The organism is Streptomyces tuirus (assembly GCF_014701095.1).
In the GTDB taxonomy this organism is placed as follows: Bacteria; Actinomycetota; Actinomycetes; order Streptomycetales; family Streptomycetaceae; genus Streptomyces; species Streptomyces tuirus.
Window position 1 is genome coordinate 6,794,296 of the sequence record NZ_AP023439.1, and the last position, 57,671, is coordinate 6,851,966.

A 57,671-nucleotide genomic window follows, 5' to 3' on the forward strand; every position below is an offset into this window, starting at 1 on the left:
GCGAACAGCGCGTAGAGGTACTCCGTGAAGTGGCCGCCATCGGACGCGCAGCCTGAGGCCGCCGAGGCGCGGGAGGAGTACCGGGTGGTGGACAGACCGTCGAGAAAGCCCATCGGGTGATAGACGAGACTGATCGCCTCGTTCGCCACCAGCTCGTCGAGGAGCGGCCCGCTCCTCTCCTCGAACTGCTTGCAGTACGGGCACAGAAAGTCGATGAAGGCATCCACCTGTACCGAGCCGGTTCCGACGACGATGCCGTCCCCGCTCGGCGAGGCACCGGCCGGAACGCGGGAGGGCAAACTGATGTGGGGCGCCTGAGTACTCATGCCGGGTCCTCCGTCGTAAAAGTCGATGGAATTCGCGTCACGTCGATCGAACTCGCGTCACGCCGACGGAATTCGCATCACGCCGATGGATTTCGCGTGACGTCGATCGAATTCGCGTCATGACACGCGACAGGAACGGCAAGCCGGCCACAGGCCTCGTGAGCACGGCCGGTCCCTTCCCCCTCGATGATGGCGCCGACCTCGTCGGCCATGGCTCCTCTAGCCCGGGGCGCCGACGAGGGCCTCGAAATCCTGGGGCAGCTGGGACATCACGTGGCGGAACTCGCCACCGCTGACCGCGTCCCTCAGGGTGCTCAGCTCCGCCCGTACGCCCTCGCGGGCCTCGTCCGGGCTCACCCCTGCTCGCTGGCTCACCCGATTGATGAACTCGTCGAGTCCGAAGGACTCGGCCTCCGGAGTGGGAGAGACCAGCGGTTCCTTCATCGGCTTGGGCAGTTCGGACGCGAGGTCCTCCGCCTCACCCCTGGTGAGCCGCTCGGCCAGGGTTTCCAGGGTGGCACGGGTGAGGGGCTCCGCCTTTTCCGGGGGGATGGAGGCGCGCTGGGTGATGGTGTCGAGGAAGGTGTTGTAGTCCATGAGCCGTTCCCTTTCTCAAGCTTTGCAACTGCCCTGGTGTGGGATCTGAGACAGCCACCGAAGGGTGCGGTGTGCGTGTGGGCTGATACCTGTCAGGGTGCGTGCGCGCCCCAGCAGGGGCCGAGTGGCGTCGGACCTCTCCATGCTCCGGATGCGGGACGCACTCTGCCTGCTCCCTGCGGGAGGAAAAGCAGGGGGCTCGGTACACCTCCGAGCACAAGTGCAGTTCAGCCACGCCTCCAGTCCGATGGGCGGTTGCGGAACAGCCTGCGCGGTCGCACCCGGACCATTCATGCTGCTCTGCCAGGGCAGGAGGAATGGTTCCTTTTCGGCCTCGGATGCGGAGGTGCTCAGCGAGGGGCTCTGCGAATCTCGGCCGGGTGACAGCGGATGGCGGCGCGGAGGTGAGCGGACCACGCCGTGTCGAGGTTCGAGTGGGGCTTTGCCAACAGCTCGCCGCACACCCGCACCCTCCCCTCGACAGGACATCCACCCGCGAGACCGAAGAGCGCCACTCGAGATCATCGGCGGTCTCAGCGTCGCCCTCGCCGAGACGTTCAAGGTCATGTATCCGGAGGAGAACACCGCCCATCCGGGACGGCATCTCCGGCTGCGGTCGCGCGTCCACGCGCGTTCGTCGCGCGTCCATACGCGTTCGGGGCATTTCCGACCGGGCCTTGCGGTCCCCGGTCGGAAATGGGGGATGCGGACCCCTCCGGGTGTCCTTGCCGCTCGCCTCGTACAACCAGCGACTCGTGAAGGGAGCCGTACCGTGACACAGGAACTCCGAGGAACGCGGGTGGGAATCCTGGCCACCGATGGCGTCGAACGCGTGGAACTCGACCAGCCACGCGGTGCGTTGCAGGGCGCAGGGGCGAAGACCGAGATCCTCTCGCTCCATCACGGCGAGATCCAGGCCCGCCAGTTCGACCTCAACCCGGCGGGAACCTTCCCGGTGGACCGTCTGGTCGCCGACGCCTCCGTCGACGACTACCACGCCCTGCTCCTGCCCGGCGGCACCATGAACCCTGACCAGCTGCGCATGGACCGCGACGCGGTGCGGTTCGTCAAAGACTTCATGGCCAGTGGGAAACCGGTCGCATCGATCTGCCACGGCCCGTGGACCCTGGCGGAAGCCGACGCGGTACGCGGCCGCCGTCTGACGTCCTGGCCCAGCATCCGCACCGACCTGCGCAACGCCGGCGCGGAGGTCGTCGCCGACCAGGAGGTGGTCGTCGACGGACAGCTGATCACCAGCCGAGGCCCGGCCGACCTGCCCGCCTTCTGCGCCGCCGTCGTGGAGCAGTTCGCACAGGCGCACCACCCCATGCCCGGCTGAGCCAGGGGCCCTGGGCGGCCGCGACCAGGGGGCCGTAAGACGCTCCGTCCCCGGAAGCCTCGGCTTCCGGGGACAGAGCGTCCGGTGAACTGCGCCGTGGGCTACGCGTGGATCAGCGCACCGTGAGCCGGGCAGCGCGCCCGTGCTTGTTCATGTAGCTGAACAGCTGGGCGATGTGGTTGGGGTGGAGCTTGATGCAGCCGTTGGACTTGTAGTCCGACGCCCCGTCCCAGCGCTGCGGGCTGTCGGCTCCGTTGCGGGGCCCCTGCTTCCTGTCCCTGGTCATCTCGCTGTGGATGAACAGCGCGCTGCGCTGGGTCTTGCGCGGGTAGCAGTTCTTGGCAGGCAGGCCGATGGCGTACCCCTTGATCCTGCTGTTCCGGCTGGTCTCGAACGAAGACGGTCGGTACGTGCCGTTGGGGAGCCAGCCGACGTTCTTCATGCACTCGTTCCGGTACTGCTTGCCCGCAGACGTCCCGTAGTTGGCCGCAGTTCCCAGACCTGACCCGGCGCGGTAGCTGGTGACGCGGGTCCTGCCGTTCCAGAGCTGAAGGGTCGAGTTGGACGGGTCTTTCGCGTTCTTCACGAACACCAGCGCCACGGGGGACGCGGCCGCGGCGTGGGGAGCCGACCGTGCACCGGCGGTCGGTTGGGCAGTGGCGGTGACCGCTCCGGTGGCGAGCACGGCCGTGGTGGCGATCACCACCACCACCCTGTTCATCATGTTCATGGAGATGTGTCTCCTCGGTTGTCCGCCCTTACCGCAGGGCGCCGGCCGGACGTTCCGTGCCGTCTGGCACGACTGTTCCGCAGCCGGGCCAGGAGAACACCAGTGCAAGCAATTCCCGCATTTGCGGCGCAATGTGCATCTCCGTAACCTGCTGCTTTTCCATTGCACTGCAACAAAGGACAGGCGGTAGCGGGAGTTGACGACGGGGGAAGAGGACTGCTTCGAGAGCCTCGCGCACAGTCTCGTACGGGCGCTCGACGCATGGGCCGCGTGCGTGGACGGCGCGGTGTCGAAGGGGCGACCGGCGCGCAAGGCGTTGGTCAGGTTATTGGAGCAGGAGCGGGACACACCGGAGTGGGCGGCGCGCGCCCCCATCGACGGGCCCCTGCTGTCGTACTGGCTCCGCGGTCGTGGGCAGTTGCTTCCTGGCACCAAACACAACCGGCTCCCCGGTGTCGAGGACAGCGCGGCCGTCGCTCGAGCGCTGAAGGCGCAGGCACCCGGCAACGCCGAACGGTTGCCCGCCATCGGCCGCGAGATCTCCCATCTGGCAGCCAGGCTTCAGTTGACGGCAGGACGCGGGTGGCGCCGTCGGATCGGCGAGAGCAGCTTCGTCCAGGCGGGCGAGACCGGCGCCCTGCCGCAACAGCGCGGTGACCGGGGACGGCGGGACACGCGTGCTGACGATGCCGCGCATGTGCCCGCCCCGCGCACTCCTGTCGGGCACAGCATGGAGCGGGCGACCAGCTTTGTCGGCCGGACAGCCGAGCTCGTCGCGGGCAGCGCGCTGATCGAACGCGGCCGCCTCGTCACGCTCGTCGGAGTTGGAGGTGTGGGCAAGACCCGGCTGGCCCAGCGCCTGACCCGGGACGTGGCACATCGCTTCGAGGACGGCGTCTACTGCGTGGAGCTGGCCGATCTCCAGCACGGGCATTCCGTGGCGGCGACAGTCACCGCGGCATTCGGTCTCCAAGTCTCGGCCGAGCTGGATCCGTTGCGCGAGCTTGCCACCGCGTTGCAGGGACGCGGGGTGCTCCTGCTCCTCGACAACTGCGAGCATCTGCTGGACGGGTGTGCCCGGACCGTTCGAACGCTGCTGGCCCTGCTGCCGCGACTCCGCGTCATCGCCACCAGCCGTCAGCCCCTCGACATCGGCGAAGAGCACGTGCTGCGGGTGATGCCCCTGGACGTTCCCCTGATGAGCGACGAGAGCCGGAGGCGGAAGGACGCCACAGGGCGGATCTGTCCGGAAACCTCAGCCGTCACCCTCTTCACAGACCGAGCCGAGGCCGCTTGTCCCGGATTCCGGGTGACCAGCGCCAACCGGGCGGCGGTCATTCAGGTATGCCGCATGCTGGACGGCCTGCCCCTGGCACTTGAGATCGCCGCGCGCCGGCTGCGCACGCTGACGCTGGAGGAACTCGCGCAGCGGATCGAGCACCGGTTTCGCCTGCTCGGTCCGGGAGGCGGTGAGCGCACCGCGCATCCGCGACACCGCGCACTGCGTGCCCTGTTCGACTGGAGCTGGGACCTGTGCACCGATGACGAACGGGCCGCCTGGCAACAACTGTCGCTGTGTGCCGGGGGAGTGCTGCTGACTGATGCCGAGCAGCTCTGCGGGGCCACCTTCACGCACGGAACGCGGGCTCCGGTCGGCGACCGTGCTGTCGACGCCTTCGCAACCCTGTCCGGACTCGTGGACAAGTCCCTCGTCAGCAGGGTGGACGTGGGCGGTCACACCCGGCTCCACATGCTTGAGACGGTCCGCGCCTACGGGCTGGAGCGTCTCAGGGAGAGCGACCACGCGCAGCATGCCGTGCGCCGCCACCGCGCCTACTTCCTCGATCTCGCGGCGCGCGCGGGAGCCGCCTACGGTTCCGCCGAGCAGGCCAACTGGTTGCGGCGGTTGCGCCCCGAGCACCCCAACCTGCGACAGATCGTCACTGCGGTCCCGCCGGCCGGGGAGCCCGCCGACGCCGTCCTGCGTGCGGCCCAGGGCTTCTGGCTGCACTGTCTGACGTCGGGCAGGGTGGGCGAAGGCGCTCACTGGATGCAGAAGATCATCGACCGTCACCCATGCCCGTCCGAGTCGCCGGGAGCGGTCCTGCCCTGGTGCCGCGCCGCATGGGTCGCCGGCTTCCTGCTGCTGATGCACGGCGACCGCGACAACGCCGACCGAGTGATCGACCTGGCGGATCAGCAGCTGGCAGACCTGTCCGCCTCACCCGGCCCGTCGGACGTGACGGCGGACGAAGGGGAGCGGGCCGAGCTTGCCGCCGCCTTCCTTCAACTGCGAGGGCTGGCGGCCCTCATGGAACAGGACATCCCCCAGGCTTCCGCGTACGCCCTGTCCTCACTGACCGCCGGGCGGTGGTCGACGATGCTGCTGACTCAGCCACAGTGTCTTGCTCAACTCGGTCTCGCCGCGGTGATGCAAGGAGACCGCGTGCGGGCCCTTTCCCTGCTGGAGGAAGCCCTCGCCATCTCCGCGTCGCGCGGTGACACGTGGCACCGGTGCTACCTGCTGTGGATCCTCGCCATCATCCACGGAGAGGCCGGGGAGTTTCCGGAGGCCCTCGGTCTTCTGCGGTGTGCCCTCCGGCTCGTGGAGGAGATCGAGGAGCGCATGGGAGAGGCGGTACTGGGCGACACCCTCGCCTGGCTGCTCGCCTCGCAGGGCGACGCCCGCTCGGCAGCACTTGTGCTCGGAGCTGTGGACCGCGTGTGGAAACCCTCCGGCGTTCCCCGGCATTTCGGATTCGCTCATATGGCCGCCCACCGTCGGCGAGCCGTGGAACAGGTACGTCAGATGCTCGGGGAGACGGCCTACACGCACGTCTACCGGGAGGGTCAACGACTCGCTCTGCGCGAAGTGCTGGAAACCGCCTTCGCCGGACACGGGGCACTCGACGGACGCCACACACGGTGGCCCGACAAGGGCATCGGCTCCGGGCGGACACTGCACCTGCCCAAATAGCAACTAAGCAACTGATCAGCATCAGTCCCTGGACATTCCGAAACGGATCGGTGCCCGAGGGCGCGTCTAGCCCGCGGTGTGTGGCTCCGCAACCCGGGCCAGGATGCCGCGGGCCCGCTCCACTACCGGCTTGTCGACCATGTGGCCGTCCACGGTCGTGACCGACTCCCCGGCGTCGACGACGGCCCTGGCCCACCTGATTTCGCTGTCGGTGGGGGCGAATCCGTCGGATACCGGACCGATCTGGGCGGGATGGATGCACAGTTTGCCAGTGAAGCCCAGACGGCGGGCGTGCCCAGTGTCGGAGGCGAGAGCGCCCAGGTCGCGTACGGCGGTGGTGACGCCGTCCACCGGCGGCAGGATGCCGGCTGCCGCCGAGGCGAGTACCACCCGGCTGCGGGCGTACGTCAGGGCCAGGCTGTCATCGGGGGCGACGCCGAGTTGGGCGGCCAGGTCGACGTTGCCGAAGGCGAGTCGCACGACTCCCCGAACGGAGGCCACATCGTGTGCCCGCTCGACGCCAAGTGCCGTCTCGACGAGTGGAATCAGAGGGCAATGCCCGGCGGTGCGTGAGGCGATCTCGCCGAGCACGGCGGGGTCCTCGGCCTTCGGCACCATCACCGTGCAGCCGCGCTCGGCGGCCATGGCGAGGTCCGCCTCGAACCAGGGGGTACCCGGCGCGTTGAGGCGTACGACAGTCCGATCGTCCAGGCCAGGCCAGTCGGCGGCAGCCTGCCGGGCCTGCTCCTTCTGGTCGGCGGCGACGGCGTCTTCCAGGTCGACGATGACGAGGTCGGTGCCGGAATGGACGGCCTTGTCGAAGCGGTCGGGGCGGTCGCCCGGAACGAAGAGCAGCGTGCGGGCGGCGGCGACGAGCCGGGACTTCTCGGGCATGCTCATGCGAACGTCACCTCGGCGGTGGCATGCCGCGGGTCCCGGTGGGTGGCGGCCTGGAGCCGGACCGTGCCGCCGGACTCAGTGCCCTCGGCGACGAGGTGCTCACCGGCGAACACCGGCCGGCGCAGTCGGAACGAGAGCGAGCGCACTTGTCGTCCGGGTGCGTTGCGGCGGACCACGTCGAGCATGAGCAGGGCGAGCAGCGGGCCGTGCACGACGAGGCCGGGGTAGCCCTCCGTGTCCCGGCAGTAGGGGGCGTCGTAGTGGATCCGGTGGGCATTGGCGGTCAGGGCGCTGAGGCGGAAGAGCAGCATCGGATCAGGCTGAAGGCGCAGGTGCCAGGGGTTCTCGGCAACGGGGACCGAGCGCTCGTCGATGGCGGACGGGTGCTCTCCGGCGCCGCTGCGCCCGGAGCGGTAGACGATGTCCTGTTCTTCCACCATGCACAGGCGGCCCGACTGGCGGAACTCCTGGCGTTCGGTCACGAAGAGCAGTTCGCCGGTGCGGCCCTGCTTGGGAGTGACGGCGGCGAGACTGCTGACGCGCTCGGCCGGTTCACCGAGGCGCAGCGGTTCGATGATGTCGCAGCGTCCGCCGGCGAACATGCGCTGTCGGTCGGGAACGGGCGGAAGGAACCGGGCGTCGCGCAGGTGACCGTCGGAGCCGAGTTCGCGCTGGGCGGGCCAGTGCAGGAAGTGAAACCACTGCCACAGCGGGGGCAGCGGATCGCCGGGCCGTGCGGCCGGACCGGGCAGGTCCAGGAGCGCGGACACGGCGGTGATGGGGGCCGGGTCCATGGGGTCGTGCGCGGTGACGGGGCCGGGGTTCCACGTCTCCACGTAGGAGCTGAGCGGGGCGGCTGAAGGCATGGTGGAGGCGACCTCGTGTTTCAGGAGAGCGGTGCGGTCTTCGACGGCCGCGGGGCCGCGGCGGAGGACTGAGTCGCATCGAGGTGAGAGGCCCGGGAAGGTTCCCTGACCAGCAGGGTGGCCAGGAACGTGAGGCCGACGCACCCGGTGACGTACCAGAAGAAGAGGTTCTCGTGCCCGGCGTTCTTCAGGGCGAGTGCGACGGGCTCGGTGAGGCCGCCGAACGTGGCGGTGACCAGTGCGTGCGGCAGGCCCACGCCGAGGGCTCGAACCTTGGTGGGGAACATCTCGGCCTTGATGATGGCGGCCAGCGCGGAGTAGCCGGTGACGAAGGCCAGCGCGAGGGTCATGAGCAGGAAGGCCACCCAGGGGCTGCCGGTCCGGCCGAGAAGCGTCATCAGCGGCACGGTCAGCACCATGCAGCCGCCGGAGAAGGCGAACATGATGGGGCGGCGGCCGACGCGGTCGGACAGGGCGCCGACGGCAGGCTGCAGCAGCATGTAGACGAACAGTGCGGCGAAGCCGATCACGGTGACCGTGGACTTCGGTATGCCGGCCGTGTTCACCAGGTACTTCTGCAAGTACGTGGTGTAGGTGTAGAAGGCGACCGTGCCGCCGATAGCGAGGCCGAACACCGCCAGAAGCTGGCGCGGGTATTCGGTGAACAGCGCGATCAGGCCCTTGCGTTCACGGGCATCGGGGCCCTGGACAGCCTTGCGGGCCTGTTCCCGCTCGAAGTGCTCCGACTCCTCCATGGTGCGGCGCAGATACATCACGATCAGGCCGGCCGCGGCACCGATCACGAACGGGATGCGCCAGCCCCAGCTGTGCAGCTGGTCCTCGCTGAGCACGTTCTGCAGTCCGATCGCCACGGCCAGAGCGGCGAGCTGGCCCATGACGATCGACACGTACTGGAAGCTGGAGTAGAAGCCGCGCCGTCCCGGGGGAGCGACTTCGGAGAGGTAGGAGGCGCTCGACCCGAACTCGCCGCCGACGGACAGGCCCTGGGCCAGCCGGGCCAGGACCAGGAGGGCAGGGGCCCAGAAGCCGATGGCGTCATGTCCGGGCGCGAGGGCGATGGTCAGTGACCCGGCGCTCATCAGGGTGACCGACAGGGTCAGCGCCCGCCGCCTGCCGAAGCGGTCGGCGTAGGCGCCGAGCAGCCAGCCGCCGAGGGGACGCATCAGGAAGCCAACGGCGAATACGACTGCCGTGGAGAGCAGTTGGGCTGTCTGGTTCCCTTCGGGGAAGAAGACGGACGCGAAGTAGATGCTGAAGGTTGCGTAGGCGAACCAGTCGTACCACTCGACCAGGTTGCCCAGACAGCCACGCATGACGTTCGTGGTGACGCGTTTGCGGTCGTGCGTGGGTGGTGCGGGGGTGCGGCTCTGCGACATGCGAAGCTCCGTTGCTCTTGTCGCCCGGGGAGAGGGAACGCGGCTCGGACGGGGTGTCCTCAACACCACCGAAGGGGCGCCAGATGGCTGTTGGCGACGGCTTCGTCCTCGTCGGTGAAGGGGATGACCGCGAGACGGAGTCGAAGACCTCCTCCTGGGCGATGCCGAGGCAGTCGAGCACCTCGGCGTGCTGGGCGGGTGTCATGACGGGCCCGACCTGGGTGTTCTCGTCCATCGGAAGGTTCGGCTCATCCGTGGCGACCTCCGTCCACTCGGTGGCTCACGTGCCCCACATCATGAGCAGTGATGCAGCCAGCTGAACAATAGAAATGCGTGATGGGACCATGTCCGCATCGCATGGAGGGGGCGAGAGCAGGACGCGGCCGGAGCCATCACCCGGAACAGGTAAGGGCTCGGTCGGCCCGCCGCGGCGGGAGTGGAATCGGGCATCCTCGGGTGACGGGGCGCCGTCACCCGTCCGCCGCGGCGTCTTCGGATGTCTGCAATTCGGCGGAAGGCCATTGCTCCTGCGAGACGGCCGTCGTGATCCGGCCGACCAACGCCCGGGCGACGACCGCGACGGCCGGGGGCACGCGTCCGTACCGGGCGGTCCCCAGGACGATCGACCGCCAGACGTCGGGCTCACACAGGGGTGCGGCGCTGAGGCTGCCGTTCGCCACGTCCTCGGCGATGCCGACGCCGGGCAGGATCGTCCAGCCGTGTCCCGCCAGGACCAGCTGTTTCTGTACACGCATCGAGTTGGTCTGCACAGTGACCCCCATGGTGCTGTCCGACCGGGCCGCCGCCGCGTCGATCAGCGTGCGCAAGGCATGGCCCGAGGCCGGCATGACCAGGGGGTGCGCCGCTACCTCCGCGAACGCCACCGGCTTGTCGGCGCGCAGACCGGCCGATGCGGGCGCGACCGCCCACAGGCGCTCCCGTACCAAGGGCCGGGCGTTGAGCGACGGGGTGTTGTCCAGGTTGTAGAGCAGCGTGAGGTCGAGGTCGCCCTCGTCGAGCCATTGCTGAAGATGACCGGAGTAGCCGGTCATCAGACGCAGATCCACCCCGGGATGCGCTCTGCCGACAGTCGCGACCAGCTGCTCGGCGAGAAGATCGCTCGTACTCTCCAGCAGGCCGACGGTGACGATGCCGGTCACTTGCCCGGAGCGGGGCTGAACCTCGGCTCGCGCCCGCTCCAGTTCGCTCAGGGCCCTGCGAGCCCGGTCGACCATGATCTGGCCGGCGTCGGTGGGGCGCATGCCCTGCCTGGTGCGCTGGAAGAGGGGGACGCCGAGTTCCTCCTCAAGGGTGCGGATCTGCCTGGTGACCGCGGGCTGCACCAGGTGCAGCAGCTCGGCCGCGCGCGTGACGCTGCCCACCTCGGCCACCGTGACCAGCGCCTTCAGCTGCTTGACGTCCATCCGGCATCACCCTCCTCAACGCATCCGCAGCGCGTATGGCGTCATCAAAAATCGCTATTTCACTTAGCCGGGAATGAATGTTCATGATGGTACGCCAGTCCGGGTCAACGACACCTTCCGGAGGTCGACACATGGCCGACAATTCAGCGCCGCCCGCCGGTGGTCTCCCCTTGTCCGGCGTCACCGTCGTGAGTATCGAGCAGGCGGTGGCCGCACCCTTCGCCACCCGTCAGCTCGCCGATCTCGGCGCACGGGTGATCAAGGTGGAGCGGCCGGGTGGGGGCGACTTCGCCCGCCGCTACGACACGACGGTGCACGGCGAGTCCAGCTACTTCGTGTGGCTCAACCGCTCGAAGGAGTCGGTGACGCTCGACCTGAAGTCCGAAGAGGGACGCGAAGTCCTGGAACGACTTCTGGCGCAGGCGGACGTGTTCGTCCAGAATCTCGCCCCCGGTGCCGCGGCCCGCATGGGCCTGGGTGCACACGACCTGGCGCGGCGGTTCCCCTCGCTGATCCCGTGCTCGATCTCCGGATACGGCACGAGCGGCCCCTGGGCCGACCGCAAGGCGTACGACCTGCTCGTCCAGTGCCAGACCGGCCTTGTCTCCCTCACCGGAAGCGCTGAGGAAGCAGCCCGTGTGGGTGTGTCGATCGCCGACATCGCCGCCGGCATGTACGCGTACAGCGGCATCCTCACCGCCCTGCTCACGCGGGCCACACAGGGCTCCGTCCGGGCCGTCGAGGTCTCGCTGTTCGAGGCGCTGGCGGAGTGGATGGGCCAGCCCGCCTACTACACGGCGTACAACGGCGCTCAGCCCCCGAGGGCCGGGACCCAGCACGCCACCATCGCCCCCTACGGCACCTACACCGCCGCCGACGGCACGGACGTCCTTCTCTCCGTGCAGAACGAACGCGAATGGGCTGCCCTGTGCGAGCACTTCCTGGATACCCCCGGGCTGATCGACGACCCGCGCTTCGCCACCGGGTCCGCACGCGTCAGCCATCGCCGGGAACTGAACGCCATTCTGGCGGAGCGTGTCGCCGCCTCGGACGGCGAGGACGTGATGAAGCTGCTGGACACGATCGGCATCGCCAACGCGCCGGTCAACGACGTCAAACAGTTCCTCGACCATCCCGTACTCGCCGGTCGGGACCGCTGGCGCCAGGTTCGGATCCCGGGCGGTGAGACCGTCGCGGCCCTACTGCCGCCGGTGGACCTGACCGGCACCACTCCGCGCATGGATGCCGTCCCTGCCCTCGGCGAGCACACCGAGCAGATCCTCATCCAGCTCGGATACGACACCACCCGGATCGACGCGATGCGAACCGCCGGCGCCGTCTGACGCTCGGAGCGAACACCGGCGTGAACCACAGCAAGGAGGCCCCATGAGCACTCTCGACATCCTGTCCGAGGACGAGCAGTTCATCGTCCGGACGGTGCACGACTTCGTCGACAAGCACGTCAAGCCCGTCGCGCGGGAACTCGACCACACCAATACCTACCCCGAGACACTCATCGAGCAGATGAAGGAACTCGGCATCTTCGGCCTCGCGGTGCCCGAGGAGTACGGCGGTACTCCCGTCTCCACCCCCTGCTACGTGCTCATCACCGAGGAGCTGGCCCGGGGCTGGATGAGCCTGGCCGGCGCCATGGGCGGCCACACCGTCGTCGCCAAGCTGCTTCTGCTCTTCGGTACCGAGGAGCAGAAGCGACGCTATCTGCCGAGGATGGCCACGGGCGAGGTCCGCGCCACCATGGCACTCACCGAACCCGGTGGCGGCTCCGACCTCCAGGCCATGCGCACGGTCGCCCGCCGTGACGACGAGGGCTACCTCGTGAACGGCGCGAAGACCTGGATCACCAACTCCCGGCGCTCCCAGCTGATCGCCCTCCTGTGCAAGACCGACCCCGATGCCTCCCCCGCCCACCAGGGCATCTCCATCATCCTCGTCGAGCACGGTCCCGGACTGACGATCTCCCGCGACCTGCCGAAGCTCGGATACAAGGGAGTTGAGAGCTGCGAGCTGTCCTTCGACGACTACCGTGCCCCGAGGGACGCCGTACTGGGGGGTGTGGAGGGCAAGGGGTTCGCCCAGATGATGAAGGGCCTGGAGACCGGCCGTCTCCAGGTTGCCGCCCGCGCACTGGGGGTCGGCCGGGCCGCACTGGAGGACGCGCTGGCCTACGCGCAGGAACGCGAGTCGTTCGGCAAGCCGATCTGGAAGCACCAGTCCGTCGGCAACTACCTGGCTGACATGGCGACCTCCCTCACGGCGGCCCGCCAGCTCACGCTCTACGCGGCCCGTGAGGCCGACGCCGGCCGGCGCGTGGACATGGAAGCGGGCATGGCCAAGCTGTTCGCGTCCGAGACGGCCATGCAGATCGCTCTCAACGCCGTCCGCATCCATGGCGGTTACGGCTATTCCACCGAGTTCGACGTGGAGCGCTACTTCAGGGACGCGCCGCTGATGATCGTCGGCGAGGGCACCAACGAGATCCAGCGGAACGTCATCGCGAGCCAGCTGGTCAAGCGAGGAGGACTCGAGGCGTGAACATCGTGGTGTGTGTGAAGTACGTGCCCGATGCCACTGGCGACCGGCACTTCGCCGATGACCTGGAACCGTCGACCGGGACGACGTGGACGGTCTGCTCTCCGAGCTGGACGAGTACGCGGTCGAGCAGGCGCTGCAGATCTCCGAGAACTCCGACGACGACGTGGAGATCACCGTTTTGACGGTGGGTCCCGAGGACGCGAAGGACGCGCTGCGCAAGGCGCTGTCCATGGGCGCGGACACGGCGATCCATGTCGAGGACGACGACATCCACGGCACCGACGCCATCGGCACCTCCCTGGTCCTGGCCAAGGCGATCGAGAAGGTCGGCTACGACCTGGTCGTCTCCGGCATGGCCTCCACCGACGGCAGGCATCAGCCTCCGGCAGCTCACCGAGCCGGTCAGGCACGATCTTGAGAGCGGTGGCTCCAGACTCGGGACCGTCGGATCAAGGTGTCGACGTGGTTCTCGGCGTCGACATGTACAAGGACCTGCAAGGGGCCGCGATCCTCAACGCGAGACGGCTGCAGGGACGGGTTGTCCCTCCTCATCGGGTACGGGCGGGAATGGTGATGTCGTATTGGGCGATTTTGCGGTAGATGGTCGCCCGGCTCATGCCGAGGGCGTCCGCAGCCTGCGCCACTGTGGTGGCCGGTTCGGTGAGGCACCTGACGATCTCGTCCCGTTCCAGGGCCTGTATCCGGCTCAGCCGATGGGGCGTGCCGACGAAGACCTCGCCGGGGAGGTGTCGGAGGTCGACGACGTCGGTGCGGGAAGCGGCGTCGCGGACGATCCGCTGGAGCTGCCTGCTGTTCTCCGGCCAGTGGTAGTTGGACAACGCCTTGGCGGCCGCAGGGGAGAAGGTAATGGGACGGCCCCGGAACCCGCGGGCGAAGTGGTCCGCCAGGGGAAGGATGTCGTCGGGGCGGGAACGCAGGGTGGGGGCTTCCACCACGGCGCCGACCAGTGTGCGCAGGGCTTGGGGGATGCGCGTGTAGTTCTCGGCGGTGATGATGGCCGGGTGCAGGTACGGGTGCTGGTCCGCGGTGTTCCCGCGCGGTCTGCCGGAGAGCAGCTCGGCCAGGTCTTCGGCTGCCCACGCGGGCAGGGTGTGGACCCCTGTGGTGATGACGCAGGTGTCTGCCTTGGCCAGCTCCGGAGCCCAGATCCCCATCCACGGCGTGATGTCGTCGGCCAGCGGCGGACGGGCGCACAGGATGCGTTCCCGGGATCGGACCTGGCGCCGGGCGAGGGCCGCGAGGGTCGACTTGCCCGTTCCCGCCTCGCCCACCACAGCGAGGAGCCGGCCCTCGGCCAGGGCGGTACGGGCTTCCGCGACCGCGTCCGTCCAGTGTGAGCCGAGGAGGAGGGGCTCGCTCCCCGTCTGGGTTCGGTGCGTGAACACCTGAAACACCTCGCCGCGAGGAGCCGGACGTGGCTTCCTGCCGGTGGTGCGGGCGAGCATCAGGGCGGCCGTGTTCCCTGCTGCCGCCTGCGCCAGTGCCAGGAGCAGCTTCGATGAGGAGTCCGACCATGTGGTGAGGTTGATGCTGCCCGCGAGTTCCCCGGTGAGGGGGTCGAGCACAGGTACCGCGGCGCAGGTGTACTGCCGCAGGCTGGTGCAGTAGTGCTCCTCGGCGCGTACCAACGAGGGTGCGCGGTCGGCGAGGGCGAGGCCCATCCCGTTGGTGCCGGCGTTGCTCTCGGAGAAGGAGAAGCCGGGGGCGAGGTTGACTCGGTCGAGGGACCGGCTGACCGAGGAGTCGCTGCACAACCGGGACAGCACCAAGCCGTCGCTGTTGGTGAGCATGATGCCGACCGGTTCGTTGGCCAGCGTGTCCTTGAGGACCTGAAGCACCTCGTGGCCGCATTCGTAGAGCAGACACTCGGTGTCCACCGTCCCCGTGAAGTCGGGCTGCAGGTCCTCCGGAGTCAGGCCGTACCGTCGGCTGCGCCGCCATGACGCCTGCAGGCGGGGCGCCAGCAGGGCTGTTTGTGCGGCCGTCGCCCCGTCCTCGTGGCGGGCGACGGGCGCCGGATTGCGGTTCTGGTCCACTGCGGCCTCCACACTGAGCCCGTGCGTCGATCTGCGGTCAGGCTACGACGCGGGTGCCGGACAGCGTTCCAGGCCGACTGTCTCAAAGTGAGACGGTACGGGCCTGCCCCCTCGCCGCGACCCGGCCTAACGTCGCTCTCCGAAACACGGTCGTCACCGGGACGGAGACCGACATGTACGCCAAGGACGGCGAGAACTACTTCATCGTGGACGCGCACGTCGCACTGTGGGACGCGCGCCCCTCGAACCAGCTGAACATCCACGGCAAGCAGTTCATCGACTGCTTCTACGACTATCACCGCAACCTCAGCCCGCAAGCCGAGCTGTGGCCGTACGAGGACTTCCTCTACTACGGCGGTCGGCGCCTGATGAAGGACCTCTTCGACGACGGCCACGTCGACCATGCGATCTTCCAGCCCGCCCATCTCGGAGCGTTTTTCGAAAGCGGCTTCGGCCAGGCCGAAGAAGCCTTCGCACTGGCGCAGCAGCACCCCGACCGGTTGACCTACAACCACTGCTGGGACCCACGTCTCGAGCAGAAGGGGATCGAACAGCTCCGCCGGGACGCGGCACGGTTCGGACTCAAGGGCGCCAAGCTGTACACCGCGGAATGGCACGGCGACTCACGCGGCTACAAGCTCGACGACCCGTGGTCGTACCGGTACCTGGAGGCAGCCCAGGAACTGGGCATCAAGAACATCCACATCCACAAGGGTCCGACGATCCGGCCGCTCGACAGGGACGCGTTCGACGTCGCGGATGTCGACAAGGCCGCGAGCGACTTCCCGGAGCTGAACTTCGTCGTCGAGCACTGCGGACTGCCCCGCCTCGAGGACTTCTGCTGGATAGCCACGCAGGAACCGAACGTGCACGCCGGTCTCGCGGTCGCCATGCCCTTCATCCACCGCCGCCCCCGGTACTTCGCACAGATCCTCGGCGAGCTCCTGTTCTGGCTCGACGAGAACCGCATCCAGTTCTCCAGCGACTACGCGCTGTGGACTCCCCGCTGGCTGATCGAGAGGTTCGTCGACTTCCAGATCCCCGAGGACATGCAGGGGGAGTACCCGCCGATCACCGTGGAACAGAAGAAGAAGATCCTCGGGCTGAACGCGGCGGCCCTGTACGACATCCCGGTCCCCGCCGAACACGCCCTGGCACAGCCGGCGGGGGTGTGAGATGGCGGCGCATGCCCCGGCGCGCGAGAAACGTGCCGCGACACTGGAGGAGCGGGCCCGGCTGGCGCTCGACGGGGTCCTCGATCCTGAGCTGGACGAACCGATCACGGACCTTGGTTTCGTGCGGTCCATCGAGGCCGACGGCGATCACCGGCTGACCGTGCACCTGCGGCTGCCGACCTCGTTCTGCGCGCCGAACTTCGCCTACCTCATGGCGTCCGACGCGAAAGACGTCCTGACGGCCCTCCCCGGCGTCGGCGCGGTCACGGTGCTGCTCGACGACCATCACGACTCGGACCTGATCAACCGCGGACTGGCCGCGGACGCCGGCTACCGCGGGACCTTCGGAGCCGAGGCGGAGAAGGACCTCGAGGAACTGCGGCTGATCTTCCGCCGCAAAGCCCACGCCGCCGCCATGGAACGCGCGCTCGCCGCGCTGCTGCGGCAGGACACCTCACTCACCGAGGAAGGACTGCACGCCATCGTGCTCGGCGATCTCCCGGGCACCGAAGCGACACACGCACTGCTGCAACGCCGCGAGGCCCTGGGGCTCGGCACATCACCATCCGACCCCGCCATGGTCGACGACCATGGACTGCCCTACCCGGCGGGCGAGATCCCGTTGCGGCTGCGTTTCGCCCGGTCGGTCCGCCTGTCGATCGACGGCAACGCGCACTTCTGCCGTGCCCTTCTGCGCACCCGCTACCCGGACGCCGCCCCGGACCAGTCGCCCCGCCAGGAAGACAGCACTCTCATCACCCCCGAAAAGGAGCACACCCCGTGAAGGCAGTCCAGGTCGTCGGATACGACCGCAACCTCGAGCTGGCAGACGTACCGGCTCCCTCGGTCACCGGCCCGTACGACGTGATCGTGAAGATCGGCGGGGCCGGCGTCTGCCGTACCGATCTGCACATCCTCGAGGGCCAGTGGGCCGAGAAGTCGGGCGTCACGCTGCCGTACACGATCGGGCACGAGAACGCCGGCTGGGTGCAGGCAGTGGGCAGTGCCGTCACCAACGTCGCCGAGGGCGACAAGGTCATCGTCCACCCGCTGATCACCTGCGGGCTGTGCCGGGCGTGTCGCTCGGGCGACGACGTGCACTGCGAGCAGAGCCTCTTCCCTGGCATCGACACCGCCGGCGGTTACGCCGAGTATCTCAAGACCTCCGCCCGCAGCGTCGTCCGTATCGACGACTCCCTGGAACCCGCTGACGTCGCGGCGCTGGCCGACGCCGGTCTCACCGCCTACCACGCCGTGGCCAAGGCGGCCCGCCGTCTCCGCCCGGGCGACCGGTGCGTGGTCATCGGCGCGGGCGGACTCGGACACATCGGCGTGCAGGTCCTCAAGGCACTCACCGCCGCCGAGATCGTAGTCGTCGACCGCAATCCCGACGCGTTGAAGCTGGCCCTCTCGATCGGAGCGGACCACGGCGTCATGAGCCGCGGCGATCAGGTCGAGGAGGTCCTCGCCCTCACCGGCGGGCGCGGAGCCGAAGCCGTGATCGACTTCGTCGGCGAGGGCGGCGCCACGCGCGACGGCGTGCGCATGCTGCGGCGGGCGGGCGACTACCACGTGGTCGGCTACGGCGAGAACATCGACGTACCCACCATCGACATCATCTCCGCCGAAATCAACTTCATCGGAAACCTCGTCGGGTCTTACAACGACCTGTGCGAACTGATGGTGCTCGCAGCCCGGGGCAAGGTACGGCTGCACACCACCCCATACCCCCTTGACCGCTTTCAGGACGCCCTGGACGACCTCGACGCCGGACGGGTACGGGGACGGGCAATTCTCGTGCCCTGAACGGATCGCCGACTGATAGGCCCTCAGGGAGACGCGCCTTGATCTTCATCACCGCCAAGTTCCACGTTCTGCCCGAATCCGCCGACACCTGGCCGGACATCACCCGCGAGTTCACCCGTGCCACCCGCGGCGAGCCCGGATGCCTGTGGTTCGACTGGTCCCGCAGTACCGAGGACTCCACGGTCTACGTGCTGGTCGAAGCCTTCCGGGACGACGAGGCCGGCCTGGCCCACGTCACCTCTGACCACTTCACCAAGGCACGGAGCACCCTGCCGCCCCACCTCATACGGACCCCGGAGATCGTCAACGTCACCGTTCCGCAGGAGGGTTGGTCACTGCTCGGGGAAATGGCCGTTCCGGTACGAGACTGAGAGGGGACTGCCTGCCTGGCAGGCAGTCCCGTTCCCGGCAGCGCCCCCACTCCGCCTCGCGGATCCGCAGGTTGTCGTTCCAGGCTCCACCCCCGCGACCTGAGGGCGAGGCAACGCGTCCGTGCTGACTTCGCCGGGGCGCCGCGAGCCCCCCGGCGGGGTCTGTCCAGTCAACTCGCCCGTGTGGTCCGCGCTGCTCGCTGTCGGGAGGCGGGCGCCTCGCCGGGATGCTCCCGGGCCCGACAAGTCTGAGGAAGGACAGCGCCGTCGGTCGGAGTGCGGATCAGGAGGCCGCGAAAGCATCCCGGCACGGCATCCTGGCGCGTCCATCGCTGTGCGGGTCAAGAGGCCTGGGACATCCGGTACTTCACATACTCGTTGTCCGTGGGGCAGATGACGCCGTCGACCTGGCCGCCCCGGGCCGCGATCGCCATCTGCAACGCCGCGCTGACCAGCGCGGCGTCGTGCCGCACACCCACCGCATCAGCATCGGTCCTCGCGCATTCCGAGACCGGTGTTCGAACAGATGGCTGGTCGGCGGCGGTACAACAACCCGGTTCATGTGGAAGCGCAGGTGGGGGAGCCTTCTCGTCAGCGCGAAGCGATGTTCCTCACAATCATCGACTCCGACGCGTGCCCATGTACAGTGAAGACCGCCCTTGACCTGCACAAAGCAGGCAGGGAGCCGCCTTACAGGAGTTGAAAATGCTGCGCACCATGTTCAAGTCCAAGATCCATCGAGCCACCGTCACCCAGGCCGACCTGCACTACGTGGGATCCGTGACCATCGACGCCGACCTGCTCGACGCCGCCGATCTGCTGCCCGGCGAGCTCGTGCACATCGTGGACATCACCAACGGCGCCCGGCTGGAGACGTACGTCATCGAGGGCGAACGCGGATCCGGCGTGATCGGGATCAACGGGGCCGCCGCCCATCTCGTCCACCCCGGCGATCTGGTGATCATCATCAGCTACGCCCAGGTGACGGACGCCGAGGCGCGGGCACTCACTCCCCGGGTCGTGCACGTGGACCGCGACAACCGGATCGTGGCCCTGGGCGCGGACCCGTCCGAGCCGGTGCCCGGCTCGGACCAGCAGCGCAGCCCGCAGGCCGCCGGCGCCTGACCGCGAACAGCGGGCGCGAACAGAGGAGGAGCGTGTCGATGAGCGACCCGGAGATCCGTGACGACCGGGCGGCAGGCCGGCTGGAGGCCGTGGCCGACGGCGAAGTCGTCGGCCGCATCGAGTACTTCGTGCTCGAAAGCCCCGAGCGGGCGCTCGTTCCCGTCCACACGATCGTCGAGCCTGCCCACGAGGGCAAGGGCATCGCCGGTTCGCTCGCGCGCGAGCTCTTCGCCCTCGCCCGCCGCGAGCACAGCGCGGTCGTCTCGCTCTGTCCCTACGTCACCCGGTGGATCGAACGCCACCCCGACGAGGCCTCGCCGGCCCGCCAGGACCGCCAGGACCTGGTGGCGGCGGCGAAGGACTGGCTGAGGGCCCACCCCGGCAGCTTCTGAACGGCCGATCCCGCCGCTTGCGAACGGTCCAACCTGGCTGCTTGCGTACGGCCCGCCCTGGCCGTTTCCGAACAGCCCACCCCCGGCCGCTTCCGAACCGGGTCACCTCCGTCACGCGCACCACCCGGACACCCAGCCCCCTACCCCCACCTGGTCCCTCCCGGTCCCGCCGGGGAGTGACTGCCGAGGCGGCGGCCGGGTAGGCGGGGGAGTAGTCCAGAGCCGGAGTCGTCCCCACTGGCTGGAGGACCTGATGACGAACCCGATTCCCGACCCCGTGCCGCCGGCGCCGACACCGGGCCCGGATCCCCAGCGCCCGGAGCCGCACCCGGTGCCGGACCCAGACCCCCCGCCGGGCCCGGAGCCGACCCCGCCCCCACCGGCGCCCACTCCACCGGCGCCCCCGGCTCCCGGACCCGTGCCGGGCCCCGACCCGTCCCCGATCCCTCCAGGGCCCGAGCCCGTACCGAACCCGGAACCGGGTCCGCCTTTGTCCTGACCCCGGCAAGCAAATGGGGCGGTGGACGGCATCCCATGCCGTCCACCGCCCCGCTCACGTCCCCAGGCGGCAGCCCTTACGCGGGGGTCTCCGACCGGTCCCCGCCCCACAGCGTGTGGAACGACCCCTCACGGTCCACCCTGCGGTACGTGTGCGCACCGAAGTAGTCCCGCTGCCCCTGCGTCAGCGCCGCCGGCAGCCGCTCCGCGCGCAGGGCGTCGTAGTAGGCGAGGGCCGCGGCGAAGCCGGGCGTCGGCACACCCTGGCGGGTCGCGGCGACCAGCACCTCGCGCCAGTCGTCCTGGGCGTCCGCGATCTCCTGCGCGAACGTCGCGTCCGACAGCAGGCTCGGCAGGTCGGGCCGCGTGTCGTACGCGGCGCGGATCCGGTCCAGGAACGCCGCGCGGATGATGCAGCCGCCCCGCCACAGCGCGGACACCGCACCGAGGTCGATGTCCCAGCCGTACTCGTCGCGGGCCGCGTCGATCTCGTGGAAGCCCTGCGTGTACGACACGATCTTCGACGCGTACAGGGCCTGCTCCACCCGGTCCGCGAACGCCCGGGCCTCCGCCTCGCTCAGCGGCTGCGCCTTCGGGCCGGCCAGGCCGCGCGAGGCGTCCCGCAGGGCCGCGTGGCCCGACAGGGAGCGCGCGAACACCGCCTCGGCGATGCCGGACACCGGCACGCCCAGGTCCAGCGCGATCTGTACGGTCCAGCGGCCGGTGCCCTTCTGCTCGGCCTGGTCGACCACCACGTCGACGAACGGCTTGCCCGTCTCCGCGTCCACGTGCGACAGCACCTCGGCCGTGATCTCGATCAGGTACGAGTCGAGTCGGCCCCGGTTCCAGGTGCGGAAGATCTCCGCGATCTCGGCGGGGGAGTACCCGGCGACGTCCCGCAGCAGCTGGTACGCCTCGCCGATCAGCTGCATGTCCGCGTACTCGATGCCGTTGTGCACCATCTTCACGAAGTGCCCGGCACCGTCCGGACCGACGTGGGAGACGCACGGCGAGTTGTCGGCGGCCTTCGCCGAGATCTTCTCCAGCATCGGGCCGAGCGAGTCGTAGGACTCCTTCGGGCCGCCCGGCATGATGCTCGGGCCGTTCAGAGCGCCCTCCTCGCCGCCGGAGACGCCCATGCCGACGAAGTGGATGCCCTGCTCGCGCAGGTCGCGCTCGCGGCGCCGGGTGTCAGCGAAGTGCGCGTTGCCACCGTCGATGATCATGTCGCCGGGCTCCAGCAGCGGCGCGAACTCCTGGATCACCGCGTCCGTCGGCTCACCGGCCTTCACCATCACGACCAGGCGCCGCGGCCGCTCCAGCGCGGCCACGAAGTCCTTCGCGCTCTCGCACGCGACGAACTCCCCCTCGCCGCCGAACTCGTCCACCAGGGCGTGCATGCGCGCGGGCGTCCGGTTGTGCACCGCGACCGTGTAGCCGTTGCGGGCGAAGTTGCGGGCGAGGTTGCGGCCCATGACCGCGAGACCCGTGACGCCGATCTGCGCTGTACTGCTCATTCGGTTCGCTCCTAAAGACCTCGGTAACGGTGCTGCCGGTGGGCGGTGCCCTCGGGCATCTGCCGCGACCATCCTGACGTGCCGCTACATCGTCCGCACGCGCGGGTCGCACGACGTGGCGCAGGCTGATACGGACGAGAGCCCCGTCGCGCTCAGCCGATGTACGCGTCCCCGCGCACGGCGCACCCGCGCACCGTGTGACGTCCACGGTGCACCACCGTGGCGCACGTCGCGCAACAGGCGCCCCATACCGGCCATTTGGGCTCCCGGGCGGCCGATACGCGTCTTGTTCTGGCCGGTTCGCAGCGCTTACTTTTGCCCCTCCTGACGCATGTCTAGGGGGGCTTTCGATGGCCGTACGCGGCCGGCACCGCCGGTATCAGCCGAACAGGATCAACCGCGCCTCGCTCACCGTCACGGCGGGCGGCGCGGGCATGGCACTGCCGTTCATGGGCACCGGCGCCGCCCAGGCGGCGGACATGGACACCTGGAACAAGGTCGCCGCCTGCGAGTCCACCAGCAACTGGAGCATCAACACCGGCAACGGCTTCTACGGCGGACTGCAGTTCACCCAGTCCACCTGGGAGGCCTACGGCGGCCGGGCCTACGCGGCCCGGGCGGACCTGGCGAGCAAGGACCAGCAGATCGCCGTCGCGGAGAAGGTCCTCGACGGGCAGGGCCCCGGTGCCTGGCCGGTCTGCTCGGTACGGGCCGGACTGACCCGGGGCGGCGGCGAGCCCGACACCCGGCCGGCCGCCGAGCGCACGAAGAAGAAGGACACGAAGAAGCAGACCTCGATCGAGGACGTACGGCCGCAGTCCACGCCCCAGTCGCGGGCGGGCAAGGCCGAGATGTACACCGTGGTCCACGGCGACACCCTCTCCGGCATCGCGGACGACCAGGACGTCCGGGGCGGCTGGCGGGGGCTGTACGCGGCCAACCGCTCGGCCATAGGGGCCGACCCCGATCTCATCGTGCCCGGCCAGCGCCTCGCGCTGCGCGGCGAGGGCGCCACGAAGACGCGGCCCGCGCACCGGCCGGCGCCGTCGGCGAAGCCCTCGGTGAAGAAGCCGGTCCAGGACGGCGCCAAGGAGCGGCCGAAGGAGCGGTCCCAGGACGAGGGCACAGAGCGCGCCGGCCGGTCCACGGCCACCCGGCAGGGCCTGGTCGCCCCCGTCGGCGCCTCCCTCGGGACGCCGTACCGCAAGGCGGGCTCCTCCTGGTCGAAGGGCTACCACACTGGCATCGACTTCCCCGTGCCCACGGGGACATCGGTCAAGTCGGTCGCGGCGGGCAGCGTCGTCAGCGCGGGATGGGGCGGCTCGTTCGGCTACCAGGTCGTGGTCCGGCACGCCGACGGCCGCTACAGCCAGTACGCCCATCTGTCGGCGATCTCCGTGCGGGACGGGCAGTCCGTGAGCGCCGGCCAGCGCATCGGCCGCTCGGGCTCCACCGGCAACAGCTCGGGCCCGCATCTGCACTTCGAGGTGCGGACGGGGCCCGGTTTCGGTTCGGACGTCGACCCGGTGGCGTACCTACGGGCCGGCGGCGTCAGGATCTGATCCGCGTGCGGTGCCGGGCGACCGTGGGCAACGGGACGTACGGGATGCCGTAGTAGGGCACGTAGGGGAGCGGGCGTTCGTCGTCGGAGGCCGCCACCGCCGACGGCTCCCCGCTCTCGTACGAGGCATCCGCCACGGAAGCCACCACCGCTGCCGCCGCGGCAACGGCGTCCGGCCCGGGCACGAGCACCGCGCCCGCCGCGTCCGGCACCCCCGCCGGCATCTCCTGCCCACCCCGCGGCCCGACGACCTCCGACCCGGAGCCCGACACCGCAGCAGCGGCCCCCGGCCCCGGCACGAGCGCAGCCGTGGGGACCAACGGCCCCGAGCCCGGCACCGCAGCAGCGGCCAACGGCTTCGGCACGAGCGCAGCCGCGGGGGCCAACGGCCCCGAATCCGGCACCGCAGCAGCGGTCAACGACCCTGAGCCCGGCACCGCAGCAGAGCTCCCCGGCCCCGGCACAAGCACAGCCGCAGGCGTCCCCAGCCCCGGCACAAGCACAGCCGAAACCGTCCCCGCCCTCTTTCCCGCCGCGAGCACGTCCTCTACGAGCAGGCGCCCACCGGCGGGCAGGACATCGGCTCCGGCAGCGACGCGCTCGGGCCGGCCGTCCACGCCCTCGGGCGCCCCGCCCACCCACGCGGGCACCTCCGCCGAACCGGCACCAGCGGCCTCGGAGGCGAGCACCGACTCAGCCGCCGGCAGGCCCTCCGCGTCCTCGGGCCGCCCGTGCGTGAGCCGCTCCGTCGTCAGCAGGATCAGGCCGCCCGCCGCCACCACACCGCAGCTCAGCGCGAGCGCCGTGCCCGTCGTGCCGTAGCGGAAGGTTTCTCCGAACATCGTGATGCCGACCGCGGCCGCCACCACCGGGTTCACGACCGTCAGCGTCGCCAGCGGGGCCGCGAGGCCGGCACCCCGGTAGGAGGCCTGCGACAGCAGCATGCCGGCCGTGGCGAGGACGCCGATCACGGCGAGGGACGGCACGTCCGCCGCCGACACACCGCCGGTCCAGTCGACCGCGACGGTTTTGGTGAACACCGAGGACATGCCGAACGCGATACCGGAGGCGGTCGCCAGCAGCATGCTGCGGACCGCCGGGTGCCGGTGCGCGGCCCGGGCGGCGATCATCAGCGTCACGACCACACCGGCCGTGACGACGGCGACGGCCACCCGCTCCGCCGCGTTCAGGGACTGCGCGTCGGACGCGGCGACCAGGGACAGCAGACCGGCGAGCCCGACCGTCGCCATGATCGCGCCCCGCCAGGCCGTGGCACCGGCCTTGCGCCCGACGAACAGCGCCGCCATGGGCAGGGCCACCACGATGGTCAGCGCGCCGAGCGGCTGCACCAGACTCAGCGGCCCGTAGGCCAGCGCCACCACGTGCAGCAGCCCACCGAGGCCGTTCAGCGCGACAGCCGCCCACCAGCCCGGCCGCCGCAGCGGCGCGTACTGCTCGCCCGGCGAGGACTCCGCCACCCGCTCCTGCACGATCGCCCCGCCCGCGTAGGCGAACGCGGAGACGAGGGACAGCAGGACGGACAACGCGAGGGCGCTCATCGGCTGGTCCTCTGCGTCAGGCGGGGGCGCTCGGCCCGGCGCGGCGAAAGGTGGGCTTTCATGAACAACACCCTGCCGTGTCCAGGTCTTCCCGTCGTCGTCCCTGAGCACTCATTGGGTCCTACTGCCGATGGAGTACGAGGGGACCCCCGTCATCCCCAGGGTGGGCGAGTCCGGTCGGGGGCCACCGGATCGCATCCCTTAGGGGCCTTGGTAGTACTGCTCTTCGTGGACCTCGACCCCGACCTCGCCGCGCTCCGCCCGCTCGCCGGCTTCTTCGTGCTGCGCACGGAAGGAGCACCGGCCGGGTCTCTTCCCACTCTGGCACAGGCCTACGCACCGGTGGCACCAGATATATCGGCAAATCCCCTGATTTTTCGGGTGCGGAAGGTCGCGACCGCCCTGGGGGCCCCGGAGTTGCGTGTCGCGGCGTCCATCACCCACCAGGGACTCGCGGCCCGGCTCTGGTCGATCGCCCTCGGCTGCGCCGCGCTCTACGGCGGCGTCCCCGACCTCGACGCCCGGCTGCTGCGCTGGGACGCCGACGGCAGCGCCCCCGACGACCTGTGGCTGACGGACGTACGGCCCTGCCCGGGGGACGCTCCGGCCCTCGCGGACGCCGTCCTGCACGGCCACCTCGTCCCGCTGGCGGCGGCCCTGCGCGCCCACCACCGCCTCGCCCCGGGCCTGCTGAGGGGCAATGCCGCCTCCGCGCTGGCCGGCGCCGCGCGGGAACTGGACCGCTGGGCCCGGCGGCACGGCCGTCCGGACGTCGCCGCCCGGGCCCGCTCCCTGACCGCGGAACTCCTCGCCCACCCCCTGCTCACCGGCGCCGGAACCCTCGACGGCACCGCCTTCCGGCGTCGCAGCTGCTGCCTGTACTACCGGGTCCCCGGCGGGGGCGTCTGCGGCGACTGTTGCTTCACACGGCCGCCCCGCTCTTCCCCACGCGCCCCTTCTGGGTGACCATGAAAGGGAACGGCCGCTGAGAGCAGGGGGTTGCGGGTGCGAGTGGGACTGCTGACCCGGGAGTACCCGCCGGATGTCTACGGCGGTGCAGGTGTCCATGTCGAGTTCCTCGCCCGCGAGCTCAGACCGCTCGTCGACCTGGACGTGCACTGCTGGGGCGAGGGCCGTACCGACGGCGTGCGGCGCCACCGCCCCTGGTCCGCGCTCGACGGCGCCAACGACGCGCTGCGCACCTTCTCCGTCGACCTCGCCATGGCCGCCGCCCTGGAGGGCCGCGAGCTGGTCCACTCGCACACCTGGTACGCCAACCTCGGCGGCCACCTCGCCAAGATGCTGTACGGCATCCCGCACGTCATGACCGCGCACTCCCTGGAGCCGCTGCGCCCCTGGAAGGCCGAGCAGCTCGGCGGGGGCTACGAACTGTCCGGCTGGGCCGAACGCACCGCGATCGAGGGCGCCGACGCGGTGGTCGCCGTCTCCGCGGCCATGCGCGAGGACATCCTCGGCTGCTACCCGGGGCTGGATCCCGAGCGGGTCCACGTCGTGCACAACGGCATCGACACCACCCTCTACCGGCCCGACGACGGCACGGACGCCCTGGAGCGGATCGGACTCGACCGCTCCCGTCCCTACGTGCTGTTCGTCGGGCGTATCACCCGGCAGAAGGGCGTGCCCCACCTGCTGCGCGCGGTGCGGGACATCGACCCGGCCGCGCAGGTCGTGCTGTGCGCCGGGGCCCCGGACACGCCGGAGATCGACCAGGAGTTCCGTGAGCTGTTCGGGGAGCTGAGCGCGGTCCGCGACGGCGTGTTCTGGATACCGAAGATGCTGCCGCGGCCGGAGGTGATCCAGCTGCTGACGCATGCCGCCCTGTTCGTCTGCCCCTCGGTGTACGAGCCGCTCGGCATCGTGAACCTGGAGGCGATGGCCTGCGGCACCCCGGTGGTGGCCTCGGCGGTCGGCGGCATCCCCGAGGTCGTGGACGACGGCGCCACCGGGCTGCTGGTTCCGCCCGGCGACGCGTTCGAGGCGGATCTCGCCCGGGCCATGGACACGGTTCTGGCTGATCCGGAGGCCGCCCGGCGGATGGGCGAGGCCGGGCGGGAGCGGGCGGTCGGCGAGTTCGGCTGGAACGCGGTGGCCCGCCGCACGGCGCGGCTCTACGAGGAGATCGTCAAACAGGCTTAGTGCGTCCTGCCCAGGGGCAGGCATCGGGAAATCGGCGTGAGGGGAGCGGCCATGCGTGGTGGTGGTCCTTCGGTCCTGGGGATCGTGCTGGCGGGCGGCGAGGGCAAGCGGCTGATGCCCCTGACCGCCGACCGTGCCAAACCGGCGGTGACCTTCGGCGGTACGTACCGCCTGGTCGACTTCGTCCTGTCCAACCTCGTCAACGGCGGAGTCCTGCGCATCTGCGTCCTGACGCAGTACAAGTCGCACTCGCTGGACCGGCACATCACGACCACCTGGCGGATGTCCAACCTGCTGGGCAACTATGTGACGCCCGTGCCCGCCCAGCAGCGACTCGGCCCGCGCTGGTATCTGGGCAGCGCCGACGCGATCCTGCAGTCGCTCAACCTGATCTACGACGAGCGCCCCGAGTACGTCGTCGTGTTCGGCGCCGACCACGTCTACCGCATGGACCCGCGCCAGATGCTCGACCAGCACATCGAGAGCGGCGCGGGCGTGACGGTCGCCGGGATCCGGGTGCCGCGCACCGAGTCCTCGTCCTTCGGCGTGATCACCCCGGGCTCGGACGGCCAGACGGTGGAGCGCTTCCTGGAGAAACCGTCCGCCCCGCCCGGGCTGGCGGACGACCCCAACCGCGTCTTCGCCTCCATGGGCAACTACATCTTCACCACCAAGGCCCTCATCGAGGCGCTCCGGCGGGACGCCGAGGAGGAGTCCTCCGTGCACGACATGGGCGGCTCGATCCTGCCCCAGCTCACCGACCGGGGCGATGCCGCGCTGTACGACTTCAGCACCAACCACGTGCCCGGCGAGACCTCCCGCGACCAGGGCTACTGGCGGGACGTCGGCACGCTGGACGCCTACTACGAGGCCCATATGGACCTGATCGCCGAGCGGCCCGCCTTCAACCTGTACAACCGCAGCTGGCCCATCTACACGCACTCGTACCAGCTCTCGCCGGCGCGCTTCAACGCCGGCGGCATCGCCAGCGAGTCGATCATCAGCGCCGGCTGCCTGGTGCGCGGACAGGTCACGCGGTCCGTGCTGTCGCCGGGTGTGGTGGTCGACCCGGGGGCGGTGGTGCAGGGTTCGGTGCTGCACGACAACGTGCACATCGGCCGGGGCGCGGTGGTGCGCGGCGCCGTTCTCGACAAGAACGTCGAGGTGCCGCCGGGCGCGACCATCGGCGTCAACCCGGAGCGGGACGCGGAGCTGTACACGGTGTCCAAGGCCGGGGTCATCGCCCTCGGGAAGGGGCAGTTGGTCACCTGACGCGGGACCGGCCCCGGGACTTTGTCCTGGCTCTGGACGAAGAGCGGAATCCATGGTGCCATGCAACCTCCTGTACATGACAACGTTGGCATGGAGGTTCCGTGCGTCCCCGACGCCCCAGAAACCGCCTCGCGTTACTGCTCTCCGCGCTCCTCGCCGTCACCGCCCTGGCCGCGGCACCCGCCCCGGCGGACGACCCCGCCGAGATCCACGGCCTCAAGGGCGAGTACTACACCCATTCCGCCCCCGGCGCCTTCGACTTCCACACCCTCAAGGCGACCACGTTCGACCAGGACCTCGACTTCGACAACCTGGAGCCGCGCCTGAACTTCACCACCGGACGCTCCGACGACGTCAGCGTCCGCTGGACCGGCAAGATCGTCCCGGAGGCGACCGGCTCTCACACCTTCTCGATCACCGGCGACAACGGCTTCCGCCTCTGGATCGACGGACGGCTCGTCATCGACCACTGGGTCGACGACTGGGACCGCGAGCAGACGTCCCAGCCCGTCGACCTGACCGCCGGCCGGGCCCACGACATCAAGGTCGAGTACTTCGAGCACTACGGCGGCTCCAACCTCCACCTGCGCTGGACCCGGCCGGGGGCCGCCAAGGAGCCCGTCCCGCAGTCGGCGTTCCGCCTCCCGGACGGCTTCGACTACGACGGAGCCCTCGCGGCCACCGTCCAGGCCGGCGGCCGCACTCTGAAGCTCGACTTCGCCCAGCCTCTCGCCGCACCCCCGGCGGGCTTCACCGACCACCTCGACGCCGTGATCGGCGGCGCCACCTGGCCCCTGGGCGCGGCCCGGCTCGACCCGTCCGACCCGACCGCCCTCCTCGTCGCGCTCGACGAGCCGGTCGTCGGCAACAAGACCGGCACGGCCCGCGGCACGGCCGACCTCCGCTACGACGGCGAAGGCGGCCTCTCCGACACCGAAGGCAACGTTGTCAACGCCTTCTGGACCAGCGGTCCGAACCACTCGACCCACCAGCTGCGCACCCGCTGGGCCGACGAGGTGGGCCCGGGCAACGCCCACCCCGAGTACCCGCGCCCGCAGCTGACCCGGGGCGCCTGGCAGGGGCTCAACGGCCGCTGGCAGTTCGCCGCCGCCGAGGAGGGCGACCAGCCGCCCGTCGGCAAGACGCTGAAGGAGCGCATCCTCGTCCCGTACCCGGTGGAGTCGCAGCTCTCCGGCATCGAGCGGCACGAGGACCGCATGTGGTACCGCCGCACCTTCACGGTCCCCGGCGGCTGGGACATCGGCTCCGGCAAGCGGCTCAAGCTCAACTTCGGCGCCGTCGACTGGCGCGCCGAGGTCTACGTCAACGGCACGAAGGTCGCCGTGCACGAGGGCGGCTACGACAAGTTCAGCGCCGACATCACCGACGCGCTGAAGCCCGGCCGCACCCAGGAACTGATCGTCGGCGTGTACGACCCGACCGACGCGGCGTCCGGCGAGAACCCGCCGCTCGGCAAGCAGCGCCTGGACCCCAGCGGCATCTGGTACACCCCGTCCTCCGGCATCTGGCAGACGGTCTGGATGGAGCCGGTGGCCCGCGACCACGTGGACTCCCTCAAGCTCACTCCGGACGTGGCCGGCGAGAAGCTGACCGTGGAGGCCCGGGGCGTCCGGGACGGCGTACCGATCACGGCGACGGCGTACGACGGCCGGCGCAAGGTGGCCACGGCGAGCGGCCGCACCGGCCGGCCGCTGACCCTGACCGTCCACGACCCGCACCTGTGGTCACCCGACGACCCCTTCCTCTACCGCCTGGAGGTGAGGGCCGGCACCGACCGGGTCGGCAGCTACTTCGGGATGCGCTCGATCGCCGTCGAGAAGGTGAACGGCGTGCCGCGCACGGTCCTCAACGGCAAGCCGGTGTTCATGATGGCCACCCTCGACCAGGGCTTCTGGCCGGACGGCCTGCACACCGCACCCACCGACGAGGCGCTCGCGTACGACCTGAAGGCGCACAAGGAACTCGGCTTCAACTCCGTCCGCAAGCACATCAAGGTCGAGCCGGACCGCTGGTTCTACTGGGCCGACCGGCTCGGGCTGCTGGTGTGGCAGGACATGCCCGCGATGACGGCCGGGGTGAACCCGAGTGCCGCCTCCCGGGCGCGCTACGAGCGTGAGATGAAGGAGATGATCGACGAGCACGTCAGCAGTCCGTCGGTCGTCATGTGGGTGACCTTCAACGAGGGCTGGGGCCAGTACGACGTGGGCCGGGTGGCCGAGCAGGCCAAGGCCTGGGACCCGACCCGGCTGGTCAACAACCAGTCCGGGCTGAACCTCGGTGCCGACGGCGGCACCGGCGACGTCATGGACGAGCACGGCTACCCCAGCCCCGCCCTGCCGCCCCGGCCGGACGGCGAGCGCGCCCTGGTCAGCGGCGAGTACGGGGGCCTGGGCCTCGCGGTGCCCGGCCACGCCTGGTCGGTGCAGCAGTCCTACGTCGACGTCGACCCCGCCACCTACACCGAGGACTATCTGACGAAACTGGACGAGGTCCGGGCGCTGGTCTGCAAGGGGAGCAACGGGGCCGTGTACACCCAGATCACGGACGTCGAGGGTGAGCTCAACGGCTTCCTCACCTATGACCGCGCGGTGCTGAAACCCGACACGGCGAAGCTGAGGGCGGCGCACGAGACGTTGATCCGTGACGCCTCCCGGGTGACTCCCACGGGGTGCCCGGCGGCGTAACCTGTGCTGAACTGACGGCACATGCACCATAAGTCCCGCCCCTTTCGCCGGGGCGGGACTTAATCTGGTGTTAACTGTACGTAGCCTGTTCGTACTTGACCGTAATCGGCTGGGAGCGGTTGACTGCTGACCCACCCGTCGTCGACGCGAGGCAAGGCCTTGACTGCTGATCTGCTCGCTCCTCTCGACCTGGCGTTCTGGAACATCGAGTCCGCCGAACACCCGATGCACCTCGGCGCGCTCGGGATCTTCTCGGCCCACTCGCCCGCCGCGGGCGCCCACGCGGCGGACCTGCTCGCCTCCCGGGCCGCCGGTGTGCCGGGACTGCGGATGCGTATCCGCGACGTGTGGCAGCCGCTGCCCTCCGCCCTGCGCCGCCCGCTCGCCTTCGGTGGTGCCGCCCGCGAGGCGGACCCGGACTTCGACCCCCTGAACCATGTGCGGCTGCACGCCCCGACCGCCGACTTCCACACGGTCGCGGGACGCCTCATGGAACGCCCCCTGGAGCGCGACCGGCCGCCCTGGGAGGCCCACGTCCTGCCCGGCGAGGACGGCGTCTGCTTCGCCGTCCTGTTCAAGTTCCACCACGCCCTGGCCGACGGGCTGCGGGCGCTGACCCTCGCCGCGGGCGTCATGGACCCCATGGACATGCCCGCACCCCGGCCCCGCCCCGCCGCGGCCCCCCGCGGTCTGGTGCCGGACGTGCGGGACCTGCCCGGGCTGATGCGCGGCGCCCTGTCCGACATGGGCCGCGCCCTGGACATCGGCGCCTCCGTCGCCCGCTCCTCCCTCGACGTGCGCTCCACCCCCGCGCTCACCTGCGAGCCGAGCGGCACCCGCCGTACCGCCGGAGTGGTGCTCGACCTCGACGACGTGCACCGCGTCCGCAAGACCGTCGGCGGCACCGTCAACGACGTCCTCATCGCGGTCGTCGCGGGCGCCCTGCGCCGCTGGCTCGACGAGCGCGGCGACGGCAGCGAGGGCGTCGCGCCCCGGGCCCTGATCCCCGTCTCCAAGCGCCGCCCGCGCACCGCGTACCCGCAGGGCAACCGGCTCTCCGGGTACTTGATGCGGCTCCCGGTGGACGATCCGGACCCGCTGGCCCGACTGGCCTCGGTGCGGGACGCGATGGACCGCAACAAGGACGCAGGCCCCAACCGGGGCGCGGGCGCCGTCGCCCTGCTCGCCGACCACGTCCCCGCCTTCGCCCACCGGCTCGGCGGCCCGCTGGTCGGCCAGGCGGCCCGGCTCTGGTTCGACGTCCTGGTGACCAGCGTGCCGTTGCCCAGCCTGGGCCTGAAGCTCGGCGGACACCCGCTCACCGCCGTCTTCCCCTTCGCCCCGCTGGCCCCCGGCCACTCCCTGGCCGTCGCGGTCTCGACGTACCGGGGGAGCGTCCACTACGGCCTCGTCGCCGACGGCGAGGCCGTCCCCGACCTCGACCTGTTCGCCGCGGCCGTCTCCCAGGAGGTGGCGACGCTGATCAAGGCCTGCCGGTCGTGATCAAGGCGACTTTGGCGGTGCGGCCCGACGCTCCGTAGAATTCGCCCTTCGAATGCGGGCGCGACCGGCGCGCCGCGACGGCAGAGCAGGGAACGACAGCGGCGATGACGGTGACAGAGGACGGCCCGCAGGCCATGGACGGGACCGGCGGGCTCTCGTACGGACCCGGCATCGACCCGGAGCGCCTGGCCGTCTGCCTCGGTGTGCTCGAGGAGCTCGACAAGCTGGAGGTCGACCACCCGGACGCCATCGCCGTGCGCCGGGCCACCGCGGGCGTCTACCGCACGGTCAAGCAGCGCCGCCGCCAGGAGCGCCGGGCCGCCAAGACCGCCCACGACAAGGCGGTCACGGAGGCCACGGCCACCGGCTCCGCCCAGCGCATCGACGACGAGACCGAGGGCCTGCTGCCGTCCTCGGCCACCGAGGAGGGCAGGATCGCGGGGATACTCCAGCGCCCGCGCTCCTGCTACACCTGCAAGTCCCGGTACGTGGAAGTCGACTACTTCTACCACCAGCTCTGTCCGGACTGCGCCCGCGTGAACCGCGAGAAGCGCGACGTCCGCGCCGACCTCACCGGCAAGCGCGCCCTGCTCACCGGCGGCCGGGCCAAGATCGGCATGTACATCGCGCTCCGGCTGCTCCGCGACGGCGCGCACACCACGGTCACCACCCGCTTCCCCAAGGACGCCATCCGCCGCTTCAAGGCCATGGACGACTCCGCGGACTGGATGCACCGCCTGGAGGTCGTCGGCATCGACCTGCGCGACCCCGCCCAGGCCGTGGCCCTGGCCGACCAGGTCGCCGAGGCGGGACCGCTCGACATCCTCGTCAACAACGCGACCCAGACCGTGCGGCGCCTGCCCTCCGCCTACGCCGCACTGGTCGAGGGCGAGAGCGCTCCGCTGCCCGCCGGTGAGCTGCCCGCCCACCACGTCATCGGCGCCTTCAACTCCGGCGCGGTCGACGGCATCGCGGCGCTGCCGCTGGGCGCCAGCGGCCTCGACGCCCAGAAGGTCGCCGACCTCGCCCTCGTCGCGGGCAACGCCAGCGTCGAACGGCACCTGGACGGCACCGCGATCGACGCCGGCGGCCTCGTGCCCGACGTGGTCGACTCCAACACCTGGGTGCAGACGATCGAGCAGATCTCGCCGGTGGAGCTGCTGGAGACGCAGCTGTGCAACTACACGGCGCCGTTCATCCTGATCAGCAAGTTGCGGCCGGCCATGGCCGAGGCCGCGAAGAAGGCGGAGAGCGGCCGCGCGTATGTCGTGAACGTGTCCGCGATGGAGGGTGTCTTCGGGCGCGGGTACAAGGGCGCGGGACACCCGAACACCAACGCCGCCAAGGCCGCGATGAACATGGTGACGCGGACCAGCGCGCAGGAGATGTTCCAGAGCGACGGCATCCTGATGACCTCGGTGGACACCGGCTGGATCACGGACGAGCGGCCGCACTACGACAAGCTGCGGCTCGCCGAGGCCGGGTTCCACGCCCCGCTCGACCTGGTCGACGGTGCGGCCCGGGTCTACGACCCGATCGTGCGGGGCGAGGCGGGCGAGGACCTGTACGGGGTCTTTCTGAAGGACTACGCCCCGGGCAAGTGGTAGGCGGGGCGCGGGGCGAGCTCCCCGCGCCCTGAGCCGGTCATGCCCGGAGACGGCTGGTGGCTGCCCTTCGGTCCACCGCTCGGAGGCGGGAGTTGCGGGCCGCCGACGGACTGACGCAGGGAGCTGCGCAGCGTCGAGGAGCTGCCGGATCTGCTGAACCCGTGCGGCGGCACCCGGGACATCCCGGTCCGCGCAACCGTCTGGAAAGCGCTGCGCCCGATGTACGCCGTTCGAGTGATTTGCAAAACGGGCTTATGCCTACAAACCCGTACGCAAACCCGAGTTGAACGCCAGATGACGCGTGATTGTTACCGGCTGTTTTCAGCCCCATCGAGCGGGGCTCCGCTCATCTGGTTAGTCTGATGCGGACGGACAGCAGTACGGGGTCCTACCCACACCCACGGTCCGTCATGGGACCAGCCGGTTCACCACGGCCTGCTCTCCCGTGAGTCGACCGGCGCCACCGCGTCCGAACTGCATTTGACATAGAGGCCCGAGCGGGCGTCAGGCGCAGCAGGACCGGCGCGTACGTCCCGAGGGTGACCGACACATAAGGAGTGCGCGGTGACACCGGAGAAGACGAATCGCGATCAACGCCCCAAGGAACGCGGCGAGCGCGCCGGCCGACGGGCCGACGAGCTCGGCAGCCTCGACGTGTGGGCCCGTTCGGCCCCGATCCGCCTCGCGGGCTACGAGGACGACCTCGCAGAGCCCCACATCCTGCCCAGCGTCGACTGACCCGGGGCGGACCCCTCCGCGACCTCCGAGCGCATGGCCGTGCCAGACTCGCGACCATGCTGATCAGGGAAGCAACGGCTGACGACTGGCCTCGCATCTGGCCGTTCTGGCACCGCATCGTCGCCGCGGGCGAGACCTACGCATGGGACCCGGGTACCTCCGAGGAGGAGGCCCGGGTCCTGTGGATGAACCCGGCGAAGCGCGTCTACGTCGTCGAGGACGACAGCGGCGCCGTCGTCGCCTCCGCCTACCTCACCCCCAACTACGGTGGCCCCGCCGCCCGCATCGCCAACGCCGGCTTCATGGTCGACCCCGGCCAGGGCGGCCGCGGCTACGGCCGGGCCCTCGCCGAACACCTCCTGACCGAGGCCCGGGCCGCCGGCTACCGGGGCATGGTCTTCAACGCCGTCGTCGAGACCAACCCCGCCGTGACGTTGTGGACGTCCCTCGGCTTCACGGTCCTCGGCACCGTCCCCGACGCCTTCGACCATCCCCGGCACGGCCCGGTGGGGCTGCACATCATGTACCGGGCGCTGTAGGGGCTGGGGCGGTCGAGGCTCTCAGGGCCGGGCGTACGGCCGGGTCATGATCTCCATGTTGTGGCCGTCCGGGTCGTCGAAGTAGGCGCCGCGACCCCCGAAGAGGTCGTTGACCCGGCCGGGCCGGGTGTGGTCCGGGTCGGCGTAGTAGGTGACGCCGAGCGCCTCCAGGCGGTCGATCATGCCGTCGAACCGCTCGTCGGGCACGAGGAACGCGTAGTGCTGCGACTGGATCGGCTCGGCGGTCATCTCGTAGTAGTCGAGAGTCACGTCGTTGCCCAGGTCGACGGGGAGGAACGGGCCGAAGGGGGCGCCGACCTCCAGCCCCAGGACCGCCGCCAGGAACTCCGCCGACAATTGGCGGTCGGAGGCGTAGACGGCGGTGTGGTTGAGATGGGCGATGGTCGTCGGAAGGTCGGTGGCGTGCCGGGTGTCGGACATGCGTGGGTTCGTCTCCGGGTCTCGGGATCCGTGGTGAAGCGCCGCTGAGCGGCGCGAGATCCGTGGTGAAGCGCCGCTGAGGGGCGCGGGGATGGGGACACGGAGAACGGAGGCGGGGCGCGTGCCCTCTCCGGCTCTCGGGCGGGCCCGGGCGGGGTCACCCCCGCCGCGCTCACTCCGAGGCCGGGCGCCTCACTCGTGCATGGCCTACGGCCGACCCGGCAGTCACCCGGCCGACCCTAGTCCATCGGCGCCGTCCGCTGCCACGGGTTTCGCTCCTCCAACTGCCGGGCCAGATCCAGCAGTCGGGACTCGGTGCCGGGCCGGCCCACCAGCTGCACGGCGCAGGGCGCGCCGGAGGGGAGGGTCCCGCACGGGACGGACATGGCGGGCCAGCCGGTGAGGTTCCACGCGGGCGTCAGGGGCGAGTAGTTCGTGTTCGCCAGCACATTGCTCAGCCAGCCGCGCTCGTGCCAGGGGCCGGCCTTCGGGGAGCGGCGGGCGAGCGCGGGCGTGAGCAGCACGTCGTGCTCGGTGAAGAACGGCTCCAGCCTCCGGCGCAGCTGCTCCCGGCTCGCGCCGGAGCTCGCCGTGCGCAGGAAGGGCCGGCCGAGCCGGGCGTGGACGCGGGTGCGCCGGGTCAGCAGCCGGGGGTCCAGGGGCTGGGCGTCCGCGGCGGTGCCCGCCGTCCAGTGGGCCAGGGAGGTGGTGGCGAGCGACAGCGGGTAGGGCGGGTCGGCGCGCCGGACCTGGTGCCCCGCCCGCATCAGCAGTCCGGCCGCGTCCCGGGCGGCCGCCGCGTACGGGCGGCTGATGGTGACGCCCGCCAGGGGGCTGCGCAGCGACACGGCGACCCTGAGGACGCCGGGCTCGGACACGGGAGCGGGCTCGGTGCCCGCGAGGACCGAGAACATCAGGCGGGCGTCCTCGACGGTCGTGGCGAGCGGCCCGTTCTCCGACATGCCGAACCAGGTGCTGTCCCCGTCGCCGGTCGGGACCACCCCCTGCCCCGGCTTGATGGTGACCAGGCCACAGTTGGCGGCCGGTATGCGCAGGGAGCCCATGCCGTCGTTGCCGAGGGCGATCGGCACCATTCCGGCGGCGACGGCGGCCGCGCTGCCGCCCGACGAACCGCCCGCCGAACGCGTGGGGTCCCAGGGGTTGCGGGCGATGCCCAGCACGCCGTCCGTCGTGCCGAAGACGCACAGCTCGGGGACGTTCGTCAGCCCCACGACCACCGCGCCCGCGGCCCGCAGCCGGGCCACCGTCACATGGTCCCGCGGGGCCGGTGTGTCCGGCGTGGCGGCCGAGCCGATCCGCCGGGACTCGCCACGCACGGCGAGGTTGTCCTTGACGGCCACCGGCACCCCGGCCAGGGGCAGTTCGGCGAAGTCGCCGCGCGTCGCCACCTCGTCGGCCTCGGCCAGGGCCGCCTCGGCGCGCACGGTGCGGAAGGCCCCGACCCGGCCGTCGAGCCGCTCGATCCGGGCGAGGTGCTCGGCGACCACCTCGCGGGGCGTGACCCGCTTCTCGCGTACGGCGGCGGATATCTCGGCGGCGGTGCGGCCGGCCCAGGTGGTCACAGCGGCTCCTCGAAGGGGAGAGGGCGGACTTACTGGCGAGTACGTAGAGAGAACTGTGCACCGGTCCGGGGCCGCCCGTCGAGGCCGCCGACCGCTTTCATGCGGGTCGTACGGCGGGTTGTCAGCGCAGGTGGCGTGCGAGGAAGGCTTCGGTGACGTCCATCGAGGCCGCCCACTTCGGCCCGAAGGTGTGCCCTTCGCCGGCGACGGTACGGAGTTCGACGTCCTTGCCGGCCTTCTGGAACACCGTGGCCGCCTCGCGTGACCAGACGAGGGGGCAGGTGTCGTCCGCGGTGCCGTGCTGGATCAGCAGAGGTTCGGACACACGGCCGGCGTGGGTGAGCGGGGAGACGCCGCGCCAGAACGCCGGGTTCTCCTCGGGCGTTCCGTGCTTCTCCTCGATCTCGGCGACGAGGGGGTCGCCGTCGGGGCGCTGGAAGTGGTCGATGTTCTCCTCCGGGCGTGCGCTGACCGGGGCGTATGCCACCGCCGCGTCGAACAGACCGGGCGCCACGACCAGCGTGTTGTAGACGACCCCGCCGCCCATCGACCGCCCGAACAGCCCGATGCGGTCGCCGTCGATCTCGGGGCGCCCGGAGTCGCGCAGGGCCAGGGCGGCACCGATGACGTCCTCGGTGTAGCCGAGGCGCAGGTTCACGTCGTTGTCCGGGTCCTGGTCGGAGCGGGCGTGGTTGCGGTAGTCGGTGTGCAGGACGACATAGCCGCTGCGGGCCAGCCGGTCCTGCTCACGCGGCATGCCCTGGCCGCTGAAGTAGACGTCCGGGTCGATGTAGCCGTGCGCCAGCACCAGCGCGGGGAAGGGCCCCTCGCCCTCCGGGATGTTCATGATCCCCGAGATCGTCAGGCCGTTCGCCTCGTAGGTGACGGCGTACCGGGTGTAGGCGGAGGTGCGGTCGAGCACCTCGCCGAGGCGCAGACCGGAGCCCGTGTGCTCGCGCTGCATCAGGGCCTGGAGGGAGACGGGGTCGGCCGGGGTGGGGGAGGGGGAGGGCACGGTGCGGGGGCTCTCTCCGGCGGCCCTCTCAGCGGTGGCGCCGGCAGGCGTCGGGGACGTCGCGGGCGCGGCATCCTCCGCACCGCCGGTGCAGCCCGTCGCGATGGCCAGCAGCAGTCCGGCGGCCGCGCAGGCGGTGCCCCGAAGCCGCATGGGGTCAAGTGTGACCCCGCCGGGGTACGGGACGGAAGCCGGCGCGGGCTGTGTCTGTACGGCCCCGCCTGGGCGTGCCCGTGCGGCCCTGCCTGCCTCGGGGTGGGCTAGGGCATGTCCGTGCAGCCCCGCCTGCCTCGGGGTGGGCTAGGGGGAGCGGGCCGCACGGTTCGGACTGCGTGCCGTGGGGGAGCTCTACACCTCGTCGGCCCCCGTCACCCTGACCCACCCCTGGTAACCACCCCCCTCTAGGGAGCACTCCGCATGCATGACGACCGCAGCCTGGTCGAAGCCCGCCTCAAGCGCGTCCTCGACGAGCGTGTCCGCCCCGCCGTGTACCCCGAGTCCGTGCCGCTGGACGTCGCGGTGTGGCACGCGCCCGACGAGCCGGTGCCGGTCGCCGAGGGACTCGCCGCCGAGCCCGAGCCGATCGAGGTGGGCGCCCGGTGGGGTGCTCCCTGGGGCACCAGCTGGTTCCGCGTCACCGGCACCGTCCCCGAGGCCTGGGCCGGGCGGACCGTCGAGGCGATCCTCGACCTCGGCTTCGACGAGAACATGCCCGGCTTCCAGTGCGAAGGCCTGGTCTACCGGCCCGACGGCACCCCGGTGAAGGGCCTCAACCCGCGCAACCAGTGGGTCCGCGTCGGCGCCCCCGTCGAGGGCGGGGAGCGGGTGCGGCTGCACATTGAGGCCGCCTCCAACCCCGTCATCCTCGACTACCACCCCTTCCTTCCCACGCGGCTCGGCGACAAGGAGACCGCGGGCAGCGAACCGCAGTACACCCTCGCCCGCATGGATCTCGCCGTGTTCGACGAAACCGTGTGGCAGCTCGTGATCGACCTGGAGGTGCTCGGCGAACTGATGGCCGAGCTGCCCGTGGAGTCCGCGCGCCGCTGGGACATCCTCCGGGCGGTCGACAAGGCGCTCGACGCGCTGGACCTCCAGGACGTCAACGGCACGGCGGACCGGGCCCGTTCGCGCCTCACCGAGGTCCTCGCCACCCCCGCCGCGCCCTCCGCCCACCGGATCAGCGCCGTCGGGCACGCGCACATCGACTCGGCGTGGCTCTGGCCGCTGCGCGAGACCGTGCGCAAGGTGGCCCGGACGACCTCCAACATGACCGCGCTCCTCGACGACGAGCCCGACTTCGTCTTCGCCATGTCCCAGGCACAGCAGTGGGCGTGGGTGCGCGACCACCGGCCCGAAGTGTGGGCCCGGGTGAAGAAGGCCGTGGCCGACGGGCGGTTCGTGCCGGCCGGCGGCATGTGGGTGGAGTCCGACACCAACATGCCCGGCTCGGAGGCGATGGCCCGCCAGTTCGTGCACGGCAAGCGGTTCTTCCTCGACGAGTTCGGCATCGAGAACGACGAGGCCTGGCTGCCCGACACCTTCGGCTTCGCCGCCGGACTGCCGCAGATCATCAAGGCGGCGGGCTCCAAGTACCTGCTCACCCAGAAGATCAGCTGGTCACGGACGAACACGTTCCCGCACCACACCTTCCGGTGGGAGGGCATCGACGGCACACGGATCTTCACCCACTTCCCGCCCGTCGACACCTACAACTGCTCCATGAAGGGCAGCGAGATCGCGCACGCGGTCCGCAACTTCAAGGACAAGGGCGTCGCCCGCCACTCCCTCGCCCCCACCGGCTGGGGTGACGGAGGCGGGGGCACGACCCGCGAGATGGTCGCCAAGGCGGCCCGACTGCGCGACCTCGAAGGCTCGGCGACGGTGACCTGGGAGACCCCGCAGGCCTTCTTCGAGAAGGCCGTGGCCGAGTATCCCGAACCGCCGGTGTGGGTAGGTGAGTTGTACCTCGAACTGCACCGCGCCACCCTCACCAGCCAGGCCAGGACCAAGCAGGGCAACCGCCGCAGCGAGCACCTGCTCCGGGAGGCCGAGCTCTGGGCGGCCACGGCGGCCGTACGCACCGGCTTCCCCTACCCGTACGAGGACCTGGACCGCATCTGGAAGACGGTCCTGCTGCACCAGTTCCACGACATCCTGCCCGGCTCGTCCATCGCCTGGGTGCACCGGGAGGCCCGGCGGACGTACGAGCGGGTCGCCGAGGAACTGGACCGGATCATCGAGTCGGCCCAGCGCTCCCTGGCCGGCCAGGGCGACACCCCGCTCGTCTTCAACGCCGCCCCGCACACCCGCGCCGGCGTCCCGGCGGGCGGTGCGCGCACCCCGGCCGAGCGGCACCGCACAGTCCTCTCCGACCGCCCCGGCGGCGGGTACGTCCTGGACAACGGCGTCCTGCGCGTCGAGATCGACGCCCGGGGGCTCGTGCCGTCGGCCTACGACATCGAGGCCGACCGCGAGACCGTCGCCCCGGGCCGCGCCGCGAACCTCCTCCAACTGCACCCCGACTTCCCGAACATGTGGGACGCCTGGGACGTCGACGAGTTCTACCGCAACACGGTCACCGACCTGACCGCCGCGGACGAGGTCGCCCCGGACGGCGACGGCGTGCGGGTCGTCCGGACCTTCGGCGCCTCCCGCGTCACCCAGGTGCTGTCCCTCCCGCCGGGGGAGCGGCTGCTGGTCGTGGACACGGAGGTCGACTGGCACGAGACCGAGAAGTTCCTCAAGCTGGCCTTCCCGCTCGACGTGCACGCCGAACGGTACGCGTCCGAAACGCAGTTCGGGCACTTCTACCGGCCGACCCACACCAACACGTCCTGGGAGGCAGCCAAGTTCGAGGCGTGCAACCACCGCTTCGTCCACCTGGAGGAACCCGGCTTCGGCGTCGCGATCGTCAACGACTCGACGTACGGCCACGACGTGACACGCACCGTCCACACCGACGGCGGGACGACCACCACCGTCCGTGCCTCGCTGCTGCGCGCCCCGCGCTTCCCCGACCCGGAGACCGACCAGGGCGTCCACCGGTTCCGGCACGCGCTGGTGCCCGGCGCGGGCATCGGGGACGCGGTGCGCGAGGGCTGGCGGATCAATCTGCCGGAACGCCGCTTCACCGGGGCCGCCGACGTGGCGCCGCTCGTGACGTCGGACCAGGACGCGGTGGTCGTCACCGCCGTCAAGCTGGCCGACGACGGCAGCGGTGACGTGGTCGTCCGGTTCCACGAGGCGTTCGGCGGCCGGGCACGCGCCACGCTCACCGCCGGGTTCGACGTCGCCGGCGTCGCGGTGACGGACCTGCTGGAACGCCCGCTCGCCGACGCGGCGGCACCGGAGGTCCGGGACGGGCGGATCGCGCTGCGGCTGCGCCCGTTCGAGCTGGTGACGCTCCGGCTGCGGCGCGCCTAGCGGGCGGCGGGAGACGCAGGTCACATCCGTCCGTGTCACATGGTGAGGGGGCCGCTGCCTCATAGGGGTGTACGCATCGCCAACGGCAGAGGAGCACACCATGAGCGCACGACTGGACATCTTCGGCAGCCCGAGCGCGAGCAAGCTCGTCAAGCAGTTCACCTCCGTGGGGCGGCTGGTGGTGGAGTCACCGCTGCCGGCCGCCACCCGGGAGCTGGTCTCGCTGCGGGTGAGCCAGATCAACGGGTGCGCGGTCTGCGTCGACATGCACACCAAGGAGGCCACCGCCGCGGGCGAGAGCGCCGTACGGCTCCATCTGGTCGCGGCGTGGCGGGAGGCGACGGTCTTCACCGACGCCGAGCGTGCGGCGCTGGAGCTGGCCGAGCAGGGGACCCGGATCGCGGACGGCGCCAGCGGGGTGCCGGACGAGGTGTGGGAGCGGGCCGCCAAGCACTACGACGAGGAGGAGCTCATGGCGCTGGTGACCCTGATCGCCTTCATGAACACCGCGAACCGGCTGAACGTCATCCTGGAGCAGCCGGCGGGCGACTACCAGGCCGGTCAGTTCAAGTAGCCGCGGAGCACCGGGCCCTGGGAGGGTCCTAGGGCCCGAGCTGCGCGCGCAGCCACTGCTCCACCTCGCCCACGTGCGCGGCCGCCGTCGCGCGGGCCGCCTCCGGGTCACGGGCCGCCAGGGCCCGGTGGATCGCCGCGTGCTCACGGCGGGTGCGGGCTAAGGCGCCCTCCTCCTGGTAGCCACGCCAGACCCGGGCACGGAACGTCCCGTGACGACAGGCCCTCCAGGACCCGCCACCCGCGTCTACGGCCTCTGAACCGGCTCCGCCAGCCGCGTCGGCGGCAGGAAGTCCCGCACATACGTCCGCTCCCAGCACGCGCCCGTCTCCCGCAGCTCGCGCCATGTCGTGTAGCGGTACCGGAACAGGCGGGCGCGCACGAACCGCGGGGGCTCGTCCGGCGGGAACGGGGAGCGGCGCAGCAGCTTCAGCGTGGCCCGGTCGTTCTCCAGCAGCCGCTCCACCAGCGTCCCGAACCAGGGGTCGGCGTAGGCGGGAGAGAGGGCCGCGAACCACATCAGCCAGTCCAGCCGCAGATGGTAGGGCGCGTACTGGCGCGGCCAGCGCCGCGGATCGCCCGGCTTGCCCTTGAACTCGTACTCGAGCCAGCCCGCGTCCGCGCGCGGCACCTCGTCCGCGGTGCCCTCCACCACCACCTCGTACCGCACCCGGCTCACGCTGCCGAACGCCCCGTAGGTGTTGACCAGGTGGAGCGGGTCGAAGGAGCGGTTCATGACCTGACGGCGGGAGAGCATGTTGCGGACCGGCTGGTAGCTGAGGACCAGGAGCGAAACGGCCACCGTGAGCACCACCACGACGTACCACAGCGGGGCATCGGGCACGTCCGGCGGATCGGTGGGGAACCGTACAGCCGACAGTGCCAGCACGATCGTGAGCCAGTTCAGCCAGGCGAAGTTGCCCGACAGCACCAGCCACAGCTGGGTGACGATCATCAGCGACGCGGCGGCCGTCGCGATGGGCTGCGGGGTGAACAGCAGGAACGGCACCACGAGCTGGGTGACGTGGTTCGCGGCCACCTCGACGCGGTGCACGGGCGCCGGCAGACGGTGGAAGAACCAGCTCAGCGGGCCGGGCATCGGCTGGGTCTCGTGGTGATAGTCCAGGCAGGTGAGCTCGCGCCAGCAGGCGTCCCCGCGCATCTTGATCAGTCCCGCGCCGAACTCCACGCGGAACAGGATCCACCGCAGCAGGAACAGCACGACGACCGGCGGCGCCACCTCGTCGTTGCCGAGGAACACGGCGAGGAACCCGACCTCCAGCAGCAGCGACTCCCAGCCGAACGAGTACCAGGTCTGCCCGACGTTGACGATCGACAGGTACAGCACCCACGGCACCAGCCACAGCAGCATGCCGCCCCACAACGGCAGCAGCGAGTCGACCCCCGCCAGCAGCGCCGCCGACACCGCACAGCCCGCCCAGGCGCAGAGCGCGAAGAAGCGGTCCGAGTAGTGCCACTGGAACAGGCTCGGCGCCCGCTTGAACGGCACCCGCTCCACGAACCGCGGCACAGGCAGCATGCCGCGCCGCCCGATCAGCGGGCGGAACTGGAGCACCGCCGTCAGGAACGCCACCAGGTAGACGGCGGCCAGCGCCCGCTGGAAGACCAGCCGGGTCAGCCAGTAGTCGGGGGCATCGAACCAGTCCACAGCCGTGCGGACCTCCTCCCGGTGCGGCGCCCTGCCTGGGCGTCACGCTCCGTGTGCCGTCGCTCCGGTTGCGTGACACAAGTGATCAAAGCACACAATAGTGACGTATGGCCCCGAACGGGCCGAGGTGAGCGGGAGGACGAGGTGCGGACACCCACCGGGACCGTCGTCCTGGCCTGCGTGCTCTCGGCGGTGCTCCTCCTCTCGGCCTGCGTCGGCCACACCACCCGGCCCCCCGGCGCCGCCCGTCCGGGCGACGCGGGCACCGGTGGAGAACTGCTCCTCCTGTCGGCCGCGGCTCCGGGGCCCGACCCGTTCACGGACTCCACTGCCCTCACGGCGGCTACCCCGTCCCCCGCCCCGCGAACGTCACCTCGCACCGACCGGGCCTTCGCCGCCGGCGGGCCACGCTCCCTCTCCGGCGGCACGCCCGGCCTGTACGGCGGCACCGAGCGGACCGGCAGCTGTGACATCGGCCGGCAGGTCGGCCACCTCGTCCGCGACTCCGCCAGGGGCCGCGCCTTCGCCGAGGTCGTGGGCATCTCCCCGGCGGCGCTCCCCGACCATGTGCGCGCGCTGACCCCGGTGGTGCTGCGCGCCGACACCCGCGTCACCGGCCACGGCTTCCGCGCCGGGCGGATCACCCGGCACCAGTCCGTTCTCCAGGCCGGCACCGCCATCCTCGTGGACGACCGGGGCCTGCCGCGCGTGCGGTGCGCCTGCGGCAACCCGCTCGGTCCGCCTGCCGGGTTTCATGGCACTCCGGTCGTCAGAGGCACTCCCTGGCCCGGCTACCGGCCCGAACGGGTGATCGCCGTGACCCCGGCCCCGCGGGCCCTCGCCGGTTTCACGATCATCGACGTCACCGCCCGGACCTGGATCGAACGCCGTACCGGCCACGACGTACGCCACGACCGGACCCTGCCGCCCCCTGCCCTGCTGACGGACCCCCCGTACTCGTCCCGGCCGGCACGGTCGCCGGAGAACCACGTGCCGCCGGAAGCGGAGCCGGACCCCGGCCCGGACGGCGCATCTTCCTGGGACACCCCGGCCGAGGTGAGTCTCCCCGCCGCGCCAACGCCCCTTCCGCCGACCGGCGGGACCGACCCGCCTCCCGAACCGCCGGCCGAGCCGGAGGACCCCGCGGGCCCCGACGAGGTCGGTCCCGATGCCGTCCCCGACAACCCCGATCCCCCCGACGGGGCCGGGCTGATCCCCGACGACCGGTCCGCCGAACGCATCCCCGGCAGCCCCACAGGCGTCTTCAGCAACTGAGGGCCGATCCGGCGTCGCGGCTCGTAGACTCAGTACATCCGGTCGAAGAATCGGACGAATCCTGGCAAGGTGGGCCCATGGCTGATCGGGGAGCGAGTGCCCTGTCCCTTCCGGACGGCTGGCCCGCCCACCCGGACCCGATCCTCGTGCTCAACCGGATGGGCAGCTTCGACTGGGATCTGGACACCGGCCTGATGCAGATGGACGCCCAGGCCCACGAAGTCTTCGACGTGCGCCCCGACGAGTACGACGACCACCCCGAGACCCTCGCCAAGCGCGTCCCGCCCGACGAGTCACGGCGCCTGGACACCGCGGTCTCCCAGGCCCTGAAGGACGGCAGCGAGAACTACGGCGCCTACTTCCGCGTCCGCCGCCGCGACGGCTCCCTGCGCTGGACCCACACCCAGGGCTACATCCGGCGCGACGACACCGGACGGCCCCGCCGCATCATCGGCATCATCCGGGACGCCACCCGCGAACTCGGCGAGAGCGACGCCCGCCTCGACCAGACCGCCCGCGACGAGGCCCGCCGCGAGCAGACCAGCGTCGTCGAACTGACCACGGCCGCCCTCGCCCACGCCCGCACCGTCCAGGACGTCATCGACGTCCTCAAGGACACCCACGGCCTCGTCCACCTGGGCGCCACCAGCCTCGTCATGGGCCTGGTCGAGGCCGGCCGCATCCGCCTGGTCGCAGAGGGTCCCGCGGACAGCTTCGTGCCCGGCACCCGCGTCACCCGGATCGACGAGCCCTACCCGATGAGCGAGGCCGTACGGACCCTCGGCCCGTGCTTCATCGAGTCACCACAGGAGTTCGCCGAGCGCTACCCGCTCCTGTGGCCGCACATCACCGACCTCGACATCACCTCGGCCGCCTACCTGCCGCTCATCGTCCAGGCCCGGCCGATCGGCGTGATGGGCCTGCTCTACAGCGACCGGTACGGCTTCACCTCCGAGGAGCGCAACATCCTCGTCGCCCTCGGCAGCAGCATCGCGCAGAGCCTTCAGCGCGCTATGTTCTACGAGCAGGAGATGGACCTCGCGCAGGGCCTCCAGCAGGCCATGCTGCCCCGGACCATCCCGAGCGTGCCCGGCGCCGACGTCGCCGTCCGCTACCGCGCCGCCACCATCGGCGGCTCCGTCGGCCGGGACATCGGCGGCGACTGGTACGACCTGATCCCGCTGCCCGGCGGCCGGGTCGGCGCCGTCATCGGCGACGTCCAGGGCCACGACACCCACGCGGCCGCCGTCATGGGCCAGTTGCGCATCGTGCTGCGCGCCTACGCCGCCGAGGGGCACCCCCCGGCCACCGTCATGGCCCGCGCCTCCGTCTTCCTGCACGAACTCGACACCGACCGCTCCGCGACCTGCCTCTACGCGGAGGCCGACCTGTCCACGGGCGTGCTCCAGATGGTCCGGGCCGGCCACATCGACCCACTGGTGCGCCACACCGACGGCTCCTGCCGCCGCGTCACCGTCCCCGGCGGGCTGCCCCTCGGCCTGTCCGCCGAGTTCGGCCGCCTCGCCTACCCCGTGGGCACCATAGAGCTCGACCCCGGAGACACCCTGCTGCTGTGCACCGACGGTCTGGTCGAGCAGCCCGGCGCCGACCTCGACGACGGCATGCGCACCCTGGGATCGCTCGTCGCCACCGGCCCCGACGACGTACGGGACCTCGCCGAGCGGCTGATCGACGTGGCCGCCGAGCGCGGCGGGGACGACGACGTGGCGCTGCTCCTGCTGCGCCGGCGCGGCCCCGAGAACCCGCAGTCCGGCCGCCGGCTCCAACGGCATGTGGCGCCCGGCGACCCCGGGGCCCTCACCGAGGCCCGGCACATGATCCGCACCGCGGTCGCCGGCTGGGGAGCGGGCGAGCGCGCCGACGAGATCGAACTGGTCGCCGACGAGCTGATCACCAACGCGCTGATGCACACCGAGGGCTCAGCCGTCGTCACCCTGCGGGCCTTCACCGGCTCCGAGCCCCGGCTGCGCGTCGAGGTGGAGGACTCCTCCAGCGCGCTGCCGCGCCGTCGCGAGGCGGGCGAGTCGGGCGTCTCCGGGCGGGGCCTGCTCCTGGTCGATCTGCTCACCGACGTGTGGGGTGTGGAGGCCCGGGGCGGCGGCAAGGCGGTGTGGTGCGAGTTCGTGGTGCCCGGCTCCGGCTGACCCGGCGTGGCACCCTGGACTCATGCCGGAACTCCCCGAGGTCGAGGCGCTCAAGGACTTCCTGACCGAGCACCTCGTCGGCCAGAAGATCGCACGGGTGCTGCCCGTCGCGATCAGCGTGCTGAAGACGTACGAACCACCCCTGTCCGCGCTGGAGGGCCGGGAGGTCACCGCCGTCCACCGGTACGGCAAGTTCCTTGACCTCCACACCGCGGACGGCCCGCATCTCGTGACGCATCTGGCGCGCGCGGGCTGGCTGCACTGGAAGGACCGCCTGCCGGACGCCCCGCCCCGCCCCGGCAAGGGCCCCCTCGCGCTGCGCGCGGCCCTGGAGACCGGTGCCGGGTTCGACCTCACCGAGGCCGGCACCCAGAAGCGCCTCGCGGTGTACGTCGTGGCCGACCCGCAGGAGGTCCCGGGCGTGGCCCGGCTCGGTCCGGACCCGCTCGCCGGCGACTTCGACGAGCGGCGCCTGGCGGAGCTCCTGGCCGGCGAACGGCGTCAGCTCAAGGGCGCGTTGCGGGACCAGAGCCTCATCGCGGGGGTGGGCAACGCCTACAGCGACGAGATCCTGCACGCGGCGAGGATGTCGCCCTTCAAACTGGCCGCGTCCCTGAGCGAGGAGGAGACCGGGCGGCTGTACGCGGCCCTGCGCGACACGCTCACCGAAGCGGTCGAACGCTCCCGGGGTGTGGCGGCCGGCCGGCTGAAGGCCGAGAAGAAGAGCGGACTGCGCGTCCACGGCCGCACCGGCGAGCCCTGTCCGGTGTGCGGCGACACCATCCGCGAGGTGTCCTTCGCCGACTCCTCGCTCCAGTACTGCCCGACCTGCCAGACCGGTGGCAAGCCGCTCGCGGACCGCAGGTTGTCCCGTCTGCTGAAGTGACCCGGGCCCGGGTCACCGGGCCGGCGGTCGCCACTCGAACATCAGGATGGTCGCGTCGTCCCGCAGTCGGCTGGTGGGCGAGTCGAGGATGGCGTGGATGAGCCGCCGCAGCGTCTCGGGTGCCAGCTCGCCCGAGGCCGTCGCCCCGATGATGTAGTCGGCGAACTGTTCGAGCCCGAACTCCGCGCCGTCGACGGCCCTGGCCTCGGTGACCCCGTCGGTGTACATCAGCACCCGGTCGCCGGGCTTCAGCGCGATCTCGTGCGTTTCCCGCCTGCCCCCGGTCAGCAGGGACGGCATGCCCATCGGCGGGTGGGCCTCGCGCCGCATGGCGTCGACGAGCGGCCGCCGGTCACGGATGAGCAGCGGGGTGGGGTGACCGCAGTTGACCCACCGCAGTATCCCCGACGCCAGGTCCAGCTGGGCCAGGACGCCCGTGCAGAACTGGTCCGGGAGCCACTGCGAGAGCGCCTCGTCGACGCTCTCCACCAGCTCCGGCAGGTCCGCCCCGGTCCGCCGGGCGTTGCGGCACGCGGCCAGCGACACCGCCGTGGTCAGTCCTGACGCCAGGTTGTGCCCCATGGCGTCGAGGACCGCGACATGCAGCGTCGTCTCGGTCAGGGAGTGGTCGAAGGCGTCGCCGCCGAGCTCGTAGGCGGGCTCCAGCACGGCCGTCGACACGACGTGGGAGGTGCCGATGGTGCGGGGCGGCAGGAACGCCCGCAGCATCTCGGCGGGCAGCCGCATCGGCCGGGCGCGCAGGCGCCGTACGAAGGAGTCCTGGTACGCCCGCGCGGACGTGATCATCATGGCGAGCAGTTTGGCCAGGGCCCGGCCGCGCAGCAGCACGGACGGGGTCAGCGAGGGGCAGTTCACCGCGATGACGCCGAGGCGTTCGGCGCCGTCCACGAGCGGGATCCAGGCCGTCATACCGCCGGCCTCGGACTCCTCCACGCGCAGCGACTGGGTGCGGTAGGTCCAGCCCGCCAGCGAGCCGTCGACGAGCAGGGAGGAGGTGACGTCGGTGAGCGGTACCAGCCGGCGCTGCTGGATGTCGGCGAGGTACACCACGGAGTTCTGGATTCCGAGGGCCCTGGTGCAGCGGGCCACAGCCGTGGGCAGGTCCAGCGTGGCGTTCTCCGGATCGGCGAGGAACTCCTCCAGGTGGCCGTCCCCGGGCTCTGCCGTCGTCACCTCGTCTCCCCTCAGCGGGACCACGGGCACCCGGCGCTCTCCCGGGTGCGTCGTCCAGCAGTTTCACACCGGGGCGCGGGCGGCGCCCGGTGACAGGGGCGGACGGATGGTCAGCTCGGCTGGAGTCTCCACAGGACCTCGCCGGTCGCCGAGCGGATCTCGTAGCGGGCGATGTCCTCCGGATGCATGGAGGTGCTGGCCATCATCGTGTTGGGGTGGTCGTCGTGGCCGGGCCCGTGCCAGCTGGTCGCGGTCTCCTCGGTGCCGTCGTGTCCGACGATCACCAGGTGGCAGGGGCGCGGACCCGAGGCGTCCTTCACCTTCAGCTCGACCTGGCTGCCCGAGGCCTCCTCCTCGGTGGTGACCTGTGCCCACACGCCCGTGCGCGTGTCGGTCGCGGCCACCGTCCGGGACTCCTCGGCGCTGCCCTCGGCCATCATCGCGATGCCGGGGACCGACGCCGCGAAAACCACCGAGGCGGCCAGGGCGAACAGCAGACGCCTGCGTCCGGTCCGGCGCCGGGTCGCCACCTCGGCCAGCAACCCGTCCAGCATGCGCGGGCCGGGCTGCGCCATCGGGTGCACGAACCGCGGCGTCGCCCGCCGGTACAGCATCAACTGCCGTGTGGTCACGCCGAATTCCGTCACCTCTGCAGCGCACCGAGGGCACTCCATGAGGTGGTCCTCGAAGCGGAATGCCTCCGCCTCGTCCAGCACGCCGAGCGCGTAGGCCGCGACGTCGTGATGCCTTTCCAGGGACCTCATGCCGAATCCTCGTGCCGTTGGGTGCGGGTGGGGTTACTCCTTGCTCCCACCGGTACGGACCAGGCAGCGGAATCACTCAAGCCGGTGACACAATCGCAACCAAAGGATTCGGAGCCCTCCGGCCCCCGGATTGGTCCGGGACCGCAGAAATCTAAAAAAGATGGATCGCGAGGTGTCCCAGCGGCAGTCCGAGCTGCCAGGCGGGCGTCCAGACCTTCGGCCCGTCGTCCTCCCCGACCACCGGAGCGCCCCCCGGCACCGCGTTCAGATCGGGCGCGAGCAGCTCCGTCTCCTGCAGCCAGCGCCAGGCCTCCTCGGCGAGAGACAGGTCCGGCGCGGGCCGGCCCGACCGCGCGGCGCCCACGCCGAGCTCGGCCAGCCGCTCACGCACCCACTCCTGCCACGGCTGGTCGTACGCGGTCAGCGACAGCCACGTCTCCAGCTGGGTGACGACCCGGATGCCGGACAGCTCCCCGTCGGTGTCGGACAGGAAGATGGTCAGCGCCAGGGCGTCGCGCCCGGCGCGGAACTCGAAGGACGTCGGCGGCATCAGATCGCCGGTCCGCAGCAGCTCGTCGGCGATGTACTCGGCGTACAACCACGCCATGGGGACGGTCAGTTCGCCGTCGGAACCGTCCGTGCTCCCCTGCTCTTCGTCCAGCATCCCTTCCTGCCTTCCTCCGGTACGTGCGCGTCGCCCGACACCGGGCTCCCGGGGGCACTGACGTCCCCCTCCGGAACACGGATGAGGACAGCCGATTACTCAACCGGGGTCATCGGCAAGGCGCTTTACGGAGGCTTGACCCACGCATTGGTTTCATCGCAGGTCGGCGGCGTATCCCGGTAGCACCCTGCGCAGGGCGCGCAGCGCGTAGTACGCGCGGGACTTCACGGTACCGGGCGGGATGCCGAGGGTCGCCGCGGCTTCCGCCACACTCGCCCCCTGGAAGTACACCAGCACCAGGACTTCACGGTGCTGCGGAGTGAGTGTCTTCACAGCCTGGCGGACGTCGAGCATCGCGGCGGCCCGCTCGGCGTGGTCGGAGATGACCCGCGCGTTCTCCAGCACCGCGTCGCCGACCTCGGCCGGTCGCGCCTGACGGGCCCGCCGGGCGTCGATGGCGAGGCGCCGCGCGACGGTCATCAGCCAGGGCCGCACGGAGTCGAAGTCGTCGGCGCGCAGGGCCTCGGGATGCTGCCAGGCGCGCACCAGCGTCTCCTGGACCAGGTCCTCCGCGCGCTGCCGGTCGCCGTCGCAGAGCCGCAGCAGCAGCGCGAAGAGGGGCCGGCCGTGCTCCCGCTGCAGTGCGGCGAGCTCGTGCTCGGCGGTCGTTCCGTTCGTGAGAGTGGATCCGGCCGTCATGGCCGTATGCCACCGCAGGGCGCCGCGCGGGCACAGGGCACGTACCCGGCTGTGCGGCGGACGGTCGATCGCGTCGACGAACGGTTCGACGAACGGTCAGGGCGCCCGGCCATGTGGGTGCCGGACGGGCTGATGAGCGTGTCGGAGCCGCGTGGGGCGCCAGGTGCCTTCTTTCCTGATGGTGCGTAAATACGACCACAACGCCCACAGTGGGGTGAATGCATGCTCGCACGCAGTCGACAGATCGCCCTGGCCCTGACCGTCGTCCTCGCCGCAGGCGCCGCCTGCCAGGCCCGCGGACACGACAAGCCCGGCCCCGGGCGTCCGGCACCCGCCGCCGGGCCCCGCGGCTTCACACTGGTCGCCTCCGGTGACGTCCTCCCGCACAGCACGATCATCGACCGGGCCCGCTTCGACGCCGGCGGCACCGGCTACGACTTCCGGCCGATGCTCGCCGGGATCCGTCCCGTCGTCTCCCGCGCCGACATCGCCCTGTGCCACATGGAGACCGTCTACGGCGCGGACGGCGTCTACACCGGCTACCCCACGTTCGCATCCCCGCCCGAGGTGGCCGGGGCCCTCGCCGCCACCGGCTACGACGGCTGCTCCACCGCCTCCAACCACAGCCTGGACGGCGGCGCCGACGGCATCCGCCGCACCCTCGACGCCCTCGACCGTGCCGGCGTCCGGCACGCCGGCTCGGCACGCACCGAGGAGGAGGCACGCACGGCGACCGTCCTCGGACCGGGACCGGCCGAGGTCGCCCACCTCGCCTACACCTACGACACCAACGGCCTCCCCTTCCCCGAGGGGCAGCCCTGGGCCGTCAACCTCATCGACGAGGCCAGGATCGTCGAGGACGCCCGGGCCGCGCGCCGGGCGGGCGCCGACGTGGTCGTGGTCTCCCTGCACTGGGGCACCGAGTGGCAGGACGCCCCCGACGACCGGCAGCTGACCCTGGCCCGCAGCCTCACCGCCGCACGCACCGGCGACCGCCCCGACATCGACCTGATCCTCGGCACCCACGCCCACGTCCCGCAGGCCTACGAGAAGGTCAACGGCACCTGGGTCGTCTACGGCATGGGCGACCAGATCGCCGGCGAGATGACCAACCACGAGGGTGCCAAGGACCCCCGCGGCAACCAGTCCACCCTCGGCCGCTTCACCTTCGCCCCGCCCGCCCGGCCGGGCGAGCGCTGGAAGGTGACGAAGGCGGAGTTCGTCCCGCAGCTGTTCGACGTCGACGCCGGGCGGGTCGTGAACCTCAACCGGGCGCTCGCCCAGGGCGCCGACGTCGGGGCCGTCCGCGACCGCATCCGCGACATCGTGCTCAGCCGCGGCGCGGCCGGGGACGGACTCGTCATGGGGGAGTAGCGCCCGCCGCTCCTCCCGCGACTGCTCCGGACCCCGCCCCGCCGGCCCGGAGCGGCGGGAGGAAGGCGAAGCAGAACGCCGGCCCCATGGACCGGCCGTCCCCCCCCGGGCGGAAGGGGCCGCTCAATGATCGGGCGGCATCCCGCGCCGCCCTACGGCACCACCGTCACAGGCCAGCGCCCCGCCTTCACCAGGCGGACCGCCACCGAGCCGACGATCCGGTGGCCCGCCTGCTCCGAGGCGCCCACGACCACCGCGTCGGCCTTCAGTTCGTCGGCCGCCGTCACCAGGCCGTTGTACGGGTCGCCGCGGAACGTGTGGAACTCCCAGCGGACCTCGAATATCCCCTTGAGCCGCTCGGCCGACTCCCGGATCTGCGCCACCAGGTCCTCGGCGATCTCGTCCGTCGTCCCGGCCACCGGCACCCCCAGCGCGGCGCCCGCCGCCAGCACCGGCTGCACGTACACCACGGCGAGCAGCGCGTGCTGCCGCCGGGCGAGTCCGGCGGCGTAGGCCGCGGCCCGCAGGGAGGAATCGGAGCCGTCCACCCCGACCACGATCACCTTCGGACCGTCCGTGCCCCGCTCGAACCGATGGGAGTACTGTTCCGTCACGCCGCGAGGCTATCCGAACCCCCCGGCCCGCCCGCCGGGCGGGAGGCCGGACCCAGCGCACCGGTGGCGGAGGGGATTCCCGGGCCTCCTGGGCCGCGCGGGGCGGGAGCGCTCGACGGGCGAGGAGGCGCCGGTGTTCCTAGAGTCGAAAGCATGAGCGTCATCGCGGACACCGGGACGGCCGAGGACACCCCGGGCCCGATACGGCCGCCCCACCGGGCGCACGGCTTCCTGAGCCGGGTACCGCAGGGCTTCGCCCTCTTCTTCGGGGCCCTCGGACTGCTGTGCGCCCTGCTGGCGCTGATCCCCCCGCTGCGCACCGGGCTGCGCCCCCTCGTCCGCTTCCTGGACCTGCTGCTCGTCCCGGTCAGCGCCAACCTCGCCTACGCGGTCTTCCTGTTCCTGCTCGCCGCCGCGACCGGTGCCCGCAAGAAGATCGCCTGGTGGCTGGTCGTCGTCTACCTGGGGCTGCTGGTCCTCACCGACATCCTCGGCATGGCCGTCGGCGAGTTCGCCGAGTCCGTCCCCTCCTTCGTGGTGTGCGGCCTCGCCCTGATCCTGCTGATCTACGCCCGCAAGGAGTTCTACGCCGCTTCCCGACGCGCCGCCGTACGCCGGGCCCTGGCCGTCCTGGTGGCGGGCCTGGTCGTGGCGATCCTGGTCGGCTGGGCCCTGGTCGAGGCGTTCCCGGGCACGCTGCCGAGCAACGAGCGCCTGGCCTGGGCCGCGAACCGGGTCTGCGGCGGCCTGGTGCCCGCGGACTCCTTCGACGGCCGCCCGCCGCACGCCCTGTACTTCCTGCTTGGCCTGTTCGGCGCGCTCGCCCTGCTGAACGCCGCCGCCACCCTCTTCCGCTCCCAGCGCCTGGAAGCCGCCCTGCACGACGACGAGGAGGCCCGCATCCGCGCCCTCCTCGGCCGCTACGGCGACCAGGACTCCCTCGGCTACTTCGCCACCCGCCGCGACAAGGCCGCCGTCTTCTCACCCAGCGGCAAGGCCGCCGTCACCTACCGCGTCGAGGCCGGGGTGTGCCTGGCCAGCGGAGACCCGGTGGGCGACCGGGAGGCCTGGCCGCACGCGATCGCCGCCTGGCAGGACGTGGCCCGCCGCCACGCCTGGGTCCCGGCCGTGATGGGCGCCTCCGAGGAGGGCGCCCGGGCCTTCGTCCGCGCCGGTCTCGGCGCGCTCCAGCTGGGCGACGAGGCGATCCTGCACGTCCTCGACTTCGACCTCGACGGCCGCGACATGCGTGTCACCCGCCAGGCCGTCAACCGGGTCCGACGCACCGGCGTCACCTGCCGCGTCCGCCGCCACTCCACCCTCGGCGAGGACGAGATGCGCCGGCTCGTCGAACGCGCCGACGCCTGGCGCGACACCGAGACCGAACGCGGCTTCTCCATGGCCCTGGACCGCCTCGGCGACCCGGCCGACGGCGACTGCCTCCTCGCCGAGGCCCTCGACCAGGACGGCCGGCTCCTGGCCATCCAGTCCTTCGTGCCCTGGGGCAAGGACGGCGTCTCCCTGGACCTGATGCGCCGTGACCGCACCGCCCCCAACGGCGTCATGGAGTTCATGGTCGCCGAACTGTGCGCCGTGGCCCCGAAACTGGGCGTGCGCAAGGTCTCGCTGAACTTCGCCGTGTTCCGCTCCGTGTTCGAGGAGGGCGCCCGCATCGGCGCGGGACCGGTGCTCCGCCTCTGGCGCCGCCTGCTGCTGTTCTTCTCCAAGTGGTGGCAACTGGAGGCCCTGTACCGCTCCAACGCCAAGTACCACCCCGAGTGGTACCCCCGCTTCCTCTGCTACGCGGAGGCCGCCTCCCTCGCCCGGGTCGGTCTCGCCTCCGGCATCGCCGAGGGCTTCGTCTCCGTCCCGTCGATGCGCAAGTTGTGGGGAAAGGGAAAGGGGCACCCGAAGGGCGGACAGCGGCCCGCCACCACGGAGGGGCTGCCGTCGTTGGCGGCGCTCGGCCTCGCCGGAGGGGACGGGACCGGGCCCGCCGACCCCCTCTCCGGCCTGTCCGACCAGGTCCGCGTCCGCCACCGCAAGCTCGACCGGCTGCGCGCCGACGGCACCGACCCCTACCCGGTGGGCACTCCGGCCCGCACCCACACCCTCGCCGAGGTCCGGCCCGGCGAGCATGTCACCGTCGCCGGCCGGATCATGCTGGTCCGCGACTTCGGCGGCATCGTCTTCGCCGTCCTGCGCGACTGGTCCGGCGACCACCAACTCGCCCTCACCCGCGACCGCTCCGGCCCCGCCCTGGACCGCTTCACCGCCGACACCGACATCGGCGACCACATCACCGTCACCGGCGAGGCGGGCGTCAGCGACCAGGGCGAGCCGACCGTGTTCGTCACCTCCTGGCAGCTCACCGGCAAGTGCCTGCGCCCGCTGCCGGACAAGCGCCGGGGCCTGGCCGACCCGGAGGCCAAGGTCCGCATGCGCTACCTCGACCTGGCCGCCAGCCCCGCCGCCCGCGACGTGGTCCGCGCCCGCTCCATCGCCGTCCAGGCCGTGCGTCAGGGCCTGCTGGCACGCGGCTACCTGGAGGTCGAGACGCCGGTGCTCCAGCAGATCCACGGCGGCGCCAACGCCAGGCCCTTCACCACGCACATCAACGCCTACGACCTCGACCTCTACTTGCGCATCGCCCCCGAGCTGTACCTCAAGCGGCTGTGCGTGGGCGGAATGGAGAAGGTCTTCGAGATGGGCCGCACCTTCCGCAACGAGGGCACGGACTACAAGCACAACCCCGAGTTCACGATCCTTGAGGCCTACCAGGCGTACGCCGACTACGACGTGATGCTCGACCTCGTCCGCGAGCTGATCCAGGGCGCCGCAACCGCCGCGTTCGGCAAGCCCGTCGCCCACAAGGACGGCCAGGAGTACGACATCTCCGGGCAGTGGCCGGTCAAGACCGTCTACGGCGCCGTCAGCGAGGCCCTCGGCGAGGAGATCCACCCGGGCACCGGACTGCCCGAGCTGCTGCGGCTCTGCGACCGCGCCGGCGTGCCGTACACCGCCGACGACGGCCACGGCGACGTCGTCCTGGAGATGTACGAGCGGCTCGTCGAGGAGAAGACACAGCTGCCCACCTTCTACAAGGACTTCCCGACCGACGTCTCCCCGCTCACCCGGCAGCACCGCACCGACCCGCGCCTGGCCGAACGCTGGGACCTCGTCGCGTTCGGCACCGAACTGGGCACCGCCTACTCGGAGCTCACCGACCCCGTCGAGCAGCGGCGCCGCCTCACCGCCCAGTCCCTGCTGGCCGCCGGGGGCGACCCCGAGGCGATGGAACTCGACGAGGACTTCCTCGACGCGCTCGAATACGCCATGCCGCCCACAGGGGGCCTCGGCATCGGCGTCGACCGGCTGGTCATGTTCCTCACCGGACTGACCATCCGGGAGACGCTGCCCTTCCCCCTGGTGCGCCGCCGCTGACCCGTCTGCGTGGGCCGGACGGGTGAATGTGTGCCGCCACACCGGTGTTGCTCGCGAGCGTCGGCCTTCGGCCGGGCGACTGATGAGTCATGAAGAAGGATCAGTTGCTCACCCGGCTGCTCACCCGGCGCCGGGCGTTGATCGCGGGCGCCGGCGCCGTGGGGGCGGCCGCGACGGCCGGAGTGATCACGACT

At 71.2% G+C, this 57,671-nt stretch carries 47 protein-coding genes and 3 pseudogenes (2 of these 50 only partly in view); 28 read left to right on the forward strand and 22 right to left on the reverse strand.

All coding sequences use genetic code 11. From position 1 onward, the window contains the following. The 3 genes from IGS69_RS30820 to IGS69_RS30825 all read right to left on the reverse strand — a co-directional run. A protein-coding gene (locus IGS69_RS30820) for a DsbA family protein (protein ID WP_190903736.1) crosses the window boundary here: on the reverse strand, positions 1 to 326 show its 5' portion. Its footprint begins 265 nt before the window's first position; the window shows 326 of its 591 coding nt (coding positions 1-326); the start codon lies at positions 324 to 326; its stop codon lies beyond the left edge, outside the window. A gap of 77 nt (positions 327 to 403) precedes the next feature. Then, positions 404 to 538, reverse strand: a complete 135-nt coding sequence (locus tag IGS69_RS35005; protein ID WP_269783193.1) for a hypothetical protein — start codon at positions 536 to 538, stop codon at positions 404 to 406. A 7-nt stretch (positions 539 to 545) separates the two neighbouring features. Further along, positions 546 to 923, reverse strand: coding sequence for a DUF2267 domain-containing protein (locus IGS69_RS30825; RefSeq protein ID WP_190903737.1), 378 nt, complete (start codon positions 921 to 923; stop codon positions 546 to 548). Positions 924 to 1,695: 772 nt separating this feature from the next. Between IGS69_RS30825 and IGS69_RS30830 the strand changes: the two genes are divergently transcribed. After that, positions 1,696 to 2,262, forward strand: coding sequence for a type 1 glutamine amidotransferase domain-containing protein (locus IGS69_RS30830; protein ID WP_190903738.1), 567 nt, complete (start codon positions 1,696 to 1,698; stop codon positions 2,260 to 2,262). A 112-nt stretch (positions 2,263 to 2,374) separates the two neighbouring features. Here the strand turns inward: IGS69_RS30830 and IGS69_RS30835 are convergent, their stop codons facing one another. After that, positions 2,375 to 2,992 carry a L,D-transpeptidase gene (locus IGS69_RS30835; protein WP_190903739.1) on the reverse strand — a complete coding sequence of 206 codons (618 nt, stop codon included), beginning with the start codon at positions 2,990 to 2,992 and terminating at the stop codon, positions 2,375 to 2,377. A gap of 196 nt (positions 2,993 to 3,188) precedes the next feature. Here IGS69_RS30835 and IGS69_RS30840 point away from each other — a divergent pair, with 196 nt between their 5' ends. Next, on the forward strand, positions 3,189 to 5,969 hold the full coding sequence (locus tag IGS69_RS30840; RefSeq protein WP_190903740.1) for an ATP-binding protein: 2,781 nt from the start codon (positions 3,189 to 3,191) through the stop codon (positions 5,967 to 5,969). Positions 5,970 to 6,035: 66 nt separating this feature from the next. On the opposite strand, the gene IGS69_RS30845 is transcribed toward IGS69_RS30840, so the two are convergent. The 4 genes from IGS69_RS30845 to IGS69_RS30860 form a co-directional block, all read right to left on the reverse strand. Then, entirely contained in the window at positions 6,036 to 6,869 is an 834-nt protein-coding gene (locus IGS69_RS30845; RefSeq protein WP_190903741.1) for an HpcH/HpaI aldolase/citrate lyase family protein, read from the reverse strand. After that, positions 6,866 to 7,735 carry a hypothetical protein gene (locus IGS69_RS30850; protein ID WP_190903742.1) on the reverse strand — a complete coding sequence of 290 codons (870 nt, stop codon included), beginning with the start codon at positions 7,733 to 7,735 and terminating at the stop codon, positions 6,866 to 6,868. The genes IGS69_RS30845 and IGS69_RS30850 overlap by 4 nt, the downstream gene beginning before the upstream one ends. 20 nt (positions 7,736 to 7,755) lie before the next feature. Next, on the reverse strand, positions 7,756 to 9,132 hold the full coding sequence (locus IGS69_RS30855) for an MFS transporter (RefSeq protein ID WP_190903743.1): 1,377 nt from the start codon (positions 9,130 to 9,132) through the stop codon (positions 7,756 to 7,758). A 470-nt stretch (positions 9,133 to 9,602) separates the two neighbouring features. Next, positions 9,603 to 10,556, reverse strand: a complete 954-nt coding sequence (locus IGS69_RS30860) for a LysR family transcriptional regulator (RefSeq protein ID WP_190903744.1) — start codon at positions 10,554 to 10,556, stop codon at positions 9,603 to 9,605. 131 nt (positions 10,557 to 10,687) lie between these two features. Between IGS69_RS30860 and IGS69_RS30865 the strand changes: the two genes are divergently transcribed. The 3 genes and pseudogenes from IGS69_RS30865 to IGS69_RS30875 all read left to right on the forward strand — a co-directional run. Beyond that, positions 10,688 to 11,899, forward strand: coding sequence for a CaiB/BaiF CoA transferase family protein (locus IGS69_RS30865; protein ID WP_190903745.1), 1,212 nt, complete (start codon positions 10,688 to 10,690; stop codon positions 11,897 to 11,899). 43 nt (positions 11,900 to 11,942) lie between these two features. Beyond that, complete coding sequence (locus tag IGS69_RS30870; RefSeq protein WP_190903746.1) at positions 11,943 to 13,109, forward strand: acyl-CoA dehydrogenase family protein; 1,167 nt, start codon at positions 11,943 to 11,945, stop codon at positions 13,107 to 13,109. Beyond that, positions 13,106 to 13,479: pseudogene (locus IGS69_RS30875) on the forward strand (electron transfer flavoprotein subunit beta/FixA family protein); the annotation flags it as partial. The gene IGS69_RS30870 and the pseudogene IGS69_RS30875, both read left to right, overlap by 4 nt. Before the next feature lie 178 nt (positions 13,480 to 13,657). Here IGS69_RS30875 and IGS69_RS30880 read toward each other — a convergent pair. Continuing rightward, on the reverse strand, positions 13,658 to 15,166 hold the full coding sequence (locus IGS69_RS30880) for an AAA-type ATPase lid domain-containing protein (RefSeq protein WP_190903747.1): 1,509 nt from the start codon (positions 15,164 to 15,166) through the stop codon (positions 13,658 to 13,660). 173 nt (positions 15,167 to 15,339) lie between these two features. Here IGS69_RS30880 and IGS69_RS30885 point away from each other — a divergent pair, with 173 nt between their 5' ends. From IGS69_RS30885 to IGS69_RS30900, 4 genes are read left to right on the forward strand one after another with little or no spacing between them, the layout of a single operon-like run. Then, a complete protein-coding gene (locus tag IGS69_RS30885; RefSeq protein WP_190903748.1) occupies positions 15,340 to 16,341 on the forward strand; it encodes an amidohydrolase family protein in 1,002 nt (333 codons plus the stop codon). A gap of 1 nt (position 16,342) precedes the next feature. Continuing rightward, positions 16,343 to 17,125: a metal-sulfur cluster assembly factor gene (locus IGS69_RS30890; protein ID WP_190903749.1), complete on the forward strand. Its 783-nt coding sequence runs from the start codon at positions 16,343 to 16,345 to the stop codon at positions 17,123 to 17,125. Beyond that, positions 17,122 to 18,147, forward strand: coding sequence for an NAD(P)-dependent alcohol dehydrogenase (locus IGS69_RS30895; RefSeq protein WP_190903750.1), 1,026 nt, complete (start codon positions 17,122 to 17,124; stop codon positions 18,145 to 18,147). The genes IGS69_RS30890 and IGS69_RS30895 overlap by 4 nt, the downstream gene beginning before the upstream one ends. 38 nt (positions 18,148 to 18,185) lie before the next feature. Beyond that, positions 18,186 to 18,518, forward strand: a complete 333-nt coding sequence (locus IGS69_RS30900; protein WP_190903751.1) for a putative quinol monooxygenase — start codon at positions 18,186 to 18,188, stop codon at positions 18,516 to 18,518. A 341-nt stretch (positions 18,519 to 18,859) separates the two neighbouring features. On the opposite strand, the gene IGS69_RS30905 is transcribed toward IGS69_RS30900, so the two are convergent. After that, entirely contained in the window at positions 18,860 to 18,997 is a 138-nt protein-coding gene (locus tag IGS69_RS30905) for a hypothetical protein (protein ID WP_190903752.1), read from the reverse strand. Positions 18,998 to 19,223: 226 nt separating this feature from the next. Between IGS69_RS30905 and panD the strand changes: the two genes are divergently transcribed. Next, entirely contained in the window at positions 19,224 to 19,643 is a 420-nt protein-coding gene (panD, locus tag IGS69_RS30910) for an aspartate 1-decarboxylase (protein WP_031107941.1), read from the forward strand. Positions 19,644 to 19,681: 38 nt separating this feature from the next. Then, positions 19,682 to 20,035, forward strand: a complete 354-nt coding sequence (locus tag IGS69_RS30915) for a GNAT family N-acetyltransferase (protein ID WP_190903753.1) — start codon at positions 19,682 to 19,684, stop codon at positions 20,033 to 20,035. Between the two features lie 575 nt (positions 20,036 to 20,610). Here the strand turns inward: IGS69_RS30915 and gndA are convergent. Further along, positions 20,611 to 22,050 (reverse strand): NADP-dependent phosphogluconate dehydrogenase, encoded by a 1,440-nt coding sequence (gndA, locus tag IGS69_RS30920; protein WP_190903754.1) that lies wholly within the window; start codon positions 22,048 to 22,050, stop codon positions 20,611 to 20,613. A 350-nt stretch (positions 22,051 to 22,400) separates the two neighbouring features. On the opposite strand from gndA, the gene IGS69_RS30925 reads away from it, so the two are divergent. Beyond that, positions 22,401 to 23,612, forward strand: coding sequence for a transglycosylase family protein (locus tag IGS69_RS30925; RefSeq protein ID WP_190903755.1), 1,212 nt, complete (start codon positions 22,401 to 22,403; stop codon positions 23,610 to 23,612). Between the two features lie 735 nt (positions 23,613 to 24,347). On the opposite strand, the pseudogene IGS69_RS35275 reads toward IGS69_RS30925, so the two are convergent. Continuing rightward, positions 24,348 to 25,170, reverse strand: a pseudogene (locus tag IGS69_RS35275) (DMT family transporter); the annotation flags it as partial. A gap of 210 nt (positions 25,171 to 25,380) precedes the next feature. Here IGS69_RS35275 and IGS69_RS30935 point away from each other — a divergent pair. The 8 genes from IGS69_RS30935 to IGS69_RS30970 all read left to right on the forward strand — a co-directional run bounded on the left by IGS69_RS30935 (position 25,381) and on the right by IGS69_RS30970 (position 35,691). Then, complete coding sequence (locus IGS69_RS30935) at positions 25,381 to 26,136, forward strand: (2Fe-2S)-binding protein (RefSeq protein WP_190903757.1); 756 nt, start codon at positions 25,381 to 25,383, stop codon at positions 26,134 to 26,136. A gap of 39 nt (positions 26,137 to 26,175) precedes the next feature. Continuing rightward, positions 26,176 to 27,327: a glycogen synthase gene (glgA, locus tag IGS69_RS30940; RefSeq protein WP_190903758.1), complete on the forward strand. Its 1,152-nt coding sequence runs from the start codon at positions 26,176 to 26,178 to the stop codon at positions 27,325 to 27,327. A 51-nt stretch (positions 27,328 to 27,378) separates the two neighbouring features. Further along, positions 27,379 to 28,599, forward strand: coding sequence for a glucose-1-phosphate adenylyltransferase (gene glgC / locus IGS69_RS30945; RefSeq protein WP_190903759.1), 1,221 nt, complete (start codon positions 27,379 to 27,381; stop codon positions 28,597 to 28,599). Between the two features lie 101 nt (positions 28,600 to 28,700). Continuing rightward, positions 28,701 to 31,304: a PA14 domain-containing protein gene (locus IGS69_RS30950; protein ID WP_190903760.1), complete on the forward strand. Its 2,604-nt coding sequence runs from the start codon at positions 28,701 to 28,703 to the stop codon at positions 31,302 to 31,304. Between the two features lie 159 nt (positions 31,305 to 31,463). Then, positions 31,464 to 32,807 carry a wax ester/triacylglycerol synthase family O-acyltransferase gene (locus tag IGS69_RS30955; RefSeq protein ID WP_190903761.1) on the forward strand — a complete coding sequence of 448 codons (1,344 nt, stop codon included), beginning with the start codon at positions 31,464 to 31,466 and terminating at the stop codon, positions 32,805 to 32,807. Positions 32,808 to 32,911: 104 nt separating this feature from the next. Next, the gene (locus IGS69_RS30960; protein ID WP_190903762.1) at positions 32,912 to 34,414 is read left to right on the forward strand and encodes an SDR family NAD(P)-dependent oxidoreductase; all 1,503 of its coding nucleotides are present in this window, start codon (positions 32,912 to 32,914) and stop codon (positions 34,412 to 34,414) included. Between the two features lie 564 nt (positions 34,415 to 34,978). Next, positions 34,979 to 35,152 carry a hypothetical protein gene (locus IGS69_RS30965; protein WP_167526749.1) on the forward strand — a complete coding sequence of 58 codons (174 nt, stop codon included), beginning with the start codon at positions 34,979 to 34,981 and terminating at the stop codon, positions 35,150 to 35,152. Positions 35,153 to 35,208: 56 nt separating this feature from the next. Beyond that, positions 35,209 to 35,691, forward strand: coding sequence for a GNAT family N-acetyltransferase (locus IGS69_RS30970; RefSeq protein WP_190903763.1), 483 nt, complete (start codon positions 35,209 to 35,211; stop codon positions 35,689 to 35,691). A gap of 21 nt (positions 35,692 to 35,712) precedes the next feature. On the opposite strand, the gene IGS69_RS30975 is transcribed toward IGS69_RS30970, so the two are convergent. From IGS69_RS30975 to IGS69_RS30985, 3 genes are all read right to left on the reverse strand, one after another. Next, entirely contained in the window at positions 35,713 to 36,132 is a 420-nt protein-coding gene (locus IGS69_RS30975; protein ID WP_190903764.1) for a VOC family protein, read from the reverse strand. A gap of 239 nt (positions 36,133 to 36,371) precedes the next feature. After that, a complete protein-coding gene (locus IGS69_RS30980; protein ID WP_190903765.1) occupies positions 36,372 to 37,715 on the reverse strand; it encodes an amidase in 1,344 nt (447 codons plus the stop codon). 121 nt (positions 37,716 to 37,836) lie between these two features. Beyond that, complete coding sequence (locus tag IGS69_RS30985) at positions 37,837 to 38,883, reverse strand: alpha/beta hydrolase family protein (protein WP_190903766.1); 1,047 nt, start codon at positions 38,881 to 38,883, stop codon at positions 37,837 to 37,839. A 264-nt stretch (positions 38,884 to 39,147) separates the two neighbouring features. Here IGS69_RS30985 and IGS69_RS30990 point away from each other — a divergent pair, with 264 nt between their 5' ends. Both IGS69_RS30990 and IGS69_RS30995 read left to right on the forward strand, forming a co-directional pair. Then, the gene (locus IGS69_RS30990; protein ID WP_190903767.1) at positions 39,148 to 42,156 is read left to right on the forward strand and encodes an alpha-mannosidase; all 3,009 of its coding nucleotides are present in this window, start codon (positions 39,148 to 39,150) and stop codon (positions 42,154 to 42,156) included. Positions 42,157 to 42,256: 100 nt separating this feature from the next. Continuing rightward, positions 42,257 to 42,730 (forward strand): carboxymuconolactone decarboxylase family protein, encoded by a 474-nt coding sequence (locus tag IGS69_RS30995; protein ID WP_190903768.1) that lies wholly within the window; start codon positions 42,257 to 42,259, stop codon positions 42,728 to 42,730. A gap of 28 nt (positions 42,731 to 42,758) precedes the next feature. Here IGS69_RS30995 and IGS69_RS34850 read toward each other — a convergent pair. Both IGS69_RS34850 and IGS69_RS31000 read right to left on the reverse strand, forming a co-directional pair. Next, positions 42,759 to 42,963: pseudogene (locus tag IGS69_RS34850) on the reverse strand (FCD domain-containing protein); the annotation flags it as partial. Between the two features lie 13 nt (positions 42,964 to 42,976). Further along, entirely contained in the window at positions 42,977 to 44,398 is a 1,422-nt protein-coding gene (locus IGS69_RS31000; protein ID WP_190903769.1) for a lipase maturation factor family protein, read from the reverse strand. 144 nt (positions 44,399 to 44,542) lie between these two features. On the opposite strand from IGS69_RS31000, the gene IGS69_RS31005 reads away from it, so the two are divergent. The 3 genes from IGS69_RS31005 to IGS69_RS31015 all read left to right on the forward strand — a co-directional run bounded on the left by IGS69_RS31005 (position 44,543) and on the right by IGS69_RS31015 (position 48,724). Continuing rightward, positions 44,543 to 45,673, forward strand: coding sequence for a DUF6777 domain-containing protein (locus IGS69_RS31005; RefSeq protein ID WP_190903770.1), 1,131 nt, complete (start codon positions 44,543 to 44,545; stop codon positions 45,671 to 45,673). A gap of 77 nt (positions 45,674 to 45,750) precedes the next feature. Continuing rightward, positions 45,751 to 47,838 carry a SpoIIE family protein phosphatase gene (locus tag IGS69_RS31010; RefSeq protein ID WP_190903771.1) on the forward strand — a complete coding sequence of 696 codons (2,088 nt, stop codon included), beginning with the start codon at positions 45,751 to 45,753 and terminating at the stop codon, positions 47,836 to 47,838. 22 nt (positions 47,839 to 47,860) lie between these two features. Next, positions 47,861 to 48,724: an Fpg/Nei family DNA glycosylase gene (locus IGS69_RS31015; protein WP_190903772.1), complete on the forward strand. Its 864-nt coding sequence runs from the start codon at positions 47,861 to 47,863 to the stop codon at positions 48,722 to 48,724. 12 nt (positions 48,725 to 48,736) lie between these two features. Here the strand turns inward: IGS69_RS31015 and IGS69_RS31020 are convergent, their stop codons facing one another. From IGS69_RS31020 to IGS69_RS31035, 4 genes are all read right to left on the reverse strand, one after another. Continuing rightward, positions 48,737 to 49,918: a PP2C family protein-serine/threonine phosphatase gene (locus IGS69_RS31020; protein WP_190903773.1), complete on the reverse strand. Its 1,182-nt coding sequence runs from the start codon at positions 49,916 to 49,918 to the stop codon at positions 48,737 to 48,739. 110 nt (positions 49,919 to 50,028) lie between these two features. Next, entirely contained in the window at positions 50,029 to 50,682 is a 654-nt protein-coding gene (locus IGS69_RS31025; protein WP_190903774.1) for a zf-HC2 domain-containing protein, read from the reverse strand. A 151-nt stretch (positions 50,683 to 50,833) separates the two neighbouring features. Continuing rightward, entirely contained in the window at positions 50,834 to 51,346 is a 513-nt protein-coding gene (locus tag IGS69_RS31030) for a hypothetical protein (protein ID WP_190903775.1), read from the reverse strand. A 153-nt stretch (positions 51,347 to 51,499) separates the two neighbouring features. After that, positions 51,500 to 52,045, reverse strand: coding sequence for a sigma-70 family RNA polymerase sigma factor (locus tag IGS69_RS31035; RefSeq protein WP_190903776.1), 546 nt, complete (start codon positions 52,043 to 52,045; stop codon positions 51,500 to 51,502). A gap of 222 nt (positions 52,046 to 52,267) precedes the next feature. Here IGS69_RS31035 and IGS69_RS31040 point away from each other — a divergent pair, with 222 nt between their 5' ends. Beyond that, positions 52,268 to 53,419: a CapA family protein gene (locus IGS69_RS31040; protein WP_190903777.1), complete on the forward strand. Its 1,152-nt coding sequence runs from the start codon at positions 52,268 to 52,270 to the stop codon at positions 53,417 to 53,419. Between the two features lie 152 nt (positions 53,420 to 53,571). On the opposite strand, the gene IGS69_RS31045 is transcribed toward IGS69_RS31040, so the two are convergent. Then, on the reverse strand, positions 53,572 to 54,033 hold the full coding sequence (locus IGS69_RS31045; protein ID WP_190903778.1) for a universal stress protein: 462 nt from the start codon (positions 54,031 to 54,033) through the stop codon (positions 53,572 to 53,574). A 153-nt stretch (positions 54,034 to 54,186) separates the two neighbouring features. Between IGS69_RS31045 and lysX the strand changes: the two genes are divergently transcribed. Together lysX and IGS69_RS31055 are read left to right on the forward strand one after the other, a co-directional pair. Then, positions 54,187 to 57,477, forward strand: coding sequence for a bifunctional lysylphosphatidylglycerol synthetase/lysine--tRNA ligase LysX (gene lysX / locus IGS69_RS31050; RefSeq protein ID WP_190903779.1), 3,291 nt, complete (start codon positions 54,187 to 54,189; stop codon positions 57,475 to 57,477). 89 nt (positions 57,478 to 57,566) lie between these two features. Further along, positions 57,567 to 57,671, forward strand: partial view of a polysaccharide deacetylase family protein gene (locus tag IGS69_RS31055; RefSeq protein ID WP_190903780.1) — the start only. The gene runs 738 nt beyond the window's last position; only the first 105 of its 843 coding nucleotides appear in the window; the start codon lies at positions 57,567 to 57,569; the stop codon falls past the right edge of the window.

Excerpts from the sequence above, each read along its gene's own strand:
- IGS69_RS35005 (WP_269783193.1), bottom strand. The coding sequence starts at position 538 with ATGGCCGACGAGGTCGGCGCCATCATCGAGGGGGAAGGGACCGGCCGT.
- IGS69_RS30825 (WP_190903737.1), bottom strand. The coding sequence starts at position 923 with ATGGACTACAACACCTTCCTCGACACCATCACCCAGCGCGCCTCCATC.
- IGS69_RS30835 (WP_190903739.1), bottom strand. The coding sequence starts at position 2,992 with ATGAACATGATGAACAGGGTGGTGGTGGTGATCGCCACCACGGCCGTG.
- IGS69_RS30845 (WP_190903741.1), bottom strand. The coding sequence starts at position 6,869 with ATGAGCATGCCCGAGAAGTCCCGGCTCGTCGCCGCCGCCCGCACGCTG.
- IGS69_RS30850 (WP_190903742.1), bottom strand. The coding sequence starts at position 7,735 with ATGCCTTCAGCCGCCCCGCTCAGCTCCTACGTGGAGACGTGGAACCCC.
- IGS69_RS30855 (WP_190903743.1), bottom strand. The coding sequence starts at position 9,132 with ATGTCGCAGAGCCGCACCCCCGCACCACCCACGCACGACCGCAAACGC.
- IGS69_RS30860 (WP_190903744.1), bottom strand. The coding sequence starts at position 10,556 with ATGGACGTCAAGCAGCTGAAGGCGCTGGTCACGGTGGCCGAGGTGGGC.
- IGS69_RS30865 (WP_190903745.1), top strand. The coding sequence starts at position 10,688 with ATGGCCGACAATTCAGCGCCGCCCGCCGGTGGTCTCCCCTTGTCCGGC.
- IGS69_RS30870 (WP_190903746.1), top strand. The coding sequence starts at position 11,943 with ATGAGCACTCTCGACATCCTGTCCGAGGACGAGCAGTTCATCGTCCGG.
- IGS69_RS30885 (WP_190903748.1), top strand. The coding sequence starts at position 15,340 with ATGTACGCCAAGGACGGCGAGAACTACTTCATCGTGGACGCGCACGTC.
- IGS69_RS30890 (WP_190903749.1), top strand. The coding sequence starts at position 16,343 with ATGGCGGCGCATGCCCCGGCGCGCGAGAAACGTGCCGCGACACTGGAG.
- panD (WP_031107941.1), top strand. The coding sequence starts at position 19,224 with ATGCTGCGCACCATGTTCAAGTCCAAGATCCATCGAGCCACCGTCACC.
- IGS69_RS30915 (WP_190903753.1), top strand. The coding sequence starts at position 19,682 with ATGAGCGACCCGGAGATCCGTGACGACCGGGCGGCAGGCCGGCTGGAG.
- gndA (WP_190903754.1), bottom strand. The coding sequence starts at position 22,050 with ATGAGCAGTACAGCGCAGATCGGCGTCACGGGTCTCGCGGTCATGGGC.
- IGS69_RS30925 (WP_190903755.1), top strand. The coding sequence starts at position 22,401 with ATGGCCGTACGCGGCCGGCACCGCCGGTATCAGCCGAACAGGATCAAC.
- glgC (WP_190903759.1), top strand. The coding sequence starts at position 27,379 with ATGCGTGGTGGTGGTCCTTCGGTCCTGGGGATCGTGCTGGCGGGCGGC.
- IGS69_RS30960 (WP_190903762.1), top strand. The coding sequence starts at position 32,912 with ATGACGGTGACAGAGGACGGCCCGCAGGCCATGGACGGGACCGGCGGG.
- IGS69_RS30970 (WP_190903763.1), top strand. The coding sequence starts at position 35,209 with ATGCTGATCAGGGAAGCAACGGCTGACGACTGGCCTCGCATCTGGCCG.
- IGS69_RS30975 (WP_190903764.1), bottom strand. The coding sequence starts at position 36,132 with ATGTCCGACACCCGGCACGCCACCGACCTTCCGACGACCATCGCCCAT.
- IGS69_RS30985 (WP_190903766.1), bottom strand. The coding sequence starts at position 38,883 with ATGCGGCTTCGGGGCACCGCCTGCGCGGCCGCCGGACTGCTGCTGGCC.
- IGS69_RS30990 (WP_190903767.1), top strand. The coding sequence starts at position 39,148 with ATGCATGACGACCGCAGCCTGGTCGAAGCCCGCCTCAAGCGCGTCCTC.
- IGS69_RS30995 (WP_190903768.1), top strand. The coding sequence starts at position 42,257 with ATGAGCGCACGACTGGACATCTTCGGCAGCCCGAGCGCGAGCAAGCTC.
- IGS69_RS31010 (WP_190903771.1), top strand. The coding sequence starts at position 45,751 with ATGGCTGATCGGGGAGCGAGTGCCCTGTCCCTTCCGGACGGCTGGCCC.
- IGS69_RS31015 (WP_190903772.1), top strand. The coding sequence starts at position 47,861 with ATGCCGGAACTCCCCGAGGTCGAGGCGCTCAAGGACTTCCTGACCGAG.
- IGS69_RS31025 (WP_190903774.1), bottom strand. The coding sequence starts at position 50,682 with ATGAGGTCCCTGGAAAGGCATCACGACGTCGCGGCCTACGCGCTCGGC.
- IGS69_RS31030 (WP_190903775.1), bottom strand. The coding sequence starts at position 51,346 with ATGCTGGACGAAGAGCAGGGGAGCACGGACGGTTCCGACGGCGAACTG.
- IGS69_RS31035 (WP_190903776.1), bottom strand. The coding sequence starts at position 52,045 with ATGACGGCCGGATCCACTCTCACGAACGGAACGACCGCCGAGCACGAG.
- IGS69_RS31040 (WP_190903777.1), top strand. The coding sequence starts at position 52,268 with ATGCTCGCACGCAGTCGACAGATCGCCCTGGCCCTGACCGTCGTCCTC.
- lysX (WP_190903779.1), top strand. The coding sequence starts at position 54,187 with ATGAGCGTCATCGCGGACACCGGGACGGCCGAGGACACCCCGGGCCCG.